Below are 55,208 nucleotides of genomic sequence, written 5' to 3' on the forward strand. Positions count from 1 at the left end.
CGCCGCCGCGGCCGCCGCCGCCGTTGCCGCCGCCCTGGGAGCGCCGCAACTCGCCCCGCTTGAACTGGCCGTTGACCTTCATCACCTGGAGGCTGAGGCCGCCCACCGCCTGCGCGACCCCGTTCTGGCCGGACACCTTGCCGACCGTGGCCGCGTCGAGGGTCTGGAAGCCCTGCGGCATCACGATGTCGTGGCTCTGCTCGGCGTCGGCGTTCGCGTCGCCGTCGCCCTTGGCGTCGAACTGGAAGCGGGGCCTGTTGGGCTGCCCGTTCTCGCCCGGCGGGGTCTGGGCCTTGGTGACGGTCATGTCCGTGCCGAGGCCGTAGAGCGACTGGAGGACCTTGTCCTGGGCGGCGTTCATGCCCGCCGAGACGGAGGTGACCACGATGACGAGGGCGATGCCGAGGGCGAGCCCGGAGGCGACGACGAACGCGGCCTTCCGGCGGCGGCGCAACTCGCGCCGGAGGTAGGTGAAGAACATGCGGCCGAAATTAGGTGGCACCCCTGATGGCCGGATAAGTCCCGGGTAAAAGTCCCATGAGAAGAAAGACGGACGGCGGGGAGCCCGTGGAGGGGCTCCCCGCCGTCCGTCGTACGGAGTCGGATCAGGTCGGTTCGGCTCAGGCCGAGGGGCCGGCCTTCCACTCCGCCCAGCTCATGTTCCAGCCGTTGAGGCCGTTGTCGGGCTTGATGGTCTTGTCCGGGGAGTTCGTCACCGTGACCACGTCGCCGATGAGCGAGTTGTCGAAGAACCAGGAACCGGCGGTGTCCGGGTCGTTGGCGCCCTTGGTGTCGTTCAGACCGACACAGCCGTGGCTGGTGTTCACGCTGCCGAAGATCGAGTCCGATCCCCAGTAGTTGCCGTGGATGAAGGTGCCCGACTCGGACAGCCGCATCGCGTGCGGAACGTCCTTGATGTCGTACTCGCCCTTGCCCTCACTGTTCTTGAAGCCGACAGTGGAGCCGTCCATCCGGGTCTCCTTGAACTTCTCGGAGATCACCATCTGACCGTTGTAGGTCGGGTTCTCCGGGGAGCCCGCCGAGATCGGGATGGTCTTGAGGACCTGTCCGTCCCGGGTGACCGTCATCTTCTTGGTCTTCGTGTCGACCGTGGAGACCTGGCTCCGGCCGACCTTGAAGGTGACCGTCTTGTTCTGGACGCCCTGGATGCCGGGAGCGCCCTGCACGCCCTCCAGCGCCAGCTTCAGCGTGACGGTGGAGTTCGCCTGCCAGTACTGCTCCGGACGGAAGTCCAGACGCTGGTTGCCGAACCAGTGGCCGACGACTTCCTGGCCGCTGGTGGAGGAAACCGTGATGGCCGCCTGCACGGCCTTCATGTCCTTGATCGGCTTGTTGAAGGTGATCGACACCGGCATGCCCACGCCGACCGTCTCGCCCTCGTCCGGGATGAACGAGCCGACGTAGCTGTTCTCCGGGGAGACCGTCGTGAAGGAGGTGTTCTCGTGCGCCTCGCGCCCGGCCTCGTCCTTCGCGGTCGCCGCGAGGGTGTACTTCGTCGAGCGCTTCAGCGCGCCGTCCGGCTTCCAGCTCTTGCCGTCGGCGGAGATCTTGCCCGCGACGACCCCGCCCTCCGTGGACTTGAGCTCGACCTTGGTGAGCTTTCCGTCGCTGACGGTGACGTTCGTGGCGTCGTTCAGACCGACGTTGGTCGCACCGCCCTTGGGCGTGATGGCTATTCGGGCCTTGGAGGTGTCCTTGGCCGCCGCGGCGTCCACGTCCGCCTGCGACTTGCCCGTTTCCGCGCCGCCCTTTGCCTTGTCGTCGCCCGCGTCGTTACAGGCCGAAAGCATCAGTACGCCACCGAGCACGGCGGACACGGCCACCAGGGACCGTCGCCGCTTGCTGTACGTCCTCACACGTCACTCCATCGTTGCCGGAAACCCCGAGGCTGCATTCCCGGGATCGGGCCGGGCAGGGGGGATCAACCCCCCTGCTCGTCCTGACAACGCGTTACGACGTGGAACGGTTCCACATTCCGTTCGGATGTGTGCAACCCCACGGTCAGGCGTTGTCGGCCTCTTCCTCGAAGTCACCATCTTCCTCGCCCAGGTCCCACTCCAGCGACTCGGGGTCGTATTCGACCGGTTCGCTGCTCCAAGAGGCCTGTGCCAGCTCGACTCCTGCCAGTTCCGCGACCAGGTCGGTGGGGTCCACCAGGTAGGCCAGCGCCTCGCATTCGTCCTCGCGCACGGCCGACTCGGCGTGGCCGCGCTCCTCGTCCGGCATGAACTCGTCGGCCTTGATGTGCGCGAGGGCGGCGCCGATCAGGGCGTCCGAGTCGGACACTTCGAGGACCAAATCCACCCGAAGCCGTACGTATCGTGATGTCTCAGAAGGGTTCATACGACGGAGAGTAAGCCCGCGACAGCCTCGACTTTCCCACGACCCGCCCCTTTCACTAGCATCTGCCCACACGGCCAATTCGCTGCTTCCGCAAGGGGGATCGCACCGTGTCCGCACCTCGCCCGCTGCTCACCGCTCTCGGAGCGACCACCCTCCTCGCCGCCCTCTGGTTCGTCCCCTCGGCCAACGCCACGGCTCCCGGACACCCGGCGGCCTCCTCCGGCGCACCCGTAGCCGCCAACACGGGCACCGTCACCGCCGCCGGCACCGGCACGGTCACCAGTACCGATAGCAGCACCGATACGGATACGGGTACGGATCCGGGTGTCGGCACCGGCACCGCCACCGGCACCCGTACCGGCAGCATCGCCGGGGTCAGCGAGGCGGAGCCGGCCTCCGTCGTGACCCTCTCGCTCGCCGACACCGGCAGCATCGACACCACCCCGTACGTGGTCGGCGGCACGCTCTGCCTCGGCCTCGGGGCCGGCTTCGTGGCCTTCTCCGTACGCCGCTCCCGCAGCCTGTAGACCGCGCGTACGACGCCGTACGCGAAAGGGCCGCGCCCCCCGGGGATCGGATCCCGGGGGCGCGGCCCTCGTACGACTGCGGCGGCGGACCGCCGGATCAGGCCAGCGGGCCCGTCACCGGCTCCACGGCCGCCACGAGACCGCCCGCGCGCACGAAGGCGTCGGCGGCGGCCAGGTCGGGGGCGAGGAAACGGTCCGGCCCGGGACCCTCCACGCCCGCCTCCCGCACCGCGGCGATCGCGGCCCGGCTGGCCGGCGCCGGGGTGAGGCCGTGGCGCAGCTCGATGGCCCGGGTGGCCGCGTAGAGCTCGATGGCGATGATCCGGGTCAGGTTGTCGATCGCGGTACGCAGCTTGCGCGCGGCCGACCACCCCATGGAGACGTGGTCCTCCTGCATGGCGGAGGAGGGGATCGAGTCGGCGGAGGCCGGAACGGCCAGCCGCTTCATCTCGCTGACCAGGGCGGCCTGCGTGTACTGGGCGATCATCAGGCCGGAGTCCACACCGGCGTCGTCCGCCAGGAACGGCGGCAGGCCGTGGCTGCGGTTCTTGTCGAGGAGGCGGTCGGTGCGGCGCTCGGCGATGGAGCCGAGGTCGGCGGCGGCGATGGCCAGGAAGTCCAGCACGTAGGCGACGGGCGCGCCGTGGAAGTTGCCGTTGGACTCCACGCGTCCGTCGGGCAGCACCACCGGGTTGTCGACGGAGGAGGCCAGTTCGCGGGAGGCGACCAGGGCGGCGTGCGCCATGGTGTCGCGGCCCGCGCCGGCGACCTGGGGGGCGCAGCGCACGGAGTAGGCGTCCTGGACGCGGGGGGCGGACTCCTCCTGGAAGTGCCCGGTGAGACCGGAGCCCTTCAGCACGGCGGCCATGTTGGCGGCGGAGGCGCCCTGGCCGGGGTGCGGGCGGATGGCGTGCAGCTCGGGCTGGAGCACCTTCTCGGTGCCGAGCAGCGCCTCCAGGGTGAGGGCGGCGGTGATGTCGGCGGACTTGTAGAGCCGGTCGAGGTCGGCGAGGGCCATGACCAGCATGCCGAGCATGCCGTCGGTGCCGTTGAGGAGGGCGAGGCCCTCCTTCTCCCGCAGCTCGACGGGCTCGATGCCGTACTCGGCGAGCAGTTCGCCGGCGGGGCGGACGGTGCCGTCGGGGCCCTCGGCGTCACCCTCGCCCATCAGCGCGAGCGCGCAGTGCGAAAGGGGGGCCAGGTCGCCGGAGCAGCCGAGGGAGCCGTACTCGTGGACGACGGGGGTGATCCCGGCGTTGAGCACGTCGGCCATGGTCTGGGCGACGGAGGGGCGCACCCCGGTGTGCCCGGAGGCCACCGTCTTCAGGCGCAGGAACATCAGGGCGCGCACGACCTCCCGCTCGACGCGCGGGCCCATGCCGGCGGCGTGCGAGCGGACGATGTTGCGCTGGAGCTGCGCGCGCAGCTCGGGGCTGATGTGACGGGAGGCGAGGGCGCCGAACCCGGTGGAGACCCCGTAGACGGGTTCGGGCTTGGCGGCGAGCGCGTCGACGATCTCGCGAGCGCGGGCGAGGGCGTCCAGGGCCTCGCCGGACAGCTCGATCCGCGCGTTGCCTCGGGCGACTGCGATGACGTCCTCGGCGGTGGTCCCGGACGTTCCCACCACGACAGTGTGCATATCCATATTCAGCACCCTACGGACTGAATCCCTTCATGTCACTAGCCAACATTGTCACGATCGCGCCCGCCCACCGCCCCTTACCCGGAGCGGATCACTGGCGGCCGCGGAAGCGGCGCCGCTCGCCCGGGGCCTCGCGCGCGGCGGCCGCGTCGGCGAGCCGCACCACGGCCGTGTCCCGGCCCGCCACCACCGGCTGCGCCGAGCGCGCGGCCTTCGCCTTGTACTGGGCGGCGTCCGCCAGCCGGAAGAGCCGGCGCGAGGATCCGACCGGCCCGATCGGGTCCCCGGTGGACGCGACCCCGCAGGCCACCCCTTCGCCCAGCTCCAGTTCGGCGGCGCGCACGCACACCTCCTCGGTCACCCGGACCACCTCGTCGGCCGAGGGCCCCACGCTCACCAGGCAGAACTCGTCGCCGCCCAGCCGGGCGACCAGCGTGCCCGCCAGCATGGCCCCGCACAGGCTCAGCACCGAGCCGAACCGCTCCAGCAGCCGGTCGCCCATGGCGTGCCCGAGGGTGTCGTTGACCTTCTTGAGGCCGTTGAGGTCGCAGACGACCAGGCTCACCACCGTTCCGGCGCGCCGGTGTTCCTCCAGGGCCCCGTCGAGCCGCATGTCGACGGCCCGCCGGTTCGCCAGCCCGGTCAGCGGGTCGGTGAAGGCCAGTCTGCGCGCCTCCTCCAGCCGTTCGTTCTGCGCGAGTCCGGCCGCCACCACCGCCGCGAGGACCGCCGCGAACTCGGCGTCGTCGTCGTCGAAGTCGGGCAGCCCCTCGTCCCGGGCGACGTACAGCTCGCCCCAGGCCCGCCCGCTGAGCACGATCGGCGCGACCACGCAGCTGCCGCGCCCGCGCCGGCGCAGGGCCTCGCCCCGGCGGCCCGGCCGGTCGCCGACCGCGCTCTCGACCCAGGCGTGCGGCCCGCCCCCGCCGGCCCAGCGTTCGTGCAGGAACTCGGTGATCTCCGGGAAGTCGTGCACGGGATAGGACTCGTCCTCCGGGAACTCCTCCTCCCCCGCCCGCCGTTCCCCCTCGTTGACGAGCACCCGCAGCCGCCCCCGCTCGCGCTCCCACGCGGAGATGGCGGCGAACGACCCGTCCATCGCCACCCGTGCGCCCCGGGCGGCGGCCCGGACGCTGTCCCGCGGCGCGCAGGCGGCCGCCATGGCCTGCGCGAGGCCCACGACGGCCCGAAGCCGCCCGTCAACTCCCATCGCCCCAGGTTAGGGGGTTTGTCTGATTTAGTGACAGTTGGCGCGCAATTTCGCGACCCCACGGTCACACCGCGTGACGGCCGCGGGCAGGGCGGGACCTACTCCCCCGGCCAGTTCGGCTTGCGCTTCTCGTTGAACGCGGCCACGCCCTCGGCCCGGTCCCCGGAGAAGGCCACCGTGCGCCAGGCCGCGTCCTCGATCTCCAGCCCGGCCGCCAGGTCCATCCCGTGGCCCAGCCGCAGCGCCCGCTTGGYCGCGCGCAGCCCGACGGGGGAGTTCGCCGCCATCGCCGCCGCCAGCTCCAGGGCCCGCGTACGGTCCTCGCCCGCCGGGGCCAGCGAGTCCACCAGGCCCAGGGAGAGCGCCTCCGCGGCCTCCACCCGCCGGGCCGTGAAGATCAGCTCGGCCGCCCGGGCCGCCCCGACCCGCCGGGGAAGCAACTGCGTACCGCCGCCGCCCGGGATCACGCCGACCGACACCTCGGGCAGACCGACCACCGCCGTCTCGTCGGCCACGATCACGTCGCAGGCCAGCGCCAGCTCGAAGCCGCCGCCCAGCGCGAAGCCGTGCACCGCGGCGACGGTCGGCATCGGCAGTTCCAGCACGCCGCCGTAGGCCCCCCGGGTGGTCGGCCGCTGCCGCACCAGCTCGGCGTCCGAGAAGGAGTTGCGCTCCTTGAGGTCCGCGCCCACGCAGAAGGCCCGCTCGTGGGTGGAGGAGAGCACGACCACCCGTACCGAGGCGTCGGCGGCGAGCGCCGCACAGGCCGCCCCGATGGACCGCGCCATCTCCGTGGAAACGGCGTTCATCGCCTTGGGCCGGTCCAGCACCAGCTCGGCGACGGCTCCGCCGTCACCATGGCGCCGCACCGCGACGAACTCCCCGTACCGGACCTCGTCCACAGCCACGCCACCCTCCCGGTTAACGAACGTTACCCGGGGATCTTAGGCGTCCTGCGCGTCAGCGACCAGGGCTCCACGACACCCAGACCGCGGACCGGCCGCTGCCACATCGGCTGGAGCGCGAAACGGTACGAGCCGCCGCCCTCCTCGGCCTCGGCGCCCTTCTCCGACTTCGGCGCGGCTCCGGTCCGGCTCAGCTCCTCGGCCATCGCCCCGTCCACCAGCACGGCGTCCTTCGGGGCTATGGAGGTCAGCCGCGAGGCGAGGTTCACGGTCGTCCCGAACACGTCGCCCATCCGGGTCGTCACGGTCCCGAAGGCGATCCCGACCCGCAGCTCGGGCATCTGGGGATCGGCCTCCATCGTCTCGATCAGCCGCAGCGCGATCTCCGCCGCCGTCGCCGCGTCGTCGGCGCAGTACAGCACCTCGTCGCCGAGGGTCTTGATGAGCCGGCCGCCGTGCGCCGCCACCAGGTCCGCGGCCGTGGTCTCGAAGGCCTCGACCAGCTCGCCGAGCTCCTCCTCCTCCAGCCGCCGCGTCAGCCGGGTGAAGCCCACCAGGTCCGCGAATCCCACCGCGAGCCTGCGGTCGACCATCTCCTCGTCGTCCGCGACCTGCACGACCCGGCCGGTGGCCGCCGCGAGCTGGCGGCGCCACACGTAGACGAGGAACTCCTCCAGCTCCGGCAGCAGCAGCTCGACCAGCGGGTACGTCACCTCCGTACGGGTCATGCCGGGCTCGGGCGGCTCCGTCAGGCCCTCCAGGAAGGAATCGATCTGCCACTCCGCCAACCGGGCGGTGGTCTGCCCGGTGGACCGGGCCACCTGCACGGCCATCGGCTCGCTGAGCAGCCCCGCCTCGACGAGACCGGCCAGGCGGCGCAGCGCCAGCACGTCGGCCTCCGTCAGCGCGCGCGCCTGCCCGATGTCCGCGAAGCCCATGGCCCGCCAGAACCGCGAGGCCAGCTCCATCGACACCCCGGCGCTGCGGGCGGCCTGGAAGGGCGTGTAGCGCCGCTCGGCGCCCAGGATCAGCTGCTCCAGCCGGATCGCGAGCGGGTCGGCCGTGGGCTGGGCGGTGTGGTCCACCTCGTGCATCGGGGTGTGCTGGTCGCGCCCGATCGGCGTCCCGGACCCCGAGCCGGAGCCGGTCCCCGGGCCCGGACCGGACCCGGACGCGCTGGACGCAGAGTCGTCGACGGTCAAGGGCCGCCTCCTGTCCATTCCGTGCGCACTGCGAAACCGGGTGATCACCGCGGGACCGGGATCGCCTAAACCATACGGCAGGTGTGCCGTAGCTCACTCCCCCTCCCATTCTGGGGCTTCTTCGCCTCCGGGGCGCTGATGCCGTGCTCTCACGGGCCACGTGCTCAGACCGCTCGTTCCTCACGGTCCTCCGCGCGAGCCCCCTGAGAGCACGGCGCCCCTTCGGCTCAGCAGTCCGTGCGGGCGGCGGGTGTGGCACGGGGCGGGAGCTGCGGCCGGGCTTCGCGCGGGGGCCGGGGGCGGGGCCCCCGGGAGGGCGCCGCCCCGGAGCTGGGCGTCAGCGCACGGAGCGCAGGTGCACCACGTCGCCCGCGCCCACCGCCTCCCGCTCCTCCTCCGGCGTCCGGATCACCAGCCGCCCGTACACGTCCACCGCTTCGGCCGTTCCGGTGAGGGAGCGCCCGCCGGGCAGCTCCGCGCGGACGTGTCGGCCCAGGGTCGCGCAGCCCGCCGCGTACGCCTCCTGGAGGCCGCTCTCGGCCGGGTCCCCGCCGGCCTCGCGCCAGCGCCCGTACCACTCCTCCAGCGTCCGCAGCACCGCCTTGAGCAGCGGCTCCCGGTCCGTCACCGTCGCCTTCGCCAGCAGCAGCGACCCCGCCGCCGGTACCGGCAGCTCGTCCTCGGTCAGCGTGACGTTGAGGCCGATCCCGACCACGACCCCGTCGGCGACCCGCTCCGCGAGGATGCCGGCGGCCTTGCGCTCCTCCCCGTCCACCGTGACCAGCAGGTCGTTGGGCCATTTCAGGGAGGTGTCCACGCCCGCCGCCCGGGACAGACCCTGCGCGGCGGCCACCCCGGCCAGCAGGGTCAGCCATCCCCACCGCTCCTGCGGGACCTCCTCCCCCGGCTTGAGCAGGACGGAGAAGAACAGCCCCGACCGCGCCGGAGCCGTCCAGCTGCGGTCCAGGCGGCCCCGCCCGGCGGTCTGYTCCTCGGCGACCAGCACGGCCCCCTCCGGCAGGTCCGCGGCCCTCCCGGCGAGGTCGGTGTTGGTGGAGCCGGTGGCGGGGACCACCTCCAGGGAGGTCCACAGGCCGCCCTCGACGACGAGGGCCCGGCGCAGGGCGGCGGCGTTGAGGGGAGGCCGGTCCAGGCTCGACCAGCGTCCCGCGGAGGGTCCGGCTGCTGCATCTGATGGCGTCATGCAAGCCACATTAGGTGTGTCAAACGCCGCACTGCCGAGCGCCATGCCCGCCGATACGCTACGCACCAGTAGCCAGCAGCAGTCAATCAATTGACCAGGCAGTTGACACCACACAGGGAGCCGCGACCCCGATGTCCCAACCCTCAGAGCCGATCGACATGCACACGACCGCGGGCAAGCTCGCGGACCTGCGGCGCCGCGTCGAGGAAGCCACCCACGCCGGTTCCGCGCGGGCCGTCGAGAAGCAGCACGCCAAGGGCAAGCTGACGGCGCGTGAGCGCGTCGCGCTGCTGTTGGACGAGGGGTCCTTCGTAGAGCTGGACGAGTTCGCCCGGCACCGCTCCACCAGCTTCGGCCTGGAGAAGACCCGCCCCTACGGCGACGGCGTCGTCACCGGCTACGGCACGGTGGACGGCCGCCCGGTGGCGGTGTTCTCGCAGGACTTCACCGTCTTCGGCGGAGCCCTCGGCGAGGTCTACGGCCAGAAGATCATGAAGGTCATGGACTTCGCGCTGAAGACCGGCTGCCCCCTCGTCGGCATCAACGACTCCGGCGGCGCCCGCATCCAGGAGGGCGTCAGCGCCCTCGGCATGTACGGCGAGATCTTCCGCCGCAACGTGCACGCGTCCGGCGTGATCCCGCAGATCAGCCTGATCGTCGGCCCCTGCGCCGGCGGTGCCGTGTACTCCCCGGCGATCACCGACTTCACCGTCATGGTCGATCAGACCTCGCACATGTTCATCACCGGCCCGGACGTCATCAAGACGGTCACCGGCGAGGACGTCGGCTTCGAGGAGCTGGGCGGTGCGCGCACCCACAACTCCACCTCGGGCGTGGCGCACCACATGGCGGGCGACGAGAAGGACGCCATCGAGTACGTCAAGTCCCTGCTGGCGTACCTGCCGTCGAACAACCTCTCCGAGCCGCCCTCCTTCCCGGAGGAGGCGGACACCGAGGTCTCGGACTCCGACCTCGAACTCGACACGCTGATCCCCGACAGCGCGAACCAGCCGTACGACATGCACACCGTGATCGAGCACGTGCTGGACGACGGCGAGTTCCTGGAGACGCAGTCGCTGTTCGCCCCGAACATCCTCACCGGTTTCGGCCGCGTCGAGGGCCACCCGGTGGGCATCGTCGCCAACCAGCCGATGCAGTTCGCCGGCTGCCTGGACATCAACGCCTCCGAGAAGGCGGCGCGGTTCGTGCGGACCTGCGACGCCTTCAACGTGCCGGTGCTGACGTTCGTCGACGTCCCGGGCTTCCTGCCGGGCACCGACCAGGAGTACAACGGAATCATCCGGCGCGGCGCGAAGCTGATCTACGCCTACGCCGAGGCCACCGTCCCCCTGATCACCGTCATCACCCGCAAGGCCTTCGGCGGCGCCTACGACGTCATGGGCTCCAAGCACCTCGGCGCCGACCTGAACCTGGCCTGGCCCACCGCGCAGATCGCCGTCATGGGCGCGCAGGGCGCGGTCAACATCCTCCACCGGCGCACGATCGCCGAAGCGGGGGAGAATGAGGTCGAGGAGGTGCGCGCCCGGCTGATCGGCGAGTACGAGGACGCGCTGCTCAACCCCTACACGGCGGCCGAGCGCGGTTACATCGACGCGGTGACCATGCCGTCCGAGACCCGCGCCCACGTGGTCAAGGGGCTGCGGCAGCTGCGCACCAAGCGGGAGTCCCTGCCTCCGAAGAAGCACGGCAACATCCCCCTCTAGGCCCCCGAGGAGCTCACAGTGATGATCAAGGTCGTCAAGGGCAACCCGACCCCCGAGGAGCTGGCCGCCGCACTGGCGGTGGTCCGAGCGCGCGCGGCGGCGCTGGCCTCGGCCCCGTCGGGCGCGCCCCGGGTCCCGGACGAGTGGGCCGCTCCGCGCCGGGTGGCGCGGCACCGGCTGCCGCAGCCCGGTCCGCGCGCGTGGGGCCGTACGTACTGGCCCGGCCAGCGCTGACGGAGCCGGCCGCGGGAAGGCCGGRCGCCCGGAAGATGGCGCGGACGGACGGTGGCGCCTGAGTACGAGTACTCAGGCGCCACCGGCGTCCCGGGGCAAGGATCGGAGCATGCTCTGGTCAGACCCGAAGAACGAGCCGCCGAAGGACATGCGCGACGCCCAGGCGATGCTCAGGCGGCTGCTCGTCGTGCTCGCCCTCGCGATGGTCGTCGGGGTGTACGTGCTCGGCATCGCCCCCTTCTAGGGGGACGGCCCGGTGGCACGGCCGCGGCCGCCCTACGATGGCCCCCATGACCGTAGAGCCACAGCGCACGCTCGTCCTCGCCTCCGCCTCCCCCGCCCGGCTGAACCTGCTGCGGCAGGCCGGGCTGGCCCCGCACGTGATCGTCAGCGGGTTCGACGAGGACACGCTCAGCCACGACGAGCCGGCCGGTCTGGCGCTGGCCCTGGCCGAGGCCAAGGCGGGTGTGGTGGCGGGCCTGGCGGAGGCCGCGGGCGCGCTGGTGATCGGCTGCGACTCGGTGCTGGAACTGGACGGCGAGGCCCTGGGCAAGCCGGCCGACGCGGCGGAGGCCACGGCCCGCTGGAAGGCGATGCGCGGACGCGCCGGGGTACTGCGCACGGGCCACTGCGTGATCGACACGACGACCGGGCGTCAGGTCTCGGCCACCGCTTCGACGACGGTCCGCTTCGGCGAGCCGACGGACGCGGAGGTGGCGGCCTACGTGGCGAGCGGCGAGCCGCTGCACGTGGCCGGGGCGTTCACCCTGGACGGCCTGTCGGCGCCGTTCATCGACGGCATCGACGGGGACCACGGCAACGTCATCGGCCTGTCGATGCCCCTGCTGCGCTCCCTGCTGGGCGAACTGGACGTGTCCATCACGGACTTGTGGGCCTGAGCCCCTCGACGCGTCCGGGCTCGTCCCGGTCCCCGGCGTAGAGCGTCAGGGCCAGGACGAGCAGGCAGAGGATCACCATCGTCGCCGCGAAGGCTCCCCAGCCGACGAGCGCCGCGGCGAGGGCGCCGAGCAGTACGTGGGTCAGGGCGGCGGCGACCAGCACGACACGGGCGAAGCGGCCGGGCGTGCGGTCCCGCAGCGCCGTCAGGGCGAGCAGGACGGCGCCCAGCAGGAAGAAGGCGCCGATGGCCGCCCCCAGCCCGTAGGTCGCCTTGCTCATGAGGTCCGGATCGCTGCCGGCGATGGACATCGACTGGTTCGCGGTGGTCCGCCCGAGCACGAGGTGGACGAGCACCAGGACCGCGGCTTCCGCGACGAGCGCGAGCGCGCCCAGCCCGGCCACGAGTCTGCGCAGCACGACGCCCCCATCCCCCGCACACCACAAGTGTGTTCGACGCACTGGAGGCTACTAACGAGTAAACCTGCGGACAAGAGGTCGGGACGGCTTCGTTACGGGAGCCCTCCGTGACGGCTCTCACTCAAAGAATGCATAGGCCGTTCGTAGGGACTCGACAAAGAATCAGCGGGGGCCGCTGACCCGCCGAACAGAGACCTGCACTGTGCAACGGGGTTACTGTGCAGTCGGGGATCTCCCTGACCTGGGGCGACACAAGGGCTTTCGCACCAGAGGGACGCTCGCATCACGCTCTGTGTGGGCAAGCTCACCACCGGGGAAGGGTCGAAAGGCCGTGTCGGCTGTCCCTAAACTCAGCTTGTTTCAAGGAGGGAGCCATYGTGCGCAAGGTGCTCATCGCCAACCGTGGCGAAATCGCTGTCCGCGTTGCTCGGGCCTGCCGGGATGCCGGGATCGCGAGCGTAGCCGTCTACGCCGATCCGGACCGGGACGCCCTGCACGTCCGCGCGGCAGACGAAGCTTTCGCGTTGGGCGGTGACACCCCGGCCACCAGCTACCTCGACTTCGCGAAGGTCCTGCAGGCCGCCGCCGACTCCGGAGCGGACGCCATCCACCCCGGATACGGCTTCCTGTCCGAGAACGCGGACTTCGCCCAGGCCGTCATCGACGCGGGCCTGACCTGGATCGGCCCGCCGCCGCAGGCCATCCGCGACCTCGGCGACAAGGTCGCCGCCCGGCACATCGCCCAGCGCGCCGGCGCCCCGCTGGTCGCGGGCACCCCCGACCCGGTGTCCGGGTCCGACGAGGTCGTCGCCTTCGCGCGGGAACACGGCCTGCCGATCGCGATCAAGGCCGCCTTCGGCGGTGGCGGCCGCGGCCTGAAGGTCGCCCGCACCCTCGAAGAGGTACCGGAGCTCTACGACTCCGCCGTCCGCGAGGCCGTCGCCGCCTTCGGCCGCGGCGAGTGCTTCGTCGAGCGCTACCTCGACAAGCCGCGCCACGTGGAGACCCAGTGCCTGGCCGACAGCCACGGCAACGTGGTCGTCGTCTCCACCCGTGACTGCTCCCTCCAGCGGCGTCACCAGAAGCTCGTCGAGGAGGCCCCCGCGCCCTTCCTGAGCGAGGCCCAGAACGCCGAGCTGTACGCCGCCTCCAAGGCGATCCTCAAGGAAGCCGGCTACGTCGGCGCCGGCACGGTCGAGTTCCTCGTCTCCGCCGACGGCCTGATCTCCTTCCTGGAGGTCAACACCCGCCTCCAGGTGGAGCACCCGGTCACCGAAGAGGTCTCCGGCATCGACCTGGTCCGCGAGATGTTCCGCATCGCCGACGGCGAGGAGCTCGGCTACGGCGACCCCGTCCTGCGCGGCCACTCCTTCGAGTTCCGCATCAACGGCGAGGACCCGGGCCGCGGCTTCCTGCCCGCGCCGGGCACCGTCACCAAGTTCGCTCCGCCCACCGGTCCCGGCGTCCGCCTGGACACCGGCGTCGAGTCCGGCTCGGTCATCGGCCCCGCCTGGGACTCCCTGCTGGCCAAGCTGATCGTCACCGGCGCCACCCGTGAGCAGGCCCTCCAGCGGGCCGCCCGTGCCCTGGCCGAGTTCGAGGTCGAGGGCATGGCCACCGCCATCCCCTTCCACCGCGCGGTCGTCACCGACCCCGCCTTCGCGCCCACCGACGGCAGCCCCTTCACGGTCTACACCCGCTGGATCGAGACCGAGTTCGTCAACGAGATCCCGGCCTTCGTCGCACCGGCGGCCGAGGACACCGAGGACGAGCCGGGCCGCGAGACCGTGGTCGTCGAGGTCGGCGGCAAGCGCCTGGAGGTCTCCCTCCCGTCCTCGCTGGGCATGACCCTCGCCCGGACCGCCGCCGCCGGCGGGGCGAAGCCCAAGCGCCGCGCCGCCAAGAAGTCCGGTCCGGCCGCCTCGGGCGACACCCTCGCCTCCCCGATGCAGGGCACCATCGTCAAGGTGGCCGTCGAGGAGGGCCAGCAGGTCAACGAGGGCGACCTCATCGTCGTCCTGGAGGCCATGAAGATGGAGCAGCCCCTCAACGCGCACCGCTCGGGCACCATCGTGGGCCTGAACGCCGAGGTCGGCGCCTCCCTCACCTCCGGCGCCACCATCTGCGAGATCAAGGACTGACGTCCGGGACCGCACCGCGGCACCAAGGACGAGGCCCCGCCCGGCTGACCGGGCGGGGCCTCGTCGTCGTCCGGACCGACCGGGCGGCGGTGCACGGCGGGCCACCCTGGCGGGAGCCGCCCGGCGGACACCGTCCGGGAACGGTCCGGGGTCAGCGGCGCCGCATGTCCGCGACGCGCGCCCGTTCGCCGGCCTGCTGCTCCAGCATCGAGGCGGGAGCGCTGCGCAGCTGGGCGGTGGGGCCGCCGCGCCGCTGGACCGGCAGGGGGGAGTCCCGGCGGGGCCTGCGCCCCTGCATGCCGTCCCCGCCCGGGGCTCCGCCGTGCCCCCCGCCGGAGGCCGCCGAGGAGCCCGCCACGGTGATCTGCACGCCCTGGTCGGCCAGCGCCTGGAGCTCGGTGGCGGCCCGGTCGTCGTGGGGCGGCGGCTCGTCCGTCACCAGCCGCGTCATGATGTCCGTGGGCACGGTCTGGAACATGGTGTCGGTGCCGAGCTTCGTGTGGTCGGCGAGGACCACCACCTCGGCCGCGGCCTGCACCAGCGCCCGGTCCACGCTCGCGGAGAGCATGTTGGAGGTGGACAGCCCCCGTTCGGCGGTCAGTCCGCTCCCGGACAGGAAGGCCCGCGACACCCGCAGCCCCTGGAGGGACTGCTCGGCCCCGCTGCCGACGAGGGCGTAGTTGGACCCGCGCAGGGTGCCGCCGGTCATCACCACCTCGACCCGGTTGGYGTGTGCCAGCGCCTGGGCGACGAGCAGCGAGTTGGTGACGACGGTGAGACCGGGCACCCGGGCGAGCCGGCGGGCCAGCTCCTGGGTGGTCGTCCCCGCGCCGACGACCACGGCCTCGCCCTCTTCGACGAGGCCGGCCGCGACATCGGCGATGGCGGTCTTCTCCGCCGTCGCGAGGTGGGACTTTTGCGGAAAGCCGGACTCCCGCGTGAAACCGCCCGGCAAGACCGCACCGCCGTGCCGGCGGTCGAGGAGTCCTTCTGCCTCCAGTGCCCGCACGTCCCGCCGTACGGTCACTTCGGAGGTCTGGACGACGCGGGCGAGCTCCCGGAGCGATACCGCTCCGTTGGCCCGCACCATTTCGAGGATCAATTGGCGACGTTCTGCAGCGAACACGAAACTGACAGTAACCCCAGCGACCGACTGCTTTCAGCTCTTTGCGCCGGAATACCGAAGTTGTCCATACGGCGGGTCGACTGGTGGTATACGCGGGCTGACTGCCGGGTGCCGCACCGGGGCCGGTCCGCCCCCGATCCCGACGACCGCCCCAAACCCCTTACGGGCAGGGGCGGTTGCCCGAAGCCTACGCCTCGCCCGCCGCCTTGCGGGTGTGCAACTGGCGTGCCACTTCCGCGATCGAACCGGACAGGGAGGGGTACACGGTGAACGCGTTTGCGATCTGCTCGACCGTCAGGTTGTTGTCGACCGCGATCGAGATCGGGTGGATGAGCTCGCTCGCGCGCGGCGAGACGACCACGCCGCCGACCACGATGCCGGTGCCCGGACGGCAGAACATCTTCACGAAGCCGTCCCGGATGCCCTGCATCTTCGCGCGCGGGTTGCGCAGCAGCGGCAGCTTCACCACCCGGGCGTCGATCTTGCCCGCGTCCACGTCGGCCTGGGTGTAGCCGACGGTGGCGATCTCCGGGTCGGTGAAGACGTTCGAGGAGACCGTCTTCAGGTTCAGCGGGGTCACGGCGTCACCGAGGAAGTGGTACATCGCGATGCGGCCCTGCATGGCGGCCACGGAGGCCAGCGCGAAGACCCCGGTCACGTCGCCGGCCGCGTACACGCCCGGCGAGGAGGTGCGCGACACCTTGTCGGTCCAGATGTGGCCCGAGTCCTTGAGCCGGACCCCGGACTCCTCCAGGTTCATGTTCTGGGTGTTCGGGATGGCGCCGACGGCCATCAGGCAGTGCGAGCCGGTGATGACCCGCCCGTCGGACAGGGTGACCTCGACCCGGTCCCCGACCCGCTTGACGGACTCGGCGCGCGAGCGGCCGACCACGTTCATGCCGCGGCGCCGGAAGACGTCCTCCAGCACGGCCGCGGCGTCGGGGTCCTCGCCCGGCAGGACGCGGTCGCGCGAGGACACCAGGGTCACCCGGGAGCCGAGGGCCTGGTACGCGCCGGCGAACTCGGCGCCGGTCACGCCCGAGCCGACCACGATGAGCTCCTCGGGGAGCTCCTCCAGGTCGTAGACCTGGGTCCAGTTCAGGATCCGCTCCCCGTCGGGCATCGCGTCCGGGATCTCGCGGGGGGTGCCGCCGGTGGCGATCAGCACCGCGTCGGCGGTCAGGATCGTCTCCGTGCCGTCGGCCGCGGTGACGATGACGTCACGGGTCCCGTCGATGCCCTGCGGGCCGCCGAGCTTGCCGCGACCGCGCAGCACCCGGGCGCCGGCCCGGGTCACGGACGCGGTGATGTCGTGGGACTGGGCGAGCGCGAGGCGCTTGACGCGCCGGTTCACCTTGCCGAGGTCCACGCCGACGACGCGCGCGGCCTGCTCGATGGGCGGGGTGTCGTCGGCGACGACGATGCCCAGTTCCTCGTACGACGAGTCGAAGGTCGTCATGACCTCGGCGGTCGCGATGAGAGTCTTCGAGGGCACGCAGTCGGTGAGCACCGACGCCCCGCCCAGACCGTCGCAGTCGACGACGGTCACCTCCGCGCCGAGCTGGGCCCCCACCAGGGCCGCCTCATACCCGCCGGGTCCGCCGCCGATGATCACGATCCGGGTCACGAAAAGTCCGCCTCACGTCTACCCGGCCGGCTGCCGCCCCGGCCGGCGGTCCGGGGGGTCTCCCCGGGGGATGCATTCCGTGCTCCATTGTCCCGCACTCATCAAGGTGCTTCGCCCCCGGTCCCGACCCCGCTGCGCCATCCGGGCACGCGGGCCGGGCCGCCCCTCCCGTACCCTCGACCTCATGTCGCTCTACGCCGCGTACGCCGGCAACCTCGACCCGCGGCTGATGACGCGCCGCGCTCCGCATTCGCCGCTGCGCGGCACGGGCTGGATCAACGACTGGCGGCTGACCTTCGGCGGCGAGCAGATGGGGTGGGAGGGCGCCCTCGCCACGATCGTCGAAGCCCCCCGCCACCAGGTCTTCGTCGCCCTCTACGACATCGCCCCGCTGGACGAGGACTCCATGGACCGCTGGGAGGGCGTCGGTCTGGACATCTACCGGCGCATGCGGATCCGGGTGCACACCCTGGACGGCGAGGAGGCCGCCTGGGTGTACGTGCTCAACGGCTACGAGGGCGGGCTGCCCTCGGCGCGGTACCTGGGCGAGATCGCCGACGCCGCCGAATCGGCCGGCGCCCCGCACGACTACGTGATGGAACTCCGCAAGCGCCCCTGCTGACCTCCACGCCTCCCCGACCGGCCCTCGACCGACCGAGGCCGGACCGGGACCACGGGGGGCGTTTCGGCGGAAACGACAAGGCAACGATCCGAACACCGTGAGCTGTGCCATCTACGCGCGTAGGCGATAAGCGGCTACGCTCGTCAGCGTGAACGCATCTGTTACCGACCCCTTCGCCGACGCCGACGCCGCCGCCACCCGCCTGCGCGAGCTGACCGGCGTCGATTCCCACGATGTCGCCCTCGTCATGGGCTCCGGCTGGGCCCCCGCCGCCGAGGCGCTGGGCGCGCCCGAGGCCGAGTTCCCGGTCACCGAACTGCCCGGCTTCCCGCCCCCGGCCGTCGAGGGCCACGGCGGCAAGATCCGCTCGTACAAGATCGGCGACAAGCGCGCGCTGCTCTTCCTCGGCCGGACCCACTACTACGAGGGCCGCGGCGTCGCCGCCGTCGCGCACGGCGTCCGCACCGCCGTCGCCGCCGGCTGCAAGACCATCGTCCTGACCAACGGCTGCGGCGGTCTGCGCGAGGGCATGAAGCCCGGCCAGCCCGTCCTGATCAGCGACCACCTCAACCTGACGGCCACCTCGCCGATCGTCGGCGCGAACTTCGTGGACCTCACCGACCTGTACTCGCCGCGCCTGCGCGCCATGTGCAAGGAGATCGACGCGAGCCTGGAGGAGGGCGTCTACGTCCAGTTCCCCGGCCCGCACTACGAGACCCCGGCCGAGATCAACATGATCCGCGTGATGGGCGCCGACCTGGTCGGCATGTCCACCGTGCTGGAGGCCATCGCCGCCCGTGAGGCCGGCGCCGAGGTCCTGGGCATCTCCCTGGTCACCAACCTGGCGGCCGGCCTGTCCGGCGAGCCGCTGAACCACGAAGAGGTCCTCCAGGCCGGCCGCGACTCGGCCTCCCGCATGGGCACGCTGCTGACGCAGGTCCTCGCCCGCATCTGATCGACGTACGAGAGGGAAGGCGGAAGCAGTGCAGGAACAGGCACAGGCACAGGACGACCTGATCACCCGGGCTCGCGCCTGGCTGGCCGAGGACCCGGACCCGGAGACGGCGGCGGAGCTCGCCACCCTCGTCGAGGCCGGTGACACCGCGGAGCTCGCGGACCGTTTCTCCGGCACGCTGCAGTTCGGCACCGCCGGTCTGCGCGGCGAGCTCGGCGCGGGCCCGATGCGGATGAACCGCGCCGTGGTCATCCGGGCGGCGGCGGGCCTGGCGGCCTACCTGAAGGCCCAGGGCCACGCCGGCGGCCTGGTCGTCGTCGGTTACGACGCGCGCTACAAGTCGGCGGACTTCGCCCGCGACACCGCCGCCGTGATGACCGGCGCCGGACTGCGCGCGGCCGTCCTGCCCCGGCCGCTCCCCACGCCGGTCCTCGCGTACGCCATAAGGCACCTGGGCGCCGTCGCCGGCGTCGAGGTGACCGCGAGCCACAACCCGCCCCGGGACAACGGCTACAAGGTCTACCTCGGCGACGGCTCGCAGATCGTCTCCCCGGCGGACAGCGAGATCGCGGCGGAGATCGCCCAGGTCACCACGCTCGACTCCGTCCCCCGCCCCGGATCGGGCTGGGAGAACCTCGGCGACGAGGTCCTGGAGGCGTACCTGGAGCGTACGGACGCCGTGCTGACCCCCGGGTCCCCGCGGGGCGTGCGGACCGTCTACACGGCCATGCACGGCGTCGGCAAGGACGTGGTCCTGGCCGCCTTCGCGCGCCACGGCTTCCCGACGCCGGTGCTCGTCGCCGAGCAGGCGGAGCCGGACCCGGCCTTCCCGACGGTCGCCTTCCCCAACCCGGAGGAGCCGGGGGCGATGGACCTGTCCTTCGCGAAGGCCGCCGAGGTACAGCCCGACATCGTCATCGCCAACGACCCGGACGCCGACCGCTGCGCGGTGGCCGTCCCCGACAACGGCGGCTGGCGGATGCTGCGCGGCGACGAGGTCGGCGCGCTGCTGGCGGCCCACCTGGTCCACAAGGGCGCGCAGGGCGTCTTCGCGGAATCGATCGTCTCGTCCTCCCTCCTGGGCCGGATCGCGGAGGCGGCCGGCGTCGGCTACGAGGAGACCCTGACGGGCTTCAAGTGGATCGCCCGTGTCGAGGGCCTGCGCTACGGCTACGAGGAGGCGCTCGGCTACTGCGTCGACCCCGAGGGCGTCCGCGACAAGGACGGCGTCACCGCCGCCCTGCTGGTGGCGGAGCTGGCCTCGGTCCTCAAGGAGCAGGGCCGCACCCTGACCGACCTGCTGGACGACCTGGCGATGGAACACGGCCTGCACCACACCGACCAGCTGTCGGTGCGCGTGGAGGACCTGTCGGTCATCGCGAACGCCATGGCCGCGCTGCGCGCCGAACCGCCGGTCTCCCTGGCGGGCCTGCGCGTGGTCTCGGCGGAGGACCTCAACCGGGGCACGGACAAGCTCCCGCCCACGGACGGCCTGCGCTACTACCTGGACGGCGCCTACAAGGCCCGGGTGATCTGCCGCCCGTCGGGCACCGAGCCCAAGCTCAAGTGCTACCTGGAGGTCGTGGTCCCGGTGGCCGAGGCCTCCGACCTGTCGGGCGCCCGCGTCACCGGCCAGGAGATCCTGGACGCGCTCAAAAAGGACCTCTCGGCGGCGATGGGCCTCTAAGCCCCAGCCCCCCTCACGGCCCCCTCAGCCCCGGCTGAGGGGGCCGTCGGCGTTCTTCTGGGCCAGCCCGGCCAGGTGCGCGTCCAACACCGCGCGGCACCGCGCGGGCCCCAGCAGGTCGGGGTGGAGCACCGCGCTCAGGCAGAGCCCGTCCAGCAGCGCGGCGAGCCGCTCGGTCTCCAGCGCGGGGTCGAGCCCGGAACGCAACTCCCCGGCGGCCTCCAGCCGCCGCTGACCGGCGGGAAGAACGGAGTTCCGCCCGCCCCGAACCAGAGAAGGACTCCCCAGCCCCTACCCGCACGAAAGGACGACCAGGCCGCCCTCCGGAGCACCCAAGCGCGACAGATCGCGTCTGATCTCGGCGTCCGCCGACCATCCGGGGCTGATCATGAGCCGCTTCCCGTGGAGGCGTCCGCGACCCGCAGCATCACGTCATACGGGGGCGCCCCCGGCCACGGACGCGCGTCGCCCACCTTGCGATACCCCCATGAGCGGTACGCGGCCACGGCCTCTCGGCTGTCCGGGTGGACGTTGAGCAGAACCCGTTCGGCATCGACAGTGGCGAGCAGGGCTTCGTGCAGACGGCGGGCGACGCCCTGGCGACGCCAGGCGGCACGGACGGCCATTTCCATCAGGCCGAAGGTCCGTCGGCCGTCCTCGCGGTGCATCTCCTCGGGCACCCGCTCCGTGAGCTGGTCCCACCAGCCCGCCTGCGGGCCGAGCGCGTAGCCGTACGCCATGCCGACCGGCTCGCCGCCATCAGTCGCCGCCAGGACCCCCCGGAAGGTGCTCTTGCGGGTCCAGGTCCGGAAACGCCGGAAGGCAGCCGACACGTCCGCCTCGGTTTCGGCATAGGGCGGTCCGGCGAACACCTCGGCATAGACCAACCGAAAAGCGTCCTCGACCAACGCCGCAGCCGGCCCGTCGAGCTGTTCGATCTCGATGTGCACTGACTGCCCGTCAGTCACCCGAGGCTGTCCGTGCGCTTGGCCAGCCCCCGGAGTTCATCGGACGCGGTACGTCCTGCGCCGAGCACCAGGTCCCTGATGACCGTGCGAGCCGCGATGTGGTTACGGATCATCTCCGGTGCCAGTTCTTCGGCGCGCAGCAGGCAGTCGAGCGAGTCCGCGTACTGGCGCCGCTGCGCGTGGGCCCGGCCCATGTCCATCAGCAGACGGGCCTGCCTCTCGACGGACAGGCCGTCCGTACGGAGTCCCTTGGAAAGGTCGAGCGCCTCACCCGCGTCGCCGAGGTCGACTGCGGTCGAGACGGCCTGGATCTCCACATTCGTCGGACCGAATTCGAGGTCGAAGTCGTTGCGGTCCTCACCCAGCCTCCGACCGACCATCCGAGCGGCTTCGATCTGCTGCCGCGCGGAAGACCTTGCTCCCGAGCGGGCGTGCACGAGTGCCAGAACCAGGTGCAGCGATCCCAAGACGGAAAGGTGCTGGGGCGTGGGCTCGCCCGTCCCGGACTGTTCGAGGGCGCTGACGGCCGCGACTGCGGCGTGCTCCGCCTGGTCGAGGTGCTTCAGTCGTACAAAGGCGTGGCACAGGCGGTAGATGCCGGCGAACACGCTCAGCGGATCGCCGGAGAGCTCGGCCTCGCGAATCGCCCGGTCCGCTGCGACCCATGCGGCATCCGCCTCGTGCTGGCGCACGAAAGCCGCGGCAAGGGCCTGGTAGGTCCTCGCCAGGAGATCGTGCAGTTCGGGTCGGTACTCTGCCGGCGCCGTACGGCAGGCCCGCTCCAACTTCGGGAGCACCGCGCTTATCACCGTACTCAGTTCAGCGAACTCGGCGCCGTGAGTGAGTCTCCAGATCGCGTCCACCGATGACCGGAGCCCCGGGAGGACGTCGGGCTGGAAGTCCTGGCGCGGAGCCATGAGGACATCGAGCGCGGGATGCCCGGAGAGGACCAGCCGGGCCCGGTCGAGGTCGTTGGTCTCCGCCCCCAGCGGCGTCGCGGCCTCGGCGGGCGCAGGGGCACTGGGCTGAAGTACCTGGAGCGGCACACCAAGACCATCGGCAAGCAGCCGCAACACGTCCAAGCGGTTGACCGGCTGGATGCCGCGCTCGACCTGTGACAGCCAGCTCGCGGTACGGCCGATGGCCGAGGCGAGTTCTCCCTGCGTCATGCCCTTCTGCTTGCGCAGATCGGCCACTCGCACCCCAAAGACGCGCCGCTCCTCGGAACTCACTGCCGTGCCGCCACCTTTCCGCCGATCACGTCGAGAAACGTGACCTCGACACCGGCAAGGTACTGGTCCCGCTGGGCAAGGAAGTGCTTGGTGTGCGGCTGTGCTTCGTGGGTGTCGAACGCGGCGCGGTCCGCGTACAGCTCGTAGAACACCCGGACCAGGGGCTCCCCCTCCGGCACGTGCGCCACATAGGTCAGCGTGCCCGGCTCCTCGCTCTTGATGCTCTCCAGAGTGGTCGCGCACAGCTCGTCGAATGCCCTCGCGGCTTCCTGATCGCGCAGTGAGAAGCGCACGACCAGGCCGAATCCCTCGCTCATGCGTGCTCCTTTCGAGTCGCAGACAGTCTCGCAGACACACAGTGATCCTACGAGTAACAGATTCTCTTGATTCACAGAAACGCTGCGAGTACCTTCGTAGTCACACTGCTACCTAACGTGAGCAAGCAAGGGGTGCGCATGCGCCAGATCTCCGTAGAAGCCGAAGACAGCCGGGCGGCCACGACGGTCGAGCCCAGCACGGACCTGCTCGACCGCGCCGCACGTACCGGCTGGGAGCGCTTCCTCGGCACCTTCGAGGGGACGTCCGATGAGTGAGCAGTACGAGTACGTCCCCCACCGCCTCCTGCACCGCCGCGTCCGCGACATCGCGTCCGGTACCGAAGGCGAGTTGATGGCCGTGGTCAACGAGAACGTCTCCGACACCGGAGCCGAGCGGTGGACGCGGCTGGCGTACATCCGCGACCCGTCCGGTCTCGAACTCACCACCGCAGTGGCCAACATCGTGCCCGCCGACTACATCGACACCCTGGAAGCCACCCTCAACCGCCGGTGGCCTGCGAACTGACCACGATCAGCCCCGGACGGTCGCCGGACGCCGAGCCGTGCGAAGCCCGTAGCGATCTGGCGCGCCGGGTGCTCCGCAGGACGGTCCGGTCGTCGTTTCGTGCGGGGAGGCCGTCCCCGGGCCCGGATCGACGGCACATCGGCCCGGTGTCGGGCGTGCCAGGCCGCAGGCGGCCCGTCGGTTCGCTGATGCGGCCGCTCCTGCCGCTCGTCCCCCGTGACCGTCCTTCTGGGGGCTTCCCGACAGTCTTTGGCATTCCGCGACGGGTCGGTCGGTCAAGGGTGGCCGAAGGCCATCGCGAAGCGACGCGACCGAAGGGAGCGCCCTTGACGGGCCGGCACGGCGCGGAAGGACAGTGAGACTGGCGGGAAACCCCCAGCCCCTCCCTGATGCCGCCCGGCCGGGGTCCCGCACCCGCGGACCCCGCCCCGCACCCGGGAGGCGGGTGGGCAGGCGCCGCAAAACGGGGAAGGCCGGGCCGGGGCGGGGTCGATGGGGAAAAGCCGGCCCGCGTCACGGGGCGGCATTCAGCCCCGCTCCCCTCAAGGCCTCGGCGACCCCGACGGTGACGCCGAAGGACGTACCAGCTCCCCCAGGGTCGGGACCGACTCCGGGCGGGAGCGGACCGCCTCCGTGCACTCCCACGCGCGCGGCGGGTCCGCGTCGGGGCCGCCCAGGACCACCGGCCCCGGCCCCGCCGACACCGCGTCGCTCGCCGCCAGGGTGCACACCACCTGCGACAGCGCCACCGGCTGCAGGTCCTCCGGCTTGCGGCTGAGGCGCAGCGTCCCCGCCGGGTCGCCCTGCCGCGTCGGGGCGACCGACAGCCCGTCCGGGACCACGGTGGTGAAGCCCGCGTCCCGTTGCTCCCCGGACGGCTGCTTCTCCAGCGCCTCCAGCAGCGCCTGCGCGACCAGCGCCACGGGGTCGCGCCCGGACCGCTTCTCGGGCGCCGGAACGACCCGCTCCACGCCGACCAGCTGCGAACCGCACACCAGCTCCACCGTGGCCCGAAAGCCCTGCACCCCGCTCTCGCCGGCCGGCTGCGCCGGGGTGTCGCAGGACACCCGGGACGGCGCCGCGCCCACGTCCACCGGCACCGTCGTCGCCCGGATCCCGCAGCCGGACAGCACGAGCAGCGCGGCCAGCCCGCCCAGCGTCGCCGGTTTGCTACGCGTCCACGTCATCCGGGATCACCTTCCCCACGTCCATCGGCAGCCGCAGGGTGAAGACGGCCCCGCCGTCCGCACCGTTCTCGGCCGTGATGTCACCGCCGTGGATGTGCGCGTTCTCCATCGCGATCGACAGGCCCAGCCCGCTGCCGTCCGACTTCGGCCGGGACGCGCTCGCCTTGTAGAAGCGGTCGAAGACGTGCGGGAGCACCTCCTCGGGGATGCCGGGACCGTTGTCCCTGACCGCGATCACCAGCTGCTCCCCCTCCACGGCCACCGACACCCGCACCGGCGAGCCGCCGTGCTTGAGGGCGTTGCCGATCAGGTTGGCCAGGATCACGTCGAGCCGGCGCGGGTCGAGCCGCGCCACGATCCCGCGCCCGGCGTCGAGTTCGACCGCGTCCAGCCAGGCACGGGCGTCGATGCAGGCCGTCACCTGGTCGGCGACGTTCACGTCGTCCAGCACCAGGCGCGCCGTACCCGCGTCGAAGCGGGTGACCTCCATGAGGTTCTCCACCAGGTCGTTCAGCCGCCGCGTCTCGCTCACGACCAGCCCCACCGCCGGCGCGATCATCGGATCGAGGTCCTCGACCTCCTCCTCCAGCACCTCGGCCACCGCGGTCAGCGCCGTCAGCGGCGTGCGCATCTCGTGCGACATGTCCGCCACGAACCGCCGGCTCGCCTCCTCGCGCGCGCTCATGTCGGCGACCTTCTTCTCCAGCGCCTCCGCCGTCTTGTTGAAGGTGTGCGCCAGGTCGGCGAGTTCGTCGGTGCCCGACACTTCCAGCCGGTGGTCCAGCTCACCCTCGCCGAGCCGGCGCGCCGCGTCCCCGAGCCGCTGTACGGGCTTGAGCACGGTCCGCGCCGCCGCCTGCGCGAGCAGCGCCGAGCCGAGCAGCGCCAGACCCGTCGCGATGGTCAACGACCAGCCCAGGGCGTTGAGGTCGGCCCGTTCCGTGGCGAGCGACTTGTACATGTAGCCCGTCGGTCCGCCGCCCACGATCCGGGTGCCCCCGACCAGGTGCGGGTTCCCGTTCGGCTTCGTCCGCTGCCAGTACATGTGGTACTCGGCGTCGTTGGCGGCCGTCGTCTTCTGCCGGTCGTTCACCGCGTGCTGGAGCGACTTCGGTACGTCGTCCAGCCCGAAGGAGTCCGCCCCGGCGGCGCCGAAGACCTTGCGGCCGTCCTTGCGTTCGTGCACGAGCAGCACGCTGTAGCCGGGACTGCTGCCCGCCATCAGCTCGGCGGTGCGCTGCATCTCCTCCGCGGTCGGGTCGGCGGGCAGCGCCGCGGCCCGGTTCTGCATCTCCTGGCGGAAGTCCCCGAGGGCCGCGTCCTGGGTACGGGTGAGCACCGCCTCGCGGTTGAGCCAGTAGGCGATCCCGGACGCGGAGACCGCGGCCGTCAGTGCGACCAGTGCGAACACCACCAGCAGCCGCAGCCGCAGGCTGGTCCAGCGCCGGCCCGCGAACAGGGCTCTGATCACTGCGGGGAGTCCAGCCTGTAGCCGACACCCCGGACGGTACGGATCAGCGTGGGCGAGGACGGCACTTCCTCGACCTTCGCGCGCAGCCGCTGCACGCAGGCGTCGACGAGACGCGAGTCGCCCAGGTAGTCGTGTTCCCAGACCAGGCGCAGCAACTGCTGGCGCGAGAGCGCCTGGCCGGGCCGGCGGCTGAGCTCCAGCAGCAGCCTCAGCTCGGTCGGGGTCAGCTGGAGGTCCTCGCCGTTCTTCGTCACCGTCATCGCGGCCCGGTCGATGACCAGGGAGCCGAACACGGCGGAGTCGCTCGCCTCGCGCTCACCGCGGCGCAGCACGGCCCGGATCCGGGCGTCGAGCACCCGGCCCTGGACGGGCTTGACCACGTAGTCGTCGGCACCCGACTCCAGGCCCACGACGACATCGATGTCGTCGCTGCGGGCCGTGAGCAGGATGATCGGCAGCTGGTCGGTGCGGCGGATCCGCCGGCACACCTCGAAGCCGTCGATCCCGGGCAGCATCACATCCAGCACGATCAGGTCCGGCCGCTGCTCGCGCAGCAGTTTCAGGCCGTCCTCTCCCGTCGCCGCGGTGGCCACACGGTGGCCCTGGCGTGACAGGGAAAGTTCGAGGGCCGTGCGGATGGCGTCGTCGTCCTCGATCAGCAACAGGAAAGGCACGCGCTCATTCTGTCCCATCGGCCGTCGGGACTCGACCGTCGTGCGTGCCGGATCCGGCCGCGGGTGGCTGTGACAGGCCTGTGACAGTCGAAGGACACCCCGGTTATGTCGGGCGGGCAGGCTTCTGTCATCGAAGCACGGACCGAAGCAGACTCCACGACGGGGGGCGCGAGATGAACACGCTGCACAGCACCACGACCAGCGCGGTTGTCACGCGGCTGCACGATGTGAACCGCCGGGCGGGTGTCCGTAACGTGACGGTCGCCCGTCCGCGGCCGGCACACATCACAGCCATTGACGCGAACCAGTACCAGGCGGTTCCCGCACCGCGCACCCCGTCCTCCACCTCGGAGGCGGAGTTCACGGCGTACGTCCAGGAGCGGCGGGCCGCGCTCTACGCGACGGCCTTCCACCTCACCGGCGACCGCCACGAGGCCGAGGACCTGCTGCAGAGCGCGCTGTTCTCCACGTACCGCGCCTGGGACCGGATCAGCGACAAGGCGGCCGTCGGCGGCTACCTGCGGCGCACGATGACGAACCTGCACATCAGTGCCTGGCGTCGGCGCAAGCTGAACGAGTACCCGACCGAGGAGCTGCCGGAGACGGCCTCCGACACGGACGCGATGCGCGGCACGGAACTGCGCGCGGTGCTGTGGCAGGCGCTGGCCCGGATCCCGGAGCCGCAGCGCACGATGCTGGTGCTGCGCTACTACGAGGGCCGCACCGACCCGGAGATCGCGGAGATCCTGGGCATCAGCGTCGGCACCGTGAAGTCGAGCATCTGGCGGTCGCTGCGGCGGCTGCGGGACGACGAGGCGCTGAGCTTCGGGCGGGACGAGGCGGAGTCCTTCGGGGAGCTCGTCGCGTAACGGCCATAGACCAAGCGGTCGGGGGGCCCGTCCCGCGGGGGTGGGGCGGGGGCCGCGGGGGGAGAAGAGGCGGGATCAAACGGCCGGGGGGCCGTGCGATCCCGCCTTTTCATTTCTCCACGCGCTTCGGGCCGGGGTGTTCGCCGTATCAGGCCGGGGTGTTCGCCGTGCGGTGGCGGCCGGCCGCCGCGGCGGCGAGACGGCCGAGGGCCTCGTCACGGGCGCAGGCGTACGCGCCGAGCGCGACGTGCCGCGCCACGATGCCCCGCTCGGCCCGCATCAGCCGCCAGCCCCTGCGCAGCAGGAACGGCATGGACTTGCGCCCCTCCCGGAGGTCACGGGCGAGCCGCCGCCTGAAGGTAGTCGAGGGCCGCCCGCGCAGGCAGATCGCGTCCGCGAGCAGCCCGAGCTGCTGGCAGCGCGCCACGATGTCGGCGGCGAAGATCCCCTCCGCGATGAACAGCGGGGTCCGGTCGATGTCCAGGGCCTCCGCGCCGGTGCGCGAGGAGGTGGCGATGGAGTACTCGGGGACCTCCGTACGACCCGTCGCACAGAGTTCCTCGATGGCGGCGACGGCGGCGTCCGCGTCCCAGGAGAGCGGGGAGTCCCAGTCGATGTCGGAGCTGCCCTCGACCAGCGGGAGGGTCGGGTCCGTCCCCTCCTTGTAGAAGTCGTCCAGGCGCAGTACGGGCAGGCCCGAGCGGGCCGCGAGCGAGGACTTGCCGGATCCCGAGGGACCGGTCAGCAGGACGACGCGCGTGGGAAGGGGAGATGAACAGCTCACAGGACACCAGTGTGCGGCATGACCCGGCGTATCAACACACCGCGGACAGCCGCTGCGACGACCCTCACACCGTTCGGCGGTTGGAAACCGGCCGACGCTCTCGGCTACGCTGCGTGCGCACGCGACTACGACCACAGGCGGGAACCCATGGCACGTCACGCAGCCTCCGACCCTTCGCCGAAGCGGCTCCGCGCCGCCGGCCTGACCCTCTCCATGGCCGGCGCGGCCCTGGCGATGGCGGCAGGCGCCGCACAGGCCGGGGAACTCGACGTCCCCGCGGCCGTGGCGGGGGTCGCCAATCCGCTCGGGAACCTGAAGGTGAACCCGCTGGCGCACACCGGCGTGGACCCCCTGGACAACGGCGTGGCCACGAAGGTGGCCGATTTCCCCTCGGTCGGCACGGGGATGGTCACCGGAATCCTGACGCAGGGCCCGTCGGTGAAGGAGATCCCGACGGCCGCCGTGTCCTCCCTGCTTTCCCCGGTCCTGCCGAAGTAACTTCCGCAGCCCCCACGGTCGGCTGAGCCGAAGGGGCCGACCTCCGCAGCCCCCACGGTCGGCTGAGCCGAAGGGGCCGCGTCGGCGAAGGCGGGCGAGCGCCCGGAGGGATTCGCGAGGAACGAGCGAATCCCGAGGACGCACGCCCGCCTGGAGCCGACATCGGCGGGCCCGGAGGCGAAGCCGACCTAGTAAGAGCTGCCGCCCGCGCCCAGGGAGCCCGTCGGGTGCCAGACCGTCTTCGTCTCCAGGAAGGCGGTCATGCGCGCGGTGCCCGGGTCGGCGTTCCAGTCGTCCACAGGCTGTGGACGCAGGACGCGCTTGAGGTTGTCCGCCGCCGCGATCTCCAGCTCCTTGGCCAGGGCCGCGTCGGCACCCGCCAGGTCGATCGCGTTGACGTCCTGGTGGGAGGCCAGGTGGGGGCCCATCTCGCCGGCCTTGCCGGAGAGGATGTTGACCACGCCGCCCGGCAGGTCGGAGGTGGCCAGCACCTCGCCCAGGGACAGGGCGGGGAGCGGGGACTTCTCCGAGGCGATGACCACGACGGTGTTGCCGGTGGCGATCACCGGGGCGATCACCGAGACCAGGCCCAGGAACGACGAGTCCTGCGGGGCCACGACCGTGACGACGCCCGTCGGCTCCGGGGTGGAGAGGTTGAAGAACGGGCCCGCGACCGGGTTGGCCCCGCCCACGATCTGGCCGATCTTGTCCGTCCAGCCCGCGTACCAGACCCAGCGGTCGATGGCCGCGTCGACGACCGCGCCGGCCTTCGACTTGGACAGGCCCTCGGCCTCGCCGACCTCGCGGACGAACTGCTCGCGGCGGCCCTCCAGCATCTCGGCGACGCGGTAGAGGATCTGGCCGCGGTTGTACGCGGTCGCGCCCGACCAGCCGCCGAAGGCCTTGCGGGCGGCGACGACCGCGTCACGGGCGTCCTTGCGGGAGGACAGCGGGGCGTTGGCCAGCCAGTTGCCCTTGGAGTCCGTCACTTCGTACACCCGGCCGCTCTCGGAGCGGGGGAACTTGCCCCCGACGTACAGCTTGTAGGTCTTGAAGACGCTCAGACGCCCGGCGGGGGAACCGCCCTTTTCGACACTTCGCTCAGACATCGAGGTAGCCCTCCAGGCCGTGGCGGCCGCCCTCGCGGCCGAAGCCCGACTCCTTGTAGCCGCCGAAGGGCGAGGTCGGGTCGAACTTGTTGAACGTGTTGGCCCAGACGACACCCGCGCGGAGCTTGTTCGCGACCGCGAGGATGCGCGAGCCCTTCTCCGTCCAGATGCCGGCGGACAGGCCGTACTGGCTGTTGTTGGCCTTGGCGACGGCCTCGTCCGGGGTGCGGAACGTCAGCACGGACAGCACCGGGCCGAAGATCTCGTCGCGGGCGACGGTGTGCGCCTGGGTGACGTTCGTGAAGAGCGTCGGGGCGAACCAGAAGCCGGCGGACGGGAGCTCGCACGCGGGGGACCAGCGCTCGGCGCCCTCGGCCTCGCCGGTCTCGGCGAGCGCGGTGATCCGGGCGAGCTGCTCGGCGGAGTTGATCGCGCCGATGTCGGTGTTCTTGTCGAGCGGGTCGCCCAGGCGCAGCGTGGAGAGGCGGCGCTTGAGGGAGTCCAGCAGCTCGTCGTGGATCGACTCCTGGACCAGCAGGCGGGAGCCCGCGCAGCAGACCTGGCCCTGGTTGAAGAAGATGCCGTTGACGATGCCCTCGACGGCCTGGTCGATGGGCGCGTCGTCGAAGACGATGTTGGCGCCCTTGCCGCCCAGCTCCAGGGTGACCTTCTTGTCGGTGCCGGCGACGTGGCGGGCGATCTTCTTGCCCACGGCGGTCGAGCCGGTGAAGGCGACCTTGTTGACGTCCGGGTGCTCGACGAGGGCCGCGCCCGCGTCGCCGTAGCCGGTGAGGATGTTGACGACGCCCTTGGGCAGGCCCGCCTGGCGGCAGATGTCCGCGAAGAACAGGGCCGAGAGGGGGGTCGTCTCCGCCGGCTTCAGCACGACCGTGTTGCCGGTGGCGAGCGCCGGGGCGATCTTCCACGCGAGCATGAGGAGGGGGAAGTTCCAGGGGATGACCTGGCCGGCCACGCCGAGGGGGCGCGGGTTGGCTCCGTAGCCCGCGTGGTCGAGCTTGTCCGCCCAGCCCGCGTAGTAGAAGAAGTGCGCGGCGACGAGCGGGAGGTCCGCGTCGCGGGTCTCCTTGATCGGCTTGCCGTTGTCCAGGGTCTCCAGGACGGCCAGCTCGCGGCTGCGCTCCTGGATGATCCGGGCGATGCGGAAGAGGTACTTGGCGCGCTCGGAACCGGGCAGCGCGGACCACTTCTCGAAGGCCCTGCGGGCGGCCTTCACGGCGCGGTCGACGTCGGCGGCGCCGGCCTGGGCGACCTCGGCGAGGACTTCCTCGGAGGACGGGGAGATGGTCTTGAAGACCTTGCCGTCGGCGGCCTCGGTGAACTCGCCGTCGATGAAGAGCCCGTAGGAGGGGGCGATGTCGACGACCGAGCGGGACTCGGGGGCCGGTGCGTACTCGAAAAGGGATGCCATGGTGATCAGTCCACCGTCACGTAGTCGGGACCGGAGTAACGCCCGGTGCTCAGCTTCTGGCGCTGCATGAGCAGGTCGTTCAGCAGGCTGGAGGCGCCGAAGCGGAACCACTCGTTGGTCAGCCAGTCCGCGCCCGCGGTCTCGTTGACCAGGACCAGGAACTTCAGCGCGTCCTTGGTGGTCCGGATGCCGCCGGCCGGCTTCACGCCGATCTGGATCCCGGTCTGCGCCTTGAAGTCGCGGACGGCTTCGAGCATCAGCAGCGTGTTGGCCGGGGTGGCGTTGACGCCGACCTTGCCGGTGGAGGTCTTGATGAAGTCGGCGCCCGCGAGCATGCCGATCCAGGAGGCGCGGCGGATGTTGTCGTAGGTCGACAGCTCGCCGGTCTCGAAGATCACCTTGAGCCGGGCGGCGGTGCCGTCCTCGCGGACGCACGCCTCCTTGACGGCCTTGATCAGCTCGTACGTGTCCAGGTAGCGGCCGGCGAGGAAGGCGCCACGGTCGATGACCATGTCGATCTCGTCGGCGCCGGCGGCGACGGCGTCACGGGTGTCGGCGAGCTTGACGGGCAGCGCCGCGCGGCCGGCCGGGAAGGCGGTGGCGACGGAGGCGACCTTGACGTCGGCGCCGTTCAGGCCGGCCTTGGCGGTGGCCACCATGTCGGGGTAGACGCAGACCGCGGCGGTCATCGGCGTGCTGCGGTCGGTCGGGTCGGGGTTGACGGCCTTGGCGGCGAGCGCCCGCACCTTGCCCGGGGTGTCCGCACCCTCAAGCGTGGTCAGGTCGATCATCGAGATGGCCAGGTCGATGGCGTACGCCTTGGCCGTCGTCTTGATCGAGCGGGTGCCGAGCGAGGCCGCGCGGGCCTCCAGGCCGACTGCGTCTACGCCGGGCAGCCCGTGCAGGAAGCGGCGCAGCGCGCTGTCGGACGTCGTCACGTCAGCGAATGCGGTGAGGGTGGTGGGCATGGTCACCACATGAGCATATCTACGCGCGTAGCTGCCTGTCACCCCCCTCGCGCACATCTGCGCGTGACATCCGTCATCGGTGCGCCCGGCCGGGCGTACGGCACAATCGGCGGCATGACTACGCCCTCCCCCCACGAGCCGGTCTACGCCGACCGCGTCTACCGCTCCCCCATGGCCGTCGTCACCGGGGTGGTGCTGCTGGCCCTGATCGCCTGGCTGTGCGGGGACGCCGTCGTGCGCGGCGAGGGGGGCGCCCGCTGGGTCGGGCTCGCCATCGCACTGTTCGCCGTACCGCTGACGGTCGCCTTCACCCTGCGGCCGGCCGTGTTCGCCAACGACGACCGGATGCGGGTGCGCAACCCCTTCCGCATCATCGAGCTGCCCTGGGGGGCCGTGGACGCGGTGCGCGCCGGGTACTCGGCGGAGGTGCTCGCGGAGGGGTCGAAGTACCAGCTCTGGTCGGTGCCGGTGTCGCTGCGCGAGCGCAAGAAGGCGAGCCGCAAGTTCAGCCGCCGTGATGCGCTGGGCGGCAAGGGGCTCGGGCAGGACGGCGGCGCGGGCGCCGCGGGCGCGGCCGGTCCCGAGCGGGCCGCCGCCGACCAGGTCGTGGACGAGCTGCGTGAGCTCGCCGAGCGCGGGGCCGCGCGGCCCGGGGCGCAGGGCTCCGTCTCCGTGAAGTGGGCCTACGAGATCATCGCTCCCACCGTGGTCGGCGCGGTAGCGCTGATCGTCCTGCTCGCCACGGGCTGAGCCGGCGCGCGATCAGCGAATTGCGTCACTCCCCCGGCAGGTCCGGAACCGGCGCCGCCGGGGGGTGCGTCCTCCCGGGTGTGCACCGTCTTGAGGGCAGCGGCAGCGCCGCCACCGCCACACAGTTCCCGCTCCGGCTCCGCCTCCTGAGCGGGGCCCTGCTGGCCGCTCATCTGGTCCTCGTCGGGTGGCTGACCCTGCGCCCGCTGGACGTCCCCTGGGCGGCGGCGGCGAACCTGGACTTCCTGGAGGGCATCCGGGCGGACCTCGCCTACGGGCCGCTGGAGGCCGCGCGGCGGATCGGCGAGGGGGTGGCCCTGCTGGCCCCGCTGGGGGCGCTGCTGCCGCTGGCCGGCGGCCGGCTCACCCACTCGTCGCTGGGCGCGTGGTCCTCGCTGGCGCGTACGACGGCCGCCACGGTGCTGATCTCCCTGAGCATCGAGATGCTCCAGAGCGCGGTCCCGGGCCGGGTCGTGGACGTGGACTCGCTGCTGCTGAACACCCTCGGGGTGGTCCTCGTCCACCTCGCCGTGCTGCCGGCCCTGAGGGCCCGGATGCGGCGCTCGCTGCGGCCTCAGGGGTCCACCCCGAGAATTACCAGGGTCGGCCTCGCCCCTTGGGCCGAGGTCCTGTCGGCGGTACCGCGGGAGTATTGAGACATCGCACGGGACACGGGATTCCGAGCGGTTCCGATACGAAAGTCCCGCTACGAAGGAGACAGACCATGAGCGCGATGACCCGCCCCCGTGACGGACGGATGATCGGTGGCGTCTGCGCCGGCCTCGCGCGCCGCTTCGGAATCAAGACGCGGACGATGCGCATCATTTTCGTGCTCTCGTGCCTGCTGCCCGGCCCGCAGTTCCTGATCTACCTGGCGCTGTGGCTGCTCATGCCGAACGAGAAGTCCTCTTCCGCCACCGGTTCGGCGCGGACCGCCTGGTAGTCCGGGCCGCGGCGGCCCCGGCCGCCGGGGTGGTCCCGCCCCGGTCCCCGGCGGGCCCGGGAGGAATCCGAACGGAATCCCAACGGAATCCGAGCGGAATCCCAGCGGCGCTCAGCGCGCCTTGCGGACCTTCTCCAGCTGCTTGTCGGCCACTTCCTGCGGGACCAGCACCTTCTTGTCGGCGGAGGCCACGTTGAGGGCCATCAGACGCACGACCCGGTCCCCCTCGCGCACGACGACCAGGTGGACCTGCGCCGAGACGCCCGCGGCGGCGGCCGTCGTGGTCCAGCTGACGCTCTCGTCGCCATCGGCCTTGTAGGGGGTCGCCTTCACGTCGCGGTAGCTGCCGGTCTGCTTCTGGACGGTGGCGGTGAAGCCCGCGCCGCAGGCCGCAACGGCCTCGCGCAGCCGGGAGAGGACCCGCTTGGCGTCGCTCTCGCCGTAGGAGCTGACGGAGGCGGAGACCGCGAGCCCGGCCTGCTTCTGCGAGCCGACGCCGCGGTTGACGGTCTCGTGCGCCGCCGGGTCCGGCTTGTCGCCCATGACGTCGGCGAGGGGCTGGCAGGCCTTCTTGTCCGCCTGCGGCTGGCCGTCGGGGGCGTTCGGGTTCTTGCCCTGCGCGGAGATCTGATAACCGGCCAGGTCGCCCTGCTGGAGGGCGGCCGCCTCCAGGGTGGCGTCCTTCGCCTTGGGCGCGGCGGAGACGGCCGGGGCGCCGGAGGCACCCGGGGCGGGGGCCGCCGCGGAACCCTTCGGGTCCGGGGACTTGCCCGCTGCGGGGGCCGGTGATCCACTGCACCCCACCGCCGCGAGGAGCAGGCAGGGAACCAGTGCGACCATCGTCGCTCGTGCCTTCATGCGCATGACCTAGACCTCATACCCCGTGCGTCGGCGGGCAGTTGGTGGCGATCGTGGCACACCGCGCGGCGGAGTACACACCCGTTCGAGGGGGTGTGCGTCCGCCGCACGCGCGTGCGCATCGCGGCAGCGTCAGCCGCCGAGGCCGTTCAGGGCGCCGGTGGCCGGGGCCAGGCCGCCGAGCAGGTTGGTGACCGGGGCGGTCGGGTCGGAAGACTGCTGACCGTCCTGGCCGTGCTCGGTCTGGTTCGTGAGCGAGCTGGTGGCCCCCGTGACGGTGCCGAGGGCGTCCGTCAGGTTGGCGGCCGGCAGCCCGGCGGCGGAGGCGGTACCGGCAGCGCCCGCGGCGAGGGCGGCTCCGACGACAGCGAGACCGAGGGACTTGGCAGCTGACAGCTTCATGAATTGTCCTTGCGACGGGGAATTGAGCGGCTCCGCAAGCTAGTCACTTCAAACCCCCGGCCGCAAACATCAGTCAATATGAGAAAGCGCCCGGGAGCTGGTGCTCCCAGGCGCTTTCCGTGCGTTATCCCGTGGCCTAGGCCGATACGGTTCCGCTGGTCGAAGCGGTCTGACGGAACAGCCACTCGGACTTCAGCTCCGCATAGCCCGGCTTGATCACGTCGTTGATCATCGCCAGTCGTTCATCGAAAGGAATGAACGCGGACTTCATCGCATTGACGGTGAACCACTGCATGTCGTCGAGCGAGTAGCCGAAGGCCTCGACCAGGTGCTCGAACTCGCGGCTCATGCTGGTGCCGCTCATCAGCCGGTTGTCGGTGTTGACCGTCAGACGGAAGTGCAGCTTGCGCAGCAGACCGATCGGGTGCTCGGCGTACGAGGCGGCCGCGGCCGTCTGCAGGTTCGAGCTCGGGCACATCTCCAGGGGGATGCGCTTGTCCCGGACGTACGAGGCCAGGCGGCCCAGCTTCACCGAGCCGTCCTCGGCGACCTCGATGTCGTCGATGATCTTCACGCCGTGGCCGAGCCGGTCGGCGCCGCACCACTGCAGGGCCTGCCAGATCGACGGCAGGCCGAAGGCCTCGCCCGCGTGGATCGTGAAGTGGTTGTTCTCGCGCTTGAGGTACTCGAACGCGTCGAGGTGACGGGTGGGGGGGAACCCGGCCTCGGCACCGGCGATGTCGAAGCCGACCACGCCGTTGTCGCGGTAGCGGTTGGCCAGTTCGGCGATCTCCAGCGCGCGGGCCGCGTGCCGCATGGCCGTCAGCAGCGCCCCGACGCGGATGCGGTGGCCGTTGGCCTTGGCGCGGCGCTCGCCCTCGCGGAAGCCGTGGTTGACCGCCTCGACGACCTCTTCGAGGGTCAGGCCGGCTTCCAGGTGCTGCTCCGGGGCGTAGCGGATCTCGGCGTACACGACGCCGTCCTCGGCCAGGTCCTCGGCGCACTCCGCGGCGACCCGGAACAGGGCCTCCTTGGTCTGCATGACCGCGCAGGTGTGCGCGAAGGTCTCCAGGTAGCGCGGGAGGGAGCCGGAGTCGGCGGCTTCGCGGAACCAGATGCCCAGCTTGTCGGCATCGGTCTCGGGAAGGTTCTCGTAGCCGACCTCGCGGGCCAGCTCGATGATGGTCCCGGGGCGCAGCCCACCGTCGAGGTGGTCGTGCAGGAGCACCTTCGGGGAGCGGCGGATCTGATCCGGGGTGGGCAGGTTGGGGGTCTCGCTCGTCATCTGCGCACTCTAGCTCCTACGCGCGTAGAGCGCCGGTTGGCGCAGGGGGTCGATATGTAACAGAGACCGTACGGACGGGTGGCGTACACCTGTCAGTCTGAGACTGTTCCGCCATGGCACAGCATGCGCCGCCGGCGCGCGGGGCCCGTCTGGGGCGGGCGGCCGGCGCGAACGGCTCGGGTTCGACGGTCAGTGGTGTGGTCCTCCTGCTTCCCGGAGCGTCCAGATTCTCCCCCGGTCCGGTGCGTCCGCTCGCGCGGGCACTGGCCCGGGCGGGCGGACGGGACGGGCTGGTCGCGCACACCGTGGCGCACGGCGCGGGCTCCCGGGAGGAGGCCGCGCGGTGGGCGGTGGACGAGGCGGTACGGCTCTACGGGGACGTCCCCGTGTGCCTGGCCGGCTACTCCGCGGGCGGCGGGGCGGCCCTGCGGGAGGCGGGGCACGATGCCGTCAACTCGGTGCTGGCGCTCGCCCCTTGGCTGACGGAGGCCGCGCGCGAGGCCTCCCCTGAACCGGTGAAACAGCTCGCGGGCCGCCACGTGCTGATCGTGCACGGCACGAACGACGCGCGCAGCGACCCGGAGGCCTCCTTCCGGCTGGCGGCGCGGGCCAAGAAGGCGAATCGTTCTACCTGCCGGTTCGAAGTGCACTCCGACGGCCACGGGTTGCGGGACCACCAGGCGGAAGTGGTGGCGCTCTGCGTCGACTTCGTCCTCGGGTCGATGTTCTCCGGGCGGTACTCGCGGCCGGTGACCGATGCCCTGGCCGCGCCGCCTCCGCTGGGGCTGCGGATGCCGCTGGCCTCGGGATTCGGGCGGTCCCTGCGGGGCTGAGGCTCCGCTGTCGGACGGGCGGCGCGAGCGTAGAGTGAGGAGTGGACTCGGGGTGGCTCGGGGTGCCTTGCGGGAGGCGATGACCCATGGCCGGACTGGTGCGCAGAAGCTTCGACAGCGCCGACGAGACGCGGCCGTTCGAGGGCGGAAAGGGCAGGCTGGACCTCCTCCAGACCGCCGACGGGCCCGTGGGGCGGGCCGTGTTCGAGCCGGGCTGGAAGTGGTCCGAGCACGTCAAGCCGCTGGCGGGCACCGACAGCTGCGAGGCCGCGCACACCGGGTACGTGGTGAGCGGCCGCATCCAGGTCGTCATGGACGACGGGGAGAGCGGCGAGTACGGCACCGGTGACTTCCTGCAGATCGCGCCCGGACACGACGCCTGGGTGCTGGGGGACGACCCCTGTGTCGTCCTGGACTGGACGGGCTACGGGAGCTTCGCGAAGCCCGCGTCCTGATCCGTCACCCGCCGGGGCGCCCGCCGGATCACCTGCCGGGTCGGTCGGGTCGCCCGTCGAGGAAGACCGGATTGGTGAGCGCCGCCGGGGCGCCCGGCAGCGGCGGGGCGCCCGCGGGATGGCGGACCTCCGCCCGCACGTAGGCCGAGCGCGCCGGCGTGGTGTGCCACTCCACCGGGGCGGGCACCGCGTCGGCCGCGTCGGCCGCCGCGGTGAGGACCACGCCTTGGTCGGTCACCAGCCGCAGCTCGCAGCCCTCGGCGGCGGAGCCGGTCACCGAGAGCCGTACGAGCACGTCCGTGTCCGGGTCGGGGGTGGACAGGCGCCCGCCGATGCCGGCGTGGGCGCCGCGGGGGGTCACGGCGTCGAAGGAGACGGTGACGCGGTCGGACTCCGCGGCGTAGGACCGGCCGGAGCGCAGGCCCGCGAGGACCGCGTCGCGGGTGAGGTCGTCGGCCAGGACGACGGTCTGCGGGGTGCCGACCCGGTCCGGGTCGCGGTGGTGGTCGCTGCCCGCGACGGCCGGGAGCCAGCGCTCGCCGCGGGCGCCGCGCAGGGTGGCGTCCCAGGAGGCCAGCGCGACCTCGTCGTCCGGGGTCCAGGGGCCGTTCCAGACCTCGACCGCGTCGGCCTCGCCGAAGCCGAACTTCCAGGCGCAGCCGATGCAGGTGGCGTGCGGGTGCGCGGGCACGACGAGGCCGCCGGCGCCCCGGATCGTACGGGCGAACCGGCCGAAGCGGTCGTCGCGGGCCCGGTAGCGCCAGTCGACGAAGGTGCCGGGGTCGGTGCCGACGGCCAGGACGTGGCCGGTGCGGGTGGTGACCTCCTCACCGGTGAGGACGAGGAGCTCCGGGGGGACGACGTCGGCCCAGGCGGTGTGCGCGGAGTGGGTGTTGTGGTCGGAGGAGTTGATGAAGTCCAGGCCGGCGGCGCGGGCTAGGGCGGCTATCTCGGCCGGGGTGCGGCGCCCGTCGGAGTGCACGGAGTGGACGTGGCAGTCGCCGCGGTACCAGGCGCGGCCGCGGCCCCGGGCCCGCTGCGGCGGGTAGCGGCGCGGGGCCCCGGGGGCGGCGGGTCCGTAGGAGAACGTCGCGGTGATCTCGTACGGGAGCCCTTGCGGGGCCACCGTGTACGGGCCGAGGAGCAGGTGCCAGCGGCCGGCGTCGATGGGGCCGGGCAGGTAGCCGGGGGTGGCGCCGTCGGTGCGCAGGAAGAACTCCGCGCGGGCGCCGCCGGACCAGCCGCGGAAGCCGTGGCCGCCGAGGGCGGTGCCGCGCGGGTCGAAGATGCCGATGTCGAGGGCGTTGCCGGGGGTGCCGGGCGGCACCGGGGGCTTCTCGTAGGTGTAGGAGACGTGCAACTCGCTTACGCCGGCGGGGACGTCCAGGGGGACTTCGACGAAGTCCGGGGCGCCCGCGGGGATGGTGCCGCGCAGGGTCCTGGTCGTGGGGGCTCCCCCGGTGCCGGTGCCCGTGCCGGTGACGGCGGCGGGGACGTGCGGGGCGGCCGAGGCGGCCGCCAGCAGATCACGTCGGGTCATCGCCATGTCCCCAGGGTGGCCGGGGGAGGTGAATCCCGCGTGGATTCGGTGTGTGGGGCGGGGTCTAGCCGGTGCGCGGGGCCGGGGCGGGGGCGTGGAGGAGGGCGGTGGCCCGGTCCAGGCTGCGGGTGAGGGCGGGGCGGGTCGGACCGGTGGCGAGGACGTACGCGTGGTGGTGGGCGCCGGTGGGGGCCCGGCGGACGGTGGCGTCCGGCGGGACCTGGAGCTGGACGCGCACCACTCCGGGGAGGGCGCGGGCGGCGGCGAGGGCGTCGGCGGCCCCGGCCGGGCCGCCGCCGGGCGGGAAGTCGACGTAGCGCAGGCCCGCGTGGGCGGTGGCGGGCGGTTTGCGGACGGGCGCGGGCAGGCCGAGGCCGGCGGTGAGGGCGTGGGCGAGTACGTCGGTGCCGTGCGCGAGGCGCAGCAGCTGGGTGACCTCCTCGGCGCCGGGGTGGGGGTGCGTCTCGATCAGGCGGGGGCCGCGGGCGGTGAGGACGACCTCGGTGTGGGAGGGGCCGTCGCGGTGGCCGGCCAGGTCGAGCACGCCGCGCACGAGGGCCCGTACGGCTTCGGCGGTGGCGGGGTCGAGGGCCACGGGCGCGTCGTGCCCGGCGGCGGTGGGGGCGTGGGCGGGYGGGCCGGGGTCGGGGGTGGGGGTGGGCAGGCTCCTGGTCCAGCCGAGGACGCGGTGGCGGCCCTGCCGGGAGAGGGTCTGGACGGCGAGTTCGGGGCCTTCCAGGAACTCCTCCACCAGCAGGTCGGTGACCTCGGGGTAGTGCGGGGCGGCGGCCCGCGCGCCGGCCTCGTCGTGGACGACGAGCACGCCTTCGCCGTGGGCGCCGGCTCGGGGCTTGATGACGCAGGGGTAGCCGATGAGGGTGGTGAGGAAGGGGATCAGGGCGGCCCGGCCGCAGCGGGCGAAGGAGACGGGCCGGGCGGGGTGGAGGGTGTTGGCGCGGGCGCGCAGGGTGGACTTGTCCATGAGGGCCGTGACGGCGGAGGCCGGGGTGCCGGGCAGGCCGAGGGCCTCGTTGGCGCGGGCGGCGGCCAGGGCCGTGGCGGGGCCGAAGCCGAAGACGCGGGCCCTGCCGTGGCCGACCTCCGCCAGCCGGGCGACGGCCCCGACCAGACGGGGGTGGTCGCGCCAGTCCGTCCGTACCCGCCGCTCCGCCCCCTCACGGTCGGATGGCACCGATGGATCCGGCGCGACCACCACGGTGCGCGCGCCCGCACGGCGGGCGGCGGCCACCTCGGCGGGACACGGGCCGAGCAGGACCGCCACGGGTCTGTGCCGTGGTCCGGTGGTCGTCCCCTGCTGCCGCATACCGCGCTCCCCCCGTCACGCCGTGCCCCCACTGTGCCGGTCCGGCATATGCCTGAGTCGCCCTTTCAGGCGTCGAGTTGCCGCCTTGCGGGAACACGAGGGGTTTATAAACGGATACACACAGGGACGAATAGGCATATGCCAGTGGATGCCGAGGAAGTCGACCGGGCGGGGGGCGGGGGCGATCTGAGCCCCGCCGCGCGACGCCTCTACGCCTACGCGGTGGAACGGCCGGCCTTCACCGCCGCCGAGGCCACCTCGGCCCTCGGCGTCCGCGCGGGTGCCGCGATCACCGAGCTGGCCGCCGGGCACCTGCTCCAGCGGGCCCCGGGGACGGGTCCGGAGCGGTGGACCGCGGTGGCGCCCCGGGCCGCGGCAGCCCGCGCGCTGGCCCCGCTCGCGCTGCTCGTACGGGAGACCCACGACGAGATGGACCGGCTGCGCGGACGGCTGGAGGCGCTGGTGCCCGCGTACGAGGCGGGGGCCGCGCACCGGGACCTGAGCGGGGCGGGCCGGCTGGAGCTGGTGACGGACCTGGGGGCGGTGCGCGGGCTGATCACGGAGCTGGCGGCGGGGTGCGAGCGGGAACTGCTGACCTCCCAGCCGGGCGGCGGGCGGCCGCAGGAAACCCTGGAGGAGGCGGTCGGGCGGGACGAGTCGCTGCTGGCCCGCGGGGTGCGGATGCGGACGATCTACCAGCACACGGCGCGCTACTCACGGCCGACGGCGGCGTACGTCGAGCGGGTGACGGCGCTGGGCGCGCAGGTGCGGACGCTGGGCGACGGGCTGATGCGGATGCTGATCTTCGACGCGCGGACGGGGCTGATGGCGGTGCCGGACCGGACGGGGGCGGCGCTGGTGGTCCGGGAGCCGAGCGTCGTCCACTTCATGACGGCCGCCTTCGAGCGGTCCTGGCTGGGAGCGCAGCCGTTCGCCACGACGGTGAGTCCGGAGGCGGCCCGGTCGATCTCGGACGAGCTGCGGCAGACGATCGTGCGGCTGCTGTCGGAGGGGCTGGAGGACAAGGTGATCGCGCGCCGGCTGGGGATGTCGGAGCGGACGTGCCAGCGGCACATCGCGGAGATCATGCGGGCGGTGGGCGCCAAGTCCCGCTTCCAGGCCGGGTACCTGCTCTCGGCGGCGGCCGCGGACCACCGCCCCGACCAGGACCCCGGAACCGGCGAACCCCTCCGCTGACGGCGACCGCCCGAACCCGCGGGTCCTCGGCGCCGGGTGCCGCGCGCAGGAGGGGCACGTGCTCTGCGGCGGGCCGCGCGCAGGAGGGGCACGTGCTCTGCGGCGGGCCGCCGGGCCGTCAGGAGCGCTGTTAGCCTGCGGCGATGGGACTGGACATCACCGTGGTCACGGCCGACTGGGAACACCTGGCCCGGATACCGGCCGCCGCGCGCCTGGACGCCCTGACCGACGCCGTGTGCCCGGACTTCTGCTGCGACCGCTGCGAGGAGGCCGACCGCGCCGTGCCGGGCGGCTGGGTGTGGCAGCGGGGGACGCCGTGGTGCGCCGAGTACCGGTTCTTCGGGACCACCGGTACGTACGCCTGGCACTTCCAGTTGGCCGAGGCCTGGGAGGACCTGCGCCCGGCGGCCGCGCCCGCGCTGCGGGAGGCCCTCGACCGTTTCCTGGGCGGCCTGTTCTGGTACGGCCCGGACCGGTGGGCGGGAGCGGAACCGGACGACGGGCCCCGGCCCGCCCCCGGCTTCCCGGGCGACCCGGCACCGTGGCGCCCCGAGGTGCTCGTGCTCGGTTCGCCGGACGAGGTGGCGGCGCTGGCCCGTGCCTGGGAGGCGGCCGCGCCCCGGCTGGAGGAGCTCCGGGAGCCCTTCGCCGCCACGGCCGACCACCGGCCGGCCTGGCTCGGCACCTTCGACGTCACCGGCGCGCTCCTGCGCGAGTGGGGTGAGGTGGTCACGGGGGCCGGGGAGCGCGGCTGGGGGCTGATCGGGCTGCCGTACTGAACGCGGCCGGCTAGGCGGGCGGTTCCAGTTCGGGGATCAGGCGCCCCCGGCGGGACAGCAGGAAGCGCTTGAACTCCGCCACCGGCGGGGTGTCGGGGTGGCCGTCCAGCCAGGCGACGCCGATCTGGCGCACCGCGCGCGGCGCCGTCACCGTCAGCTCCACCACCCCGGGCCGGGGCACGGCGGGCGGCGGCAGCAGGGCCACGCCCAGGCCCGCCGCGACGAGGCCGCGCAGGGTCTCGGCCTCCTCGCCCTCGAAGGCCACCTTGGGGGTGAAGCCCGCCTCCGCGCACAGGTCGTCGGTGATGCGCCGCAGGCCGTAGCCCGCCTCCAGGGTGACGAAGGTTTCCTCCGCGGCCTCGGCGAGCCGGATCCGCTTGCGCACCGCGAGGCGGTGGTCGTCCGGGACCACCAGGCGCAGCCGCTGTTCGTCGAGCCGGCGGGCCACCAGGTCGGGGGCGTCGGGCAGGGGCGAGGTCAGGCAGAGGTCGAGCTCCCCGGCCCGGAGCTTCTCCAGCATGGCCTCGCCGTAGTTCTGGACGAGGGAGAACCGTACGCGCGGGTGGTCGGCCCGGAAGGCGCGGATCAGGCCGGGCACGGTCTCGGGGCCCAGGGTGTGCAGGAAGCCGAAGGCGACCTTCCCGAAGGACGGGTCGGCGTCCTCCTGGACGGAGCCGGCCGCGTGGGCGATGCCGTCCAGGGCCCGTTCGGCGGAGGCGAGGAAGGTGCGGCCGGCCGTGGTGAGGGCGACGGTGCGGCCCTTGCGGGCGAACAGCGTGACGCCCAGGTCCTGTTCGAGGCGGACCATCGCCCTCGACAGGGTGGACTGCGGGACGCCCAGCTCGTGCGCGGCGCGGGTGACGTGCTCGTGCCGGGCGACGGCGGCGAAGTACGCGAGGCGCGGGGCCAGCAGGCGTGTCACGGCCATGTCTTCTTCGTAACGGTTCGTTGACATGTACGCCCCTGAGCTGTGGTGATGCGCGAGTGGATCGATTATCGCGAATTCGTGCATTGGACGCATGAAAAACAGGGGCCTACCTTCGACGTATGCCTCCCGCTCATACCGGGGCACCCGTCACCTCGGGTGCCTCCACCGCGTCGTTCCCGCAGCCCGAAGCCCACTCCCCCGGCCGCCCCGGCTACCGCCGGATGAGCCTCGCGCTCTTCGCCGCCGGACTGGCGACCTTCGCCCTCCTCTACTCCACCCAGGCGCTGCTGCCCGCGGTCTCCGCCGGCTTCGGCGTGACGGCCGGTCAGGCCAGCTGGACGGTGTCGGCGGCCACCGGCGCGCTCGCCCTGTTCGTCCTGCCGCTCAGCGCGCTGTCCGAACGGTTCGGGCGGACCCGGATGATGACCTGGTCGATGGTGATCGCCGTCGGCGTCGGACTCCTCGTCCCCTTCGCGCCGAACCTGGAGTGGCTGGTGGCGCTGCGCGCGGTGCAGGGTGCGGCGATCGCCGGGATCCCGGCCTCCGCGATGGCGTACCTCGCGGAGGAGGTCAAGCCGAAGGCCCTGGTCGGGGCGATCGGCCTGTTCGTGGCGGGCAACTCCATCGGCGGCATGAGCGGCCGCATCGTGACCGGCTGGGCCGCGCAGCTGTGGGGCTGGCGGGCCGGTCTGCTGGCCGTCGGTCTGATGGCGCTGGCCTGCGCGGCGGCCTTCCTGGTGCTGCTGCCCCGGGCGCGGTTCTTCCGGCCGGCCTCCCTGAACCCGCGCGCGGTGGGACGTACCGTCGCCGTGCACCTGCGCGATCCGCTGCTGCTGCGGCTCTACGGGATCGGCGCGCTGTTCATGACCGTCTTCGGGGCGGTGTACACGGTCATCGGCTACCGGCTGGTGGACGAGCCCTTCTCGTTGCCGCAGGGTGTCGTCGGCTCGGTGTTCCTCGTCTACCTGGTGGGTACGGCCTCGTCGGCCGCGGCCGGCCAGCTGGTGGCCCGTACGGGGCGGCGCGGGGCGCTGTACCTGGCGGTGACCACGACCGCGCTGGGTCTGCTGCTGTCGCTGGCCGACTCCCTCGCCTCGATCCTGGCGGGGCTGGTGCTGATCACGTCGGGCTTCTTCGCCGGGCACGCCGTGGCCTCGGCGGCGGTGAGCCGGACGGCGAAGTCGGGCCGGGCGCAGGCCTCCGCGCTCTACCAGTCCGCGTACTACCTGGGCTCCAGCGCGGGCGGCACCCTGGGCGCGCTGGCCTACCACGCCTCGGGCTGGGCGGCCACGGTCGGCATCGCGCTGCTGGCGGTGGTGGGCGTCGCGTCGATCACCCTCTACGGGTCCCACGCGGCCCGGGTGGAGCGGGCGCGCGGACGGCGGCTCGCGGCTCCGGCCGCGGCGGCCCGCTGACCGGCGGGGACCGACGGGGACCGACGGGGACCGGCCTGAACCGGCGGACCGACAGCGGATCGGACACGGATCGGGCGGCCGGCGAACGGCCGTCCGATCTGCACATCTCCCTTTGCCGGACCTCCTGACGAAAGCGGCCCCAGACCCTACGCTCGCCTTGCGACTCGCCGTGTTTCCGGGGCATGGGGCCCCCGAACGCCCGGGGCGAGGGCAGGGGAGGACCCGATGGCGGGGATACGGGTGCGCGCGAAGCGGCGTGCCGCGGTGGTGTTCGGCGGGGCGCTGGCCCTCGCGGTACCGGTGGTGCTGACGGGGGGCGGGCCGGCCCAGGCCGCCGCCACCGCCTCGTGCAACGTGACCACCGGGCCCTACCAGCGTCAGGTGGAGCAGTTCCTGGGGCGGCCGGTGGACGGGGTGCAGTCGGCGGCCGACTGCGCGGCGGTCCAGTCCTTCCAGGCCACCCACGGGATCACCCCCACGATGGGGTACGCGGGCCCGCTGACCTGGCAGACGATGGACACGATGCTCGCGCAGCGCGCGGCGGGCAAGAACCCGAACGCGGCCGGGACCTGTCCCACCAACCTGGGCCGGATCGCCTGCGTGGACCTGACCCGGCAGCTCAGCTGGATCCAGGACGGCGCGGCGCTGAAGTACGGGCCGGTGCCGGTGCGCACCGGCAAGGCGGAGACCCCGACGCGGACCGGCCTGAAGAAGATCTACTACCGGTCCATCGACCACTGGTCCACGATCTACAACGTCTCGATGCCGTACGCGCAGTTCTTCGACGGCGGGATCGCCTTCCACTCGGTGACCAAGAGCATGTGGAACCCGCCGGGTTCCGGCGGCTGCGTGAACATGACGACGGCCGACGCCAAGGCGTACTGGAACATGCTGGGCAACGGCGAGGACGTCTTCGTGTACGGGCGCAAGCCCGGCACCTGACACTCCCCCTCGCTCCCGGCTGCCGTTGTCGGACCCCTCGGGTAGTTTCCGTCGGAGACGGAACTACCTGGGGGCGACACCATGACCGACCTCGCGACGACACCGCCGGACCTCGACGCCGCGATGGACCGTTACCGCGTCGAACTGACCGGGTACTGCTACCGGATGCTCGGTTCGGCCTTCGACGCCGAGGACGCGGTGCAGGACACGTACATCCGTGCCTGGCGGGCGTACGAGAAGTTCGAGGGCCGCTCCTCGCTGCGGTCCTGGCTCTACCGGATCGCCACCAACGTCTGCCTGGACCTGCTGAACGCGGGCAGCAAGCGGGCCCGTCCCATGGACTTCGGCGCCCCGCAGCACCAGGCCTCCGCCGTGCTCAACGAGCGGCCCGAGGTGACCTGGCTGGAGCCGGTGCCCGACGGGCGGGTGCTGCCGCAGACCGCCGACCCGGCCGAGCTGGCGCTGGCCAAGGAGTCCGTCCGGCTGGCCTTCGTCGCCGCCCTCCAGCACCTGCCGGCCAAACAGCGGGCCGTGCTGATCCTGCGGGAGGTGCTGGCCTGGAAGGCGGACGAGGTCGCGCAGCTCCTGGAGACCACGGTGGCCTCGGTGAACAGCGCCCTCCAGCGGGCCCGGGCCACCCTGGCGGGCCGGCCCCCGCGCCAGAGCGAGGCGGCCGACCCGCTGGACGCGGACCAGGCGGAGCTGCTGGGCCGGTACCTGTCCGCCTTCGAGGCCTACGACATCACGCGGCTGACGGCCCTGCTGCACGAGGACGCGGTGCTGTCGATGCCGCCGTTCGACCTGTGGCTCCGGGGCCACGCCGACATCGCGGCGTGGCACCTGAACCAGGGCATCGGCTGCAAGGGCTCCCGTCTCGTCCCCACCACGGCGAACGGCATGCCGGCCTTCGGCCAGTACCGGCCGGCGGCCTCGGGGAAGGGGCACGCTCCGTGGGCGCTCCAGGTCCTGGAGATCTCAGACGGGAAGATCGTCGGGCTCAACGCCTTCCTCGACACCGCCCGCTGGTTCCCGCTCTTCGGGCTCCCCGAGGAGCTGGACGAGTCCTACGAGGTCCAGCAGGGCGCGTAGCGAGGGCGCGGCCCGCACCCGGAAGGGAACGCCGAGTCGCCGGGCGGTCAGGGCGGCCCGCGCCAGAGCCTGGACGGTCACGAGAGTGGGTGCGGCGACTCCCCTCGCGTCGCACACCACCGCCTCGGGCCCGTCCCCGCACAGCTCGCGCACGTGCGCGCACAACTCGTCGGTATCCGGCTCCGGACCCCGTAGGCCCAGGGTTCTGATCTCCATGTGAGGCAGACCCCTGGCTCCGCCCGAACTCATCGGCTGAGCCGGCGCCCTACGGTCGGGGGAAGGAAAAGGTGTCGAGGGCCAGGTCGAACGGCTCGGGCACGTGCATGGCCTCGCCGAACTTGCACGCCGAAAGGACCCGGTACTTCCCGTCGCCGGGCTCGCCGTAGAGGTGCAGGGTGGGGCTGCCGGTCGCGTGAGGGTCGATGAGGAGGTAGAGGGGGACGCCCGCCGCGGCGTATCCCTTGAGTTTGGCGACGCGGTCGTTGACGGCGTTCGACTTCGAGGTGATCTCGACGACGAGCTGGGCGACGGCCGCGGGAGCGAAGTTCTCTCCCCTCGGAACTGCGTCCCTCGGTACGACCGCGAGGTCCGGGATGTAGAGGCCGCCATGGCTCGGGACGGCCAGATTGAGGCTCTGGAAGACTCCCCAGTCGTCGGGGATCGCCGTGTACAGGCGCCTCTGCACCAGTTCCGCGATCAGGTTGTGGTCGTTGGCAGGCGGTGGTGCCACGGTGACGATCCCCTCGATGATCTCCACCTTGCAGCCCTTCGGCACGCCCATCTCCTCCCAGAGCTGGACGACCGAATCCCAGTCGTCACCGCTCGGGGGCTGGTGCTCGACTGCGAGTGCACTCATGGTGTGCTCCTCAATCGGTTCGTCACCGGTCCCAGCATGCCGAACGGGACCGGCGGGGGTCCACCGGTCCCGTTCACCCGAATGGGAAACCGCAGGTCAGGCGATGCGGTCCAGCACGATCGGCGTGGCCGAGAAGGCCGTGCCCGCCGGGGCGACGTCGTAGGAGCCCTCCAGGGAGGCCAGGGCGTACTCGAACTTCTCCGGGGTGTCCGTGTGCAGGGTCATCAGCGGCTGGCCCGCGGTGACCGTGTCGCCCGGCTTCGCGTGCAGCTCGATGCCCGCGCCGGCCTGGACCGGGTCCTCCTTGCGGGCGCGGCCCGCGCCCAGTCGCCAGGCGCCGACGCCCACGGCGTACGCGTCGAGGCGGGTCAGGACGCCCGAGGCCGAGGCGGTGACCACGTGCTGCTCGCGGGCCACCGGCAGGGCGGCGTCCGGGTCGCCGCCCTGGGCGGAGATCATCCGGCGCCACACGTCCATCGCGGAGCCGTCGGCCAGGGCCTTCGCCGGGTCGGCGTCCTTGATGCCCGCGGCGTCCAGCATCTCGCGGGCCAGGGCCAGCGTCAGCTCGACCACGTCGGAGGGGCCGCCGCCGGCCAGGACCTCGACGGACTCGCGGATCTCCAGGGCGTTGCCCGCGGTCAGGCCCAGCGGGGTGGACATGTCGGTGAGCAGGGCGATCGTCTTGACGCCGCTGTCGGTGCCGAGGGCCACCATGGTGGAGGCCAGCTCGCGGGCGTCCTCGATGTTCTTCATGAACGCGCCGGTGCCGACCTTGACGTCCAGGACGAGCGAGCCCGTACCCTCGGCGATCTTCTTCGACATGATCGAGGAGGCGATCAGCGGGATGGCCTCGACGGTGCCGGTGACGTCGCGCAGGGCGTACAGCTTCTTGTCGGCGGGGGCCAGGCCGTCGCCCGCCGCGCAGATGACTGCGCCGGTGGTGTCGAGGACGTTCAGCATCTCCTCGTTGGAGAGCAGCGCCCGCCAGCCCGGGATGGACTCCAGCTTGTCCAGGGTGCCGCCGGTGTGGCCCAGGCCGCGGCCGGAGAGCTGCGGCACGGCCGCGCCGCAGGCGGCGACGAGCGGGGCCAGCGGGAGGGTGATCTTGTCGCCGACGCCGCCGGTGGAGTGCTTGTCGGCGGTGGGGCGGGAGAGGGAGTCGAAGTTCATCCGCTCGCCGGAAGCGATCATCGCGGCGGTCCAGCGGGCGATCTCGGCCCGGTTCATGCCGTTCAGCAGGATGGCCATGGCCAGCGCGGACATCTGCTCGTCGGCGACGACCCCGCGGGTGTAGGCGTCGATGACCCAGTCGATCTGCTCGGGGCTCAGCTCACCGCGGTCCCGCTTGGTCCGGATGACGGAGATGACGTCCATGAGGTGACTTCCTTCTACGCGCATAGAGATGAGGGAGGGGGTTCAGGGGAATTCAAGGGGGCCTCCGGGGGAACCGACCGGCCCGGAGGAAGCGGGACGGCCCTCCGCCCGGCAGGGGCGGAGGGCCGTCGGCACGGCTATCTCAGGTGGTCGGGCCCGAAGGCCTGCGGCAGCATCGCGCTCAGCGGGAGGATCCCGTCGGGCGTGTCCACCAGCAGGTCCGGGCCGCCGAACTCGTAGAGCAGCTGGCGGCAGCGCCCGCAGGGGACGAGGCTCGCGCCCTTGCCGTCCACGCACGTGAAGTGGGTGAGACGGCCGCCGCCGGTGGCCTGGAGGGAGGAGACCAGACCGCACTCGGCGCACAGGCCGAGTCCGTAGCTGGCGTTCTCGACGTTGCAGCCGGTCACGACCCGGCCGTCGTCGACCAGCGCGGCCACCCCGACCGGGAAGCCCGAGTAGGGGGCGTACGCCCGGGTCATCGCGTCCCGGGCGGCGGCCCGCAGGGCTTCCCAGTCCACCGCGTGCTCCGCGGTCACTTGCCCTGGCCCTTGCGGTACGGCATGCCGTCCGCCTTGGGCATGCGCAGGCGCTGCGCCGACAGGGCGAGCACGAGCAGCGTGGTCAGGTACGGGGCGGCGTCGACGAACTGGCTCGGCACCTGGTCGGTGAGCGCGTACCAGAGGAAGAGCCCGCCGGCGCAGACCGCCGCGATGGCGGCCTGGACGTGCTTCTTCTTGTACAGCTGCCAGACGACGACGAGCACCAGCAGGATCGCCAGGAGCAGCAGCATCGCGTGGACGTTCTCGGCACCGCCGCGCAGGCGGAGGCTGTAGGTGAAGCCGAAGAGGCCCGAGCCCAGGGCCATGCCGCCCGGCATCCAGTTACCGAAGATCATCGCGGCGAGACCGATGTAGCCGCGGCCGCCGGTCTGGCCCTCCTGGTAGATGCCGGTGGAGACGATCGCGAGGAAGGCGCCGCCGAGTCCGGCCATCGCGCCGGAGACGATCACCGCGATGTACTTGTACTTGTAGACGTTGACGCCGAGGGACTCCGCGGCGATCGGGTTCTCACCGCAGGAGCGCAGTCGCAGGCCGAAGGCGGTGCGCCACAGCACCCACCAGGTGGCGGGGACCAGGAGCACCGCGACGACCGTCAGCAGCGAGAGGTTGGTGACCAGACCGCCGACGAGGCCGGCGGCGTCCGAGATCAGGAACCAGTGCTTGCCCTGGAGCGTCGCCATCCAGTCCGAGAGCCCCGGGATCGTGATCTCGGTGATCGGATCGATGCGCGGGGACTGCTTGGAGGAGCCGCCCGGGGTCTTGTCGAAGGTGAAGTTCGACAGGTACTGGGTGAAGCCGACGGCCAGGATGTTGATCGCCACACCGGAGACGATGTGGTTCACGTTGAAGGTCACGGTGATGATCGCGTGCAACAGGCCGCCGATCGCACCGCCGATGATGCCGACGAGGACACCGGTCCACGGACCCCACTGGTAGCCGGCCCAGGCGCCGAACCAGGTGCCGAGGATCATCATGCCTTCGAGGCCGATGTTGACCACGCCCGCGCGCTCGGCCCACAGGCCGCCGAGGCCCGCGAGGGCGATCGGCACCGCGAGCTGGAGGGCGCCGGAGACCTGGCCGACGGAGGTCAGGTCGTTGGCTCCGGAGATCAGCCGGACGACCGAGACCAGTGCGAGGCCTGCCGCGATCATCAGCAGGATCCAGGGCAGGGTGAGCTTGCGGCGGCCGCCGCCCTTCTTGGGCGCGGCGCTCGTCGCGGAAACGGTGCTGGTGCTCACGCCGCGACCTCCTTGTTGTCGGTCTTGAGGGCGTGGCCGGCGGCCAGCTCTTCGCCGACCTTCTGCTGCTGGCGGCGGATGCCGTAGCGGCGGACGAGCTCGTAGCTGACGACGACCGCGATCACGATCAGGCCCTGCATGATCGTGCCGATCTCCTTGGCGTACCCCTCGGTGTCGAGACCGGCGGACGCCTTGTCGATGAAGGCGATCAGGAAGGCCGAGAAGAAGATGCCGATCGGGTTGTTGCGGCCGAGCAGAGCGACGGTGATGCCGGTGAAGCCGACACCCAGCGGGAAGGACAGGTTGTACGTGTGCGACTCGCCCAGCAGCAGCGGCATGCCGGTCAGACCGGCGACCGCGCCCGAGATGAGCATCGCAGTCATGATCATCTTCTTGGGCTCGACGCCGGAGGCCTGCGCGGCGGACTCGCTGGCGCCGGAGGCGCGCAGGTCGAAGCCGAAGCGGGTCCGGTTGAGCACGAACCAGTAGACGACGCCGAGCACGAAGGCGACGAAGGTGAAGCCGTAGATGTCGCCGCCGGGCAGGGACAGGGCCGGGAACCAGCCGGACTCCGGGATGTCGCCGGTGGTCAGGTCGTTCGAGCCGGCCGGCTGCACGCCGAGGTTCTTCGGCAGGATCAGCCAGGCGATCAGCGAGGTCGCAATGGCGTTGAGCATGATCGTGGAGACGACCTCGCTCACGCCGCGGCGGGCCTTGAGGATGCCCGCGATACCGGACCAGAAGGCGCCGGTCGCCATGGCGACGAGCACGATCAGCAGGACGTGCAGCGGCCCGGGCAGCGAGACCGAGGCACCGACCACGGCGGAGACCATCGCGGCGAGGCGGTACTGGCCGTCGACGCCGATGTTGAAGAGGTTCATCCGGAAGCCGATGGCGACGGCCAGGGCTGCCAGGAAGTAGATGCCGGCCTGATTGATGATCAGGACCTGGATGTCCTCGTAGCTCGCCTGCTCGATCATGATCCGCAGCGGGTCGATCGGGTCCACGCCCGAAGCGGCCAGCACGATCATGGTCAGCAGCAGGGCGCTGACCAGCGCGAGCACCGGTCCGGCCGCCGCCAGGAGCAGCCGGTCCTTGTCGAATTTCTTCATCGGGCCTCGTCCTCCGTGGTGTCGCCGTCGACCCCGGCGGAGTTGTCGTTTTGGGCTTCGAGGTGCCCGCCGGCGGCGCCGGTCATGGYGGTGCCGAGCTCCTCGGGGGTGATCGTCGCCGGGTCGGCGTCCGCGACCAGGCGACCGCGGTAGATGACGCGCAGGGTGTCGGACAGGCCGATCAGCTCGTCCAGGTCGGCCGAGATCAGCAGCACGGCCAGGCCCTCGCGACGGGCCTCGCGGATGGCGTCCCAGATCTGCGCCTGCGCTCCGACGTCCACACCACGAGTGGGGTGCGCGGCGATCAGGAACTTCGGGTTGTGGCTCATCTCGCGGCCGACGATCAGCTTCTGCTGGTTGCCGCCGGACAGGGAGGCCGCCGTGACGTCGATGCCCGGGGTGCGGACGTCGTACTCGCGCACGATCCGCTCGGTGTCCTTGCGGGCGGCCTTCGGGTCGAGGATGCCGCCCTTGGAGTTCGGCTTCTCGGTGACGTGGCCGAGGATGCGGTTCTCCCAGAGGGGGGACTCCAGGAGCAGACCGTGCCGGTGGCGGTCCTCGGGGATGTAACCGATGCCGCCCTCGCGGCGCTTGCGGACCGGCATCTTGGTGATGTCGGCGCCGTCGAGGGTGATGACGCCCGCGTCGGGGGTGATCATGCCCATGAGGGCCTCGATCAGCTCCGTCTGGCCGTTGCCCTCGACGCCGGCGATGCCGAGGATCTCGCCCTTGTGGATGGTGAAGCAGATCCCGTCGAGCAGGAGGCGGCCGGCGACCGGGGCCTCGCGCAGGTCGGTGTCGGAGTCGCCCAGGACCGGCGTGGAGGTCTCGGGGGTGGTGACGGTGCCGGACTCGGCGATGGTCAGGCTCTCGACCTTGAGCATCGGGGTCGTGGTCACCGTGGACTCGCGGGTCTCCGGCGAGGGCAGCTCGGTGCCGACCATCAGCTCGGCGAGCTGCTTGGTCGTCGCCGTCTTCGGGTCGGCGGTGCCGACCGTGGTGCCGCGGCGGATGACGGTGATGTCGTCGGCGACCTTCAGCACCTCGCCCAGCTTGTGCGAGATGAAGATGACGGTCAGGCCCTCGGCCTTGAGCTCGCGCAGGTTGTCGAAGAGCGCGTCCACTTCCTGCGGCACGAGCACGGCGGTGGGCTCGTCGAGGATGAGGGTCTTCGCGCCGCGGTAGAGGACCTTGAGGATCTCCACGCGCTGGCGGTCGGCGACACCGAGGTCCTCGATCAGGGCGTCGGGGCGCGCGCCGAGGCCGTACGCGTCCGAGATCTCCATGATCTTCTTGCGGGCCTTGGCGCCGATGCCGTAGAGCTTCTCGCCGCCGAGGACGACGTTCTCCAGCACGGTGAGGTTGTCGGCCAGCATGAAGTGCTGGTGGACCATGCCGATGCCGCGGGCGATGGCCTCGCCCGGGTTGTTGAAGGAGACCTGCTCCCCGTCGATGGCGATGGTGCCCTCGTCCGGCTTCTGCATGCCGTAGAGGATCTTCATCAGGGTCGACTTGCCGGCACCGTTCTCACCGATGAGGGCGTGGACCGTGCCCTTGCGGACGGAGATGGCGATGTCCTTGTTGGCGACGACGCCGGGGAAACGCTTGGTGATGCCGTGCAGTTCTACGGCGAGAGGGGGGCTGGACGCGTTGATGACGCACTCTCCTTGGCGCGGAAGGAGCTGGAAAGCCAAGTTGGCAGGGGGGACAGGGCGGGGGAGAGAAGGTATCGCGTCCACGATGCCTCTACGCGCGTAGCACTGTCGAAAGTGAAAACTTGCGGCCAACTGGCCACAAGTTCGCACGGACTGGGGGCGAAGACGTGGTTCGGGGTCCGGGAGCGGGTTGACCGCTTCCGGACCCCGGGGACCACGACTACGCGTCAGACATGAGCCTTACGGCGCGGTCTTGACGGTGATCTTCTTCGCGATGATGTCGGCCTTGGCCTTCTCCACCGCGGCGGTGACGTCCGTCATTTCCTTGTACTTCGGGTTGGAGTCGGCCAGGCCGACACCGTTCTTGTCCAGGCCGTAACGGACCTCGCCGGACTCCGGCTTGCCGTCCTTGACCGACTTGATCAGGTCGTAGACCGAGAGGGACACGTCCTTGGTGACCGAGGTCAGGATGTGGTCCTTGTACTTCGCCAGACCGGGCTGGTTGTACTGGTCGGAGTCGACACCGATGGCCCACTTGCCCGCGGTGGAGGCGGCCTCGATGGCGCCCGAGCCCGCGAGACCGGCGGCGGCGTAGATCACGTCGGCGCCGCCGTCGAGCTGGCCCTTGGCGGTGGCCTTGCCGAGGTCGGGCTTGGCGAAGCCCGAGAAGTCCGGCGGCTGCGTCAGGTAGGCCGACAGCACCTTGGCGTTCGGGTTGGTGTCCTTGACGCCCTGCTCGAAGCCCGCCTGGAACTTCTTGATCAGCGGAACCTCGACGCCGCCGATGAAGCCGACCGTGCCGGACTTCGACGCCTTGGCGGCGGCGACGCCGGCCAGGTAGGAGCCCTGCTCCTCGTTGAAGACCAGGTTGGCGATGTTCGTGCCGGTCTTCGAGGTGTCGTCGATGATGCCGAACGTGGTGTTCGGGAACTTCTTCGCGACCTTCTCGATGGCCGGGGCGTAGGAGAAACCGACGCCGATGACCGGGTTGTTGCCCTTGCGCGCCAGCTCGGTGAGGCGCTGGACCTTGTCGGCCTCGCTCTCGCCCTCGGTGGGCTCCGCCTCGGCGGTCTTGACCTTGAGGTCCTTCGCGGCCTTCTCCAGGCCCGCGTAGGCGGCGTCGTTGAACGACTGGTCGCCGCGGCCACCGACGT

The 55,208-nt window shown here is 72.0% G+C and carries 57 protein-coding genes and 1 pseudogene (1 of these 58 running past the window's edge); 23 read left to right on the forward strand and 35 right to left on the reverse strand.

What is annotated here, in order from left to right:
- The 3 genes and pseudogenes from AB4039_RS18590 to AB4039_RS18600 all read right to left on the reverse strand — a co-directional run.
- A pseudogene (locus AB4039_RS18590) lies at positions 1-481 on the reverse strand (ABC transporter permease); the annotation flags it as partial.
- 139 nt (positions 482-620) lie between these two features.
- Positions 621-1,877, reverse strand: coding sequence for a L,D-transpeptidase (locus tag AB4039_RS18595; RefSeq protein ID WP_442271229.1), 1,257 nt, complete (start codon positions 1,875-1,877; stop codon positions 621-623).
- 145 nt (positions 1,878-2,022) lie between these two features.
- Positions 2,023-2,307 (reverse strand): hypothetical protein, encoded by a 285-nt coding sequence (locus AB4039_RS18600; RefSeq protein ID WP_266841370.1) that lies wholly within the window; start codon positions 2,305-2,307, stop codon positions 2,023-2,025.
- Between the two features lie 164 nt (positions 2,308-2,471).
- Between AB4039_RS18600 and AB4039_RS18605 the strand changes: the two genes are divergently transcribed.
- Entirely contained in the window at positions 2,472-2,891 is a 420-nt protein-coding gene (locus tag AB4039_RS18605; RefSeq protein ID WP_442271230.1) for a hypothetical protein, read from the forward strand.
- A 97-nt stretch (positions 2,892-2,988) separates the two neighbouring features.
- Here AB4039_RS18605 and hutH read toward each other — a convergent pair whose 3' ends face one another.
- The 5 genes from hutH to AB4039_RS18630 all read right to left on the reverse strand — a co-directional run bounded on the left by hutH (position 2,989) and on the right by AB4039_RS18630 (position 9,054).
- Entirely contained in the window at positions 2,989-4,530 is a 1,542-nt protein-coding gene (hutH, locus tag AB4039_RS18610; RefSeq protein WP_266841826.1) for a histidine ammonia-lyase, read from the reverse strand.
- Between the two features lie 94 nt (positions 4,531-4,624).
- A complete protein-coding gene (locus AB4039_RS18615; protein WP_266841367.1) occupies positions 4,625-5,743 on the reverse strand; it encodes a GGDEF domain-containing protein in 1,119 nt (372 codons plus the stop codon).
- A 98-nt stretch (positions 5,744-5,841) separates the two neighbouring features.
- The gene (locus AB4039_RS18620; RefSeq protein ID WP_442271247.1) at positions 5,842-6,645 is read right to left on the reverse strand and encodes an enoyl-CoA hydratase/isomerase family protein; all 804 of its coding nucleotides are present in this window, start codon (positions 6,643-6,645) and stop codon (positions 5,842-5,844) included.
- A gap of 29 nt (positions 6,646-6,674) precedes the next feature.
- The gene (locus tag AB4039_RS18625) at positions 6,675-7,850 is read right to left on the reverse strand and encodes an adenylate/guanylate cyclase domain-containing protein (RefSeq protein WP_442271231.1); all 1,176 of its coding nucleotides are present in this window, start codon (positions 7,848-7,850) and stop codon (positions 6,675-6,677) included.
- Positions 7,851-8,187: 337 nt separating this feature from the next.
- Positions 8,188-9,054 (reverse strand): biotin--[acetyl-CoA-carboxylase] ligase, encoded by an 867-nt coding sequence (locus AB4039_RS18630; protein WP_266841364.1) that lies wholly within the window; start codon positions 9,052-9,054, stop codon positions 8,188-8,190.
- A gap of 131 nt (positions 9,055-9,185) precedes the next feature.
- Between AB4039_RS18630 and AB4039_RS18635 the strand changes: the two genes are divergently transcribed.
- From AB4039_RS18635 to AB4039_RS18650, 4 genes are all read left to right on the forward strand, one after another.
- Positions 9,186-10,778 (forward strand): acyl-CoA carboxylase subunit beta, encoded by a 1,593-nt coding sequence (locus tag AB4039_RS18635; RefSeq protein WP_266841363.1) that lies wholly within the window; start codon positions 9,186-9,188, stop codon positions 10,776-10,778.
- Between the two features lie 18 nt (positions 10,779-10,796).
- Complete coding sequence (locus tag AB4039_RS18640) at positions 10,797-11,012, forward strand: acyl-CoA carboxylase epsilon subunit (protein ID WP_266841362.1); 216 nt, start codon at positions 10,797-10,799, stop codon at positions 11,010-11,012.
- A 109-nt stretch (positions 11,013-11,121) separates the two neighbouring features.
- The gene (gene mmpB, locus AB4039_RS18645) at positions 11,122-11,256 is read left to right on the forward strand and encodes a morphogenic membrane protein MmpB (protein WP_256462239.1); all 135 of its coding nucleotides are present in this window, start codon (positions 11,122-11,124) and stop codon (positions 11,254-11,256) included.
- Between the two features lie 37 nt (positions 11,257-11,293).
- Positions 11,294-11,911 (forward strand): nucleoside triphosphate pyrophosphatase, encoded by a 618-nt coding sequence (locus AB4039_RS18650; protein ID WP_266841361.1) that lies wholly within the window; start codon positions 11,294-11,296, stop codon positions 11,909-11,911.
- Here AB4039_RS18650 and AB4039_RS18655 read toward each other — a convergent pair.
- Positions 11,892-12,329, reverse strand: a complete 438-nt coding sequence (locus AB4039_RS18655; protein ID WP_442271232.1) for a hypothetical protein — start codon at positions 12,327-12,329, stop codon at positions 11,892-11,894. The two genes, AB4039_RS18650 and AB4039_RS18655, sit on opposite strands and share 20 nt — an antisense overlap.
- A gap of 377 nt (positions 12,330-12,706) precedes the next feature.
- Here AB4039_RS18655 and AB4039_RS18660 point away from each other — a divergent pair, with 377 nt between their 5' ends.
- Positions 12,707-14,470 (forward strand): ATP-binding protein, encoded by a 1,764-nt coding sequence (locus AB4039_RS18660; RefSeq protein ID WP_266841358.1) that lies wholly within the window; start codon positions 12,707-12,709, stop codon positions 14,468-14,470.
- 151 nt (positions 14,471-14,621) lie between these two features.
- On the opposite strand, the gene AB4039_RS18665 is transcribed toward AB4039_RS18660, so the two are convergent.
- Complete coding sequence (locus tag AB4039_RS18665) at positions 14,622-15,560, reverse strand: DeoR/GlpR family DNA-binding transcription regulator (protein ID WP_442271248.1); 939 nt, start codon at positions 15,558-15,560, stop codon at positions 14,622-14,624.
- Between the two features lie 223 nt (positions 15,561-15,783).
- Positions 15,784-17,223 carry an NAD(P)H-quinone dehydrogenase gene (locus tag AB4039_RS18670; protein ID WP_266841356.1) on the reverse strand — a complete coding sequence of 480 codons (1,440 nt, stop codon included), beginning with the start codon at positions 17,221-17,223 and terminating at the stop codon, positions 15,784-15,786.
- Between the two features lie 184 nt (positions 17,224-17,407).
- On the opposite strand from AB4039_RS18670, the gene AB4039_RS18675 reads away from it, so the two are divergent.
- From AB4039_RS18675 to AB4039_RS18685, 3 genes are all read left to right on the forward strand, one after another.
- Positions 17,408-17,845 (forward strand): gamma-glutamylcyclotransferase, encoded by a 438-nt coding sequence (locus AB4039_RS18675; RefSeq protein ID WP_030231145.1) that lies wholly within the window; start codon positions 17,408-17,410, stop codon positions 17,843-17,845.
- Positions 17,846-17,993: 148 nt separating this feature from the next.
- Positions 17,994-18,800: a purine-nucleoside phosphorylase gene (locus AB4039_RS18680; protein ID WP_266841355.1), complete on the forward strand. Its 807-nt coding sequence runs from the start codon at positions 17,994-17,996 to the stop codon at positions 18,798-18,800.
- A 28-nt stretch (positions 18,801-18,828) separates the two neighbouring features.
- Positions 18,829-20,487, forward strand: a complete 1,659-nt coding sequence (locus AB4039_RS18685) for a phospho-sugar mutase (RefSeq protein WP_442271233.1) — start codon at positions 18,829-18,831, stop codon at positions 20,485-20,487.
- Between the two features lie 24 nt (positions 20,488-20,511).
- Here the strand turns inward: AB4039_RS18685 and AB4039_RS18690 are convergent, their stop codons facing one another.
- The 4 genes from AB4039_RS18690 to AB4039_RS18705 form a co-directional block, all read right to left on the reverse strand.
- Positions 20,512-20,775, reverse strand: a complete 264-nt coding sequence (locus tag AB4039_RS18690) for a TetR family transcriptional regulator C-terminal domain-containing protein (protein ID WP_442271249.1) — start codon at positions 20,773-20,775, stop codon at positions 20,512-20,514.
- A gap of 98 nt (positions 20,776-20,873) precedes the next feature.
- On the reverse strand, positions 20,874-21,437 hold the full coding sequence (locus AB4039_RS18695) for a GNAT family N-acetyltransferase (RefSeq protein ID WP_442271234.1): 564 nt from the start codon (positions 21,435-21,437) through the stop codon (positions 20,874-20,876).
- A 14-nt stretch (positions 21,438-21,451) separates the two neighbouring features.
- The gene (locus AB4039_RS18700) at positions 21,452-22,687 is read right to left on the reverse strand and encodes a helix-turn-helix domain-containing protein (protein ID WP_442271235.1); all 1,236 of its coding nucleotides are present in this window, start codon (positions 22,685-22,687) and stop codon (positions 21,452-21,454) included.
- Complete coding sequence (locus tag AB4039_RS18705) at positions 22,684-23,004, reverse strand: putative quinol monooxygenase (protein WP_442271236.1); 321 nt, start codon at positions 23,002-23,004, stop codon at positions 22,684-22,686. The genes AB4039_RS18700 and AB4039_RS18705 overlap by 4 nt, the downstream gene beginning before the upstream one ends.
- Before the next feature lie 138 nt (positions 23,005-23,142).
- Here AB4039_RS18705 and AB4039_RS18710 point away from each other — a divergent pair, with 138 nt between their 5' ends.
- Positions 23,143-23,280, forward strand: a complete 138-nt coding sequence (locus AB4039_RS18710; protein WP_442271237.1) for a hypothetical protein — start codon at positions 23,143-23,145, stop codon at positions 23,278-23,280.
- Complete coding sequence (locus tag AB4039_RS18715) at positions 23,273-23,530, forward strand: hypothetical protein (protein WP_442271238.1); 258 nt, start codon at positions 23,273-23,275, stop codon at positions 23,528-23,530. The genes AB4039_RS18710 and AB4039_RS18715 overlap by 8 nt, the downstream gene beginning before the upstream one ends.
- Positions 23,531-24,072: 542 nt before the next feature.
- Here the strand turns inward: AB4039_RS18715 and AB4039_RS18720 are convergent.
- From AB4039_RS18720 to afsQ1, 3 genes are read right to left on the reverse strand one after another with little or no spacing between them, the layout of a single operon-like run.
- Positions 24,073-24,717 (reverse strand): hypothetical protein, encoded by a 645-nt coding sequence (locus tag AB4039_RS18720; protein ID WP_266841347.1) that lies wholly within the window; start codon positions 24,715-24,717, stop codon positions 24,073-24,075.
- Positions 24,701-26,188: a sensor histidine kinase gene (locus AB4039_RS18725; protein WP_266841345.1), complete on the reverse strand. Its 1,488-nt coding sequence runs from the start codon at positions 26,186-26,188 to the stop codon at positions 24,701-24,703. Before AB4039_RS18725 ends, AB4039_RS18720 begins: the two co-directional genes overlap by 17 nt.
- The gene (gene afsQ1 / locus AB4039_RS18730) at positions 26,185-26,862 is read right to left on the reverse strand and encodes a two-component system response regulator AfsQ1 (protein ID WP_180291024.1); all 678 of its coding nucleotides are present in this window, start codon (positions 26,860-26,862) and stop codon (positions 26,185-26,187) included. Before afsQ1 ends, AB4039_RS18725 begins: the two co-directional genes overlap by 4 nt.
- Before the next feature lie 173 nt (positions 26,863-27,035).
- Between afsQ1 and AB4039_RS18735 the strand changes: the two genes are divergently transcribed.
- Positions 27,036-27,731 (forward strand): SigE family RNA polymerase sigma factor, encoded by a 696-nt coding sequence (locus AB4039_RS18735; RefSeq protein ID WP_266841343.1) that lies wholly within the window; start codon positions 27,036-27,038, stop codon positions 27,729-27,731.
- A 148-nt stretch (positions 27,732-27,879) separates the two neighbouring features.
- Here AB4039_RS18735 and AB4039_RS18740 read toward each other — a convergent pair whose 3' ends face one another.
- A complete protein-coding gene (locus AB4039_RS18740; RefSeq protein WP_266841341.1) occupies positions 27,880-28,515 on the reverse strand; it encodes an ATP-binding protein in 636 nt (211 codons plus the stop codon).
- A gap of 147 nt (positions 28,516-28,662) precedes the next feature.
- On the opposite strand from AB4039_RS18740, the gene AB4039_RS18745 reads away from it, so the two are divergent.
- Positions 28,663-29,013, forward strand: coding sequence for a hypothetical protein (locus tag AB4039_RS18745; RefSeq protein WP_266841339.1), 351 nt, complete (start codon positions 28,663-28,665; stop codon positions 29,011-29,013).
- Between the two features lie 188 nt (positions 29,014-29,201).
- Here AB4039_RS18745 and AB4039_RS18750 read toward each other — a convergent pair whose 3' ends face one another.
- From AB4039_RS18750 to deoC, 3 genes are read right to left on the reverse strand one after another with little or no spacing between them, the layout of a single operon-like run.
- Positions 29,202-30,122, reverse strand: coding sequence for an aldehyde dehydrogenase family protein (locus AB4039_RS18750; protein ID WP_266841338.1), 921 nt, complete (start codon positions 30,120-30,122; stop codon positions 29,202-29,204).
- Positions 30,115-31,551, reverse strand: coding sequence for an aldehyde dehydrogenase family protein (locus AB4039_RS18755; RefSeq protein ID WP_266841337.1), 1,437 nt, complete (start codon positions 31,549-31,551; stop codon positions 30,115-30,117). Before AB4039_RS18755 ends, AB4039_RS18750 begins: the two co-directional genes overlap by 8 nt.
- Before the next feature lie 5 nt (positions 31,552-31,556).
- Positions 31,557-32,519: a deoxyribose-phosphate aldolase gene (gene deoC, locus AB4039_RS18760; RefSeq protein ID WP_266841823.1), complete on the reverse strand. Its 963-nt coding sequence runs from the start codon at positions 32,517-32,519 to the stop codon at positions 31,557-31,559.
- Between the two features lie 114 nt (positions 32,520-32,633).
- Here deoC and AB4039_RS18765 point away from each other — a divergent pair, with 114 nt between their 5' ends.
- The 3 genes from AB4039_RS18765 (at position 32,634) to AB4039_RS18775 (ending at position 34,212) form a co-directional block, all read left to right on the forward strand.
- A complete protein-coding gene (locus tag AB4039_RS18765; protein WP_442271239.1) occupies positions 32,634-33,269 on the forward strand; it encodes a PH domain-containing protein in 636 nt (211 codons plus the stop codon).
- An 80-nt stretch (positions 33,270-33,349) separates the two neighbouring features.
- Positions 33,350-33,925 (forward strand): VanZ family protein, encoded by a 576-nt coding sequence (locus AB4039_RS18770; protein ID WP_442271240.1) that lies wholly within the window; start codon positions 33,350-33,352, stop codon positions 33,923-33,925.
- Between the two features lie 68 nt (positions 33,926-33,993).
- The gene (locus AB4039_RS18775) at positions 33,994-34,212 is read left to right on the forward strand and encodes a PspC domain-containing protein (RefSeq protein ID WP_266841335.1); all 219 of its coding nucleotides are present in this window, start codon (positions 33,994-33,996) and stop codon (positions 34,210-34,212) included.
- Between the two features lie 111 nt (positions 34,213-34,323).
- Here AB4039_RS18775 and AB4039_RS18780 read toward each other — a convergent pair whose 3' ends face one another.
- From AB4039_RS18780 to AB4039_RS18790, 3 genes are all read right to left on the reverse strand, one after another.
- Positions 34,324-35,070 carry a hypothetical protein gene (locus tag AB4039_RS18780; protein WP_266841334.1) on the reverse strand — a complete coding sequence of 249 codons (747 nt, stop codon included), beginning with the start codon at positions 35,068-35,070 and terminating at the stop codon, positions 34,324-34,326.
- Positions 35,071-35,202: 132 nt separating this feature from the next.
- Positions 35,203-35,472 (reverse strand): hypothetical protein, encoded by a 270-nt coding sequence (locus AB4039_RS18785; protein ID WP_266841333.1) that lies wholly within the window; start codon positions 35,470-35,472, stop codon positions 35,203-35,205.
- Between the two features lie 136 nt (positions 35,473-35,608).
- The gene (locus AB4039_RS18790; RefSeq protein ID WP_266841332.1) at positions 35,609-36,757 is read right to left on the reverse strand and encodes an adenosine deaminase; all 1,149 of its coding nucleotides are present in this window, start codon (positions 36,755-36,757) and stop codon (positions 35,609-35,611) included.
- Positions 36,758-36,870: 113 nt separating this feature from the next.
- Here AB4039_RS18790 and AB4039_RS18795 point away from each other — a divergent pair, with 113 nt between their 5' ends.
- Both AB4039_RS18795 and AB4039_RS18800 read left to right on the forward strand, forming a co-directional pair.
- The gene (locus AB4039_RS18795) at positions 36,871-37,590 is read left to right on the forward strand and encodes an alpha/beta hydrolase (RefSeq protein ID WP_266841331.1); all 720 of its coding nucleotides are present in this window, start codon (positions 36,871-36,873) and stop codon (positions 37,588-37,590) included.
- 86 nt (positions 37,591-37,676) lie between these two features.
- On the forward strand, positions 37,677-38,045 hold the full coding sequence (locus tag AB4039_RS18800; protein WP_266841330.1) for a cupin domain-containing protein: 369 nt from the start codon (positions 37,677-37,679) through the stop codon (positions 38,043-38,045).
- Positions 38,046-38,073: 28 nt separating this feature from the next.
- Here AB4039_RS18800 and AB4039_RS18805 read toward each other — a convergent pair whose 3' ends face one another.
- The gene (locus tag AB4039_RS18805; RefSeq protein WP_442271241.1) at positions 38,074-39,591 is read right to left on the reverse strand and encodes a CehA/McbA family metallohydrolase; all 1,518 of its coding nucleotides are present in this window, start codon (positions 39,589-39,591) and stop codon (positions 38,074-38,076) included.
- Positions 39,592-39,649: 58 nt separating this feature from the next.
- On the reverse strand, positions 39,650-40,909 hold the full coding sequence (locus AB4039_RS18810; protein WP_266841327.1) for an ATP-grasp domain-containing protein: 1,260 nt from the start codon (positions 40,907-40,909) through the stop codon (positions 39,650-39,652).
- A gap of 144 nt (positions 40,910-41,053) precedes the next feature.
- Here AB4039_RS18810 and AB4039_RS18815 point away from each other — a divergent pair, with 144 nt between their 5' ends.
- Positions 41,054-42,106 (forward strand): helix-turn-helix domain-containing protein, encoded by a 1,053-nt coding sequence (locus tag AB4039_RS18815; RefSeq protein WP_266841325.1) that lies wholly within the window; start codon positions 41,054-41,056, stop codon positions 42,104-42,106.
- Positions 42,107-42,249: 143 nt separating this feature from the next.
- A complete protein-coding gene (locus AB4039_RS18820) occupies positions 42,250-42,885 on the forward strand; it encodes a hypothetical protein (RefSeq protein WP_266841324.1) in 636 nt (211 codons plus the stop codon).
- Between the two features lie 10 nt (positions 42,886-42,895).
- On the opposite strand, the gene AB4039_RS18825 is transcribed toward AB4039_RS18820, so the two are convergent.
- The gene (locus AB4039_RS18825; RefSeq protein WP_266841323.1) at positions 42,896-43,813 is read right to left on the reverse strand and encodes a LysR family transcriptional regulator; all 918 of its coding nucleotides are present in this window, start codon (positions 43,811-43,813) and stop codon (positions 42,896-42,898) included.
- Between the two features lie 119 nt (positions 43,814-43,932).
- Here AB4039_RS18825 and AB4039_RS18830 point away from each other — a divergent pair, with 119 nt between their 5' ends.
- From AB4039_RS18830 to AB4039_RS18840, 3 genes are all read left to right on the forward strand, one after another.
- Positions 43,933-45,228, forward strand: a complete 1,296-nt coding sequence (locus AB4039_RS18830) for an MFS transporter (protein ID WP_266841322.1) — start codon at positions 43,933-43,935, stop codon at positions 45,226-45,228.
- A 225-nt stretch (positions 45,229-45,453) separates the two neighbouring features.
- The gene (locus AB4039_RS18835) at positions 45,454-46,170 is read left to right on the forward strand and encodes a L,D-transpeptidase family protein (RefSeq protein ID WP_442271242.1); all 717 of its coding nucleotides are present in this window, start codon (positions 45,454-45,456) and stop codon (positions 46,168-46,170) included.
- 81 nt (positions 46,171-46,251) lie between these two features.
- The gene (locus AB4039_RS18840) at positions 46,252-47,259 is read left to right on the forward strand and encodes a sigma-70 family RNA polymerase sigma factor (RefSeq protein WP_442271243.1); all 1,008 of its coding nucleotides are present in this window, start codon (positions 46,252-46,254) and stop codon (positions 47,257-47,259) included.
- A gap of 265 nt (positions 47,260-47,524) precedes the next feature.
- On the opposite strand, the gene AB4039_RS18845 is transcribed toward AB4039_RS18840, so the two are convergent.
- The 7 genes from AB4039_RS18845 to AB4039_RS18875 form a co-directional block, all read right to left on the reverse strand.
- Positions 47,525-48,115: a Uma2 family endonuclease gene (locus AB4039_RS18845; protein WP_266841318.1), complete on the reverse strand. Its 591-nt coding sequence runs from the start codon at positions 48,113-48,115 to the stop codon at positions 47,525-47,527.
- Positions 48,116-48,211: 96 nt separating this feature from the next.
- The gene (locus tag AB4039_RS18850) at positions 48,212-49,489 is read right to left on the reverse strand and encodes a thymidine phosphorylase (protein WP_030231066.1); all 1,278 of its coding nucleotides are present in this window, start codon (positions 49,487-49,489) and stop codon (positions 48,212-48,214) included.
- 137 nt (positions 49,490-49,626) lie between these two features.
- The gene (locus AB4039_RS18855) at positions 49,627-50,025 is read right to left on the reverse strand and encodes a cytidine deaminase (protein WP_266841315.1); all 399 of its coding nucleotides are present in this window, start codon (positions 50,023-50,025) and stop codon (positions 49,627-49,629) included.
- On the reverse strand, positions 50,022-51,287 hold the full coding sequence (locus tag AB4039_RS18860; RefSeq protein ID WP_266841314.1) for an ABC transporter permease: 1,266 nt from the start codon (positions 51,285-51,287) through the stop codon (positions 50,022-50,024). Before AB4039_RS18860 ends, AB4039_RS18855 begins: the two co-directional genes overlap by 4 nt.
- A complete protein-coding gene (locus AB4039_RS18865; protein ID WP_266841313.1) occupies positions 51,284-52,399 on the reverse strand; it encodes an ABC transporter permease in 1,116 nt (371 codons plus the stop codon). Before AB4039_RS18865 ends, AB4039_RS18860 begins: the two co-directional genes overlap by 4 nt.
- Positions 52,396-54,093 (reverse strand): ABC transporter ATP-binding protein, encoded by a 1,698-nt coding sequence (locus AB4039_RS18870; protein ID WP_442271244.1) that lies wholly within the window; start codon positions 54,091-54,093, stop codon positions 52,396-52,398. Before AB4039_RS18870 ends, AB4039_RS18865 begins: the two co-directional genes overlap by 4 nt.
- Before the next feature lie 201 nt (positions 54,094-54,294).
- On the reverse strand, positions 54,295-55,208 hold the 3' portion of the coding sequence (locus AB4039_RS18875) for a BMP family ABC transporter substrate-binding protein (RefSeq protein ID WP_266841310.1). It continues 157 nt past the right edge of the window; the window shows 914 of its 1,071 coding nt (coding positions 158-1,071); its start codon lies beyond the right edge, outside the window; its stop codon occupies positions 54,295-54,297.

This window comes from Streptomyces sp. M-16, from assembly GCF_052114405.1.
Lineage (GTDB): Bacteria > Actinomycetota > Actinomycetes > Streptomycetales > Streptomycetaceae > Streptomyces.

What these genes read in the sequence shown, in the direction of transcription:
- AB4039_RS18755 (WP_266841337.1), bottom strand. Translation starts at nt 31,551, where the DNA reads ATGGCATCCCTTTTCGAGTACGCACCGGCCCCCGAGTCCCGCTCGGTC.
- AB4039_RS18710 (WP_442271237.1), top strand. Translation starts at nt 23,143, where the DNA reads ATGCGCCAGATCTCCGTAGAAGCCGAAGACAGCCGGGCGGCCACGACG.
- AB4039_RS18835 (WP_442271242.1), top strand. Translation starts at nt 45,454, where the DNA reads ATGGCGGGGATACGGGTGCGCGCGAAGCGGCGTGCCGCGGTGGTGTTC.
- AB4039_RS18845 (WP_266841318.1), bottom strand. Translation starts at nt 48,115, where the DNA reads ATGAGTGCACTCGCAGTCGAGCACCAGCCCCCGAGCGGTGACGACTGG.
- AB4039_RS18780 (WP_266841334.1), bottom strand. Translation starts at nt 35,070, where the DNA reads ATGAAGGCACGAGCGACGATGGTCGCACTGGTTCCCTGCCTGCTCCTC.
- AB4039_RS18800 (WP_266841330.1), top strand. Translation starts at nt 37,677, where the DNA reads ATGGCCGGACTGGTGCGCAGAAGCTTCGACAGCGCCGACGAGACGCGG.
- AB4039_RS18615 (WP_266841367.1), bottom strand. Translation starts at nt 5,743, where the DNA reads ATGGGAGTTGACGGGCGGCTTCGGGCCGTCGTGGGCCTCGCGCAGGCC.
- AB4039_RS18650 (WP_266841361.1), top strand. Translation starts at nt 11,294, where the DNA reads ATGGCCCCCATGACCGTAGAGCCACAGCGCACGCTCGTCCTCGCCTCC.
- mmpB (WP_256462239.1), top strand. Translation starts at nt 11,122, where the DNA reads ATGCTCTGGTCAGACCCGAAGAACGAGCCGCCGAAGGACATGCGCGAC.
- AB4039_RS18775 (WP_266841335.1), top strand. Translation starts at nt 33,994, where the DNA reads ATGAGCGCGATGACCCGCCCCCGTGACGGACGGATGATCGGTGGCGTC.
- AB4039_RS18840 (WP_442271243.1), top strand. Translation starts at nt 46,252, where the DNA reads ATGACCGACCTCGCGACGACACCGCCGGACCTCGACGCCGCGATGGAC.
- AB4039_RS18675 (WP_030231145.1), top strand. Translation starts at nt 17,408, where the DNA reads ATGTCGCTCTACGCCGCGTACGCCGGCAACCTCGACCCGCGGCTGATG.
- AB4039_RS18825 (WP_266841323.1), bottom strand. Translation starts at nt 43,813, where the DNA reads ATGGCCGTGACACGCCTGCTGGCCCCGCGCCTCGCGTACTTCGCCGCC.
- AB4039_RS18715 (WP_442271238.1), top strand. Translation starts at nt 23,273, where the DNA reads ATGAGTGAGCAGTACGAGTACGTCCCCCACCGCCTCCTGCACCGCCGC.
- AB4039_RS18795 (WP_266841331.1), top strand. Translation starts at nt 36,871, where the DNA reads ATGGCACAGCATGCGCCGCCGGCGCGCGGGGCCCGTCTGGGGCGGGCG.
- AB4039_RS18735 (WP_266841343.1), top strand. Translation starts at nt 27,036, where the DNA reads ATGAACACGCTGCACAGCACCACGACCAGCGCGGTTGTCACGCGGCTG.
- AB4039_RS18720 (WP_266841347.1), bottom strand. Translation starts at nt 24,717, where the DNA reads ATGACGTGGACGCGTAGCAAACCGGCGACGCTGGGCGGGCTGGCCGCG.
- AB4039_RS18790 (WP_266841332.1), bottom strand. Translation starts at nt 36,757, where the DNA reads ATGACGAGCGAGACCCCCAACCTGCCCACCCCGGATCAGATCCGCCGC.
- deoC (WP_266841823.1), bottom strand. Translation starts at nt 32,519, where the DNA reads ATGCCCACCACCCTCACCGCATTCGCTGACGTGACGACGTCCGACAGC.
- AB4039_RS18750 (WP_266841338.1), bottom strand. Translation starts at nt 30,122, where the DNA reads ATGTCTGAGCGAAGTGTCGAAAAGGGCGGTTCCCCCGCCGGGCGTCTG.
- AB4039_RS18635 (WP_266841363.1), top strand. Translation starts at nt 9,186, where the DNA reads ATGTCCCAACCCTCAGAGCCGATCGACATGCACACGACCGCGGGCAAG.
- AB4039_RS18850 (WP_030231066.1), bottom strand. Translation starts at nt 49,489, where the DNA reads ATGGACGTCATCTCCGTCATCCGGACCAAGCGGGACCGCGGTGAGCTG.
- AB4039_RS18830 (WP_266841322.1), top strand. Translation starts at nt 43,933, where the DNA reads ATGCCTCCCGCTCATACCGGGGCACCCGTCACCTCGGGTGCCTCCACC.
- AB4039_RS18705 (WP_442271236.1), bottom strand. Translation starts at nt 23,004, where the DNA reads ATGAGCGAGGGATTCGGCCTGGTCGTGCGCTTCTCACTGCGCGATCAG.
- AB4039_RS18765 (WP_442271239.1), top strand. Translation starts at nt 32,634, where the DNA reads ATGACTACGCCCTCCCCCCACGAGCCGGTCTACGCCGACCGCGTCTAC.
- hutH (WP_266841826.1), bottom strand. Translation starts at nt 4,530, where the DNA reads ATGCACACTGTCGTGGTGGGAACGTCCGGGACCACCGCCGAGGACGTC.
- AB4039_RS18785 (WP_266841333.1), bottom strand. Translation starts at nt 35,472, where the DNA reads ATGAAGCTGTCAGCTGCCAAGTCCCTCGGTCTCGCTGTCGTCGGAGCC.
- AB4039_RS18820 (WP_266841324.1), top strand. Translation starts at nt 42,250, where the DNA reads ATGGGACTGGACATCACCGTGGTCACGGCCGACTGGGAACACCTGGCC.
- AB4039_RS18865 (WP_266841313.1), bottom strand. Translation starts at nt 52,399, where the DNA reads ATGAAGAAATTCGACAAGGACCGGCTGCTCCTGGCGGCGGCCGGACCG.
- AB4039_RS18805 (WP_442271241.1), bottom strand. Translation starts at nt 39,591, where the DNA reads ATGGCGATGACCCGACGTGATCTGCTGGCGGCCGCCTCGGCCGCCCCG.
- AB4039_RS18745 (WP_266841339.1), top strand. Translation starts at nt 28,663, where the DNA reads ATGGCACGTCACGCAGCCTCCGACCCTTCGCCGAAGCGGCTCCGCGCC.